At 37.4% G+C, this 42,267-nt stretch carries 39 protein-coding genes and 2 pseudogenes; 5 read left to right on the top strand and 36 right to left on the bottom strand.

The genetic code is table 11. The annotated features are described in order from the left end of the window. Positions 1-221: pseudogene (locus STRDD10_RS10290) on the top strand (transposase); the annotation flags it as partial. Here STRDD10_RS10290 and comW read toward each other — a convergent pair. The 17 genes from comW to STRDD10_RS01275 form a co-directional block, all read right to left on the bottom strand. Next, a complete protein-coding gene (comW, locus tag STRDD10_RS11835) occupies positions 218-445 on the bottom strand; it encodes a sigma(X)-activator ComW (RefSeq protein WP_443031076.1) in 228 nt (75 codons plus the stop codon). The pseudogene STRDD10_RS10290 and the gene comW sit on opposite strands and share 4 nt — an antisense overlap. Before the next feature lie 230 nt (positions 446-675). Beyond that, positions 676-1,092: a F0F1 ATP synthase subunit epsilon gene (locus tag STRDD10_RS01350; protein WP_067192499.1), complete on the bottom strand. Its 417-nt coding sequence runs from the start codon at positions 1,090-1,092 to the stop codon at positions 676-678. A 10-nt stretch (positions 1,093-1,102) separates the two neighbouring features. Next, positions 1,103-2,509 (bottom strand): F0F1 ATP synthase subunit beta, encoded by a 1,407-nt coding sequence (atpD, locus tag STRDD10_RS01345; RefSeq protein ID WP_067192498.1) that lies wholly within the window; start codon positions 2,507-2,509, stop codon positions 1,103-1,105. Positions 2,510-2,664: 155 nt separating this feature from the next. Then, entirely contained in the window at positions 2,665-3,540 is an 876-nt protein-coding gene (locus STRDD10_RS01340) for a F0F1 ATP synthase subunit gamma (protein WP_067192496.1), read from the bottom strand. A 14-nt stretch (positions 3,541-3,554) separates the two neighbouring features. Continuing rightward, positions 3,555-5,060 carry a F0F1 ATP synthase subunit alpha gene (gene atpA, locus STRDD10_RS01335; protein ID WP_067192494.1) on the bottom strand — a complete coding sequence of 502 codons (1,506 nt, stop codon included), beginning with the start codon at positions 5,058-5,060 and terminating at the stop codon, positions 3,555-3,557. A 14-nt stretch (positions 5,061-5,074) separates the two neighbouring features. Next, on the bottom strand, positions 5,075-5,611 hold the full coding sequence (locus STRDD10_RS01330; protein WP_067192492.1) for a F0F1 ATP synthase subunit delta: 537 nt from the start codon (positions 5,609-5,611) through the stop codon (positions 5,075-5,077). Continuing rightward, positions 5,611-6,105 (bottom strand): F0F1 ATP synthase subunit B, encoded by a 495-nt coding sequence (gene atpF / locus STRDD10_RS01325; protein ID WP_067192490.1) that lies wholly within the window; start codon positions 6,103-6,105, stop codon positions 5,611-5,613. The genes STRDD10_RS01330 and atpF overlap by 1 nt, the downstream gene beginning before the upstream one ends. 18 nt (positions 6,106-6,123) lie before the next feature. After that, positions 6,124-6,819 (bottom strand): F0F1 ATP synthase subunit A, encoded by a 696-nt coding sequence (gene atpB / locus STRDD10_RS01320; protein ID WP_067192488.1) that lies wholly within the window; start codon positions 6,817-6,819, stop codon positions 6,124-6,126. Positions 6,820-6,847: 28 nt separating this feature from the next. Next, the gene (locus tag STRDD10_RS01315; protein WP_067192487.1) at positions 6,848-7,060 is read right to left on the bottom strand and encodes a F0F1 ATP synthase subunit C; all 213 of its coding nucleotides are present in this window, start codon (positions 7,058-7,060) and stop codon (positions 6,848-6,850) included. Between the two features lie 358 nt (positions 7,061-7,418). Further along, positions 7,419-9,815 carry a glycogen/starch/alpha-glucan phosphorylase gene (locus STRDD10_RS01310; RefSeq protein WP_067192485.1) on the bottom strand — a complete coding sequence of 799 codons (2,397 nt, stop codon included), beginning with the start codon at positions 9,813-9,815 and terminating at the stop codon, positions 7,419-7,421. A gap of 132 nt (positions 9,816-9,947) precedes the next feature. After that, the gene (gene glgA / locus STRDD10_RS01305) at positions 9,948-11,378 is read right to left on the bottom strand and encodes a glycogen synthase GlgA (protein WP_067192483.1); all 1,431 of its coding nucleotides are present in this window, start codon (positions 11,376-11,378) and stop codon (positions 9,948-9,950) included. Further along, entirely contained in the window at positions 11,375-12,511 is a 1,137-nt protein-coding gene (gene glgD / locus STRDD10_RS01300; RefSeq protein WP_067192481.1) for a glucose-1-phosphate adenylyltransferase subunit GlgD, read from the bottom strand. The genes glgA and glgD overlap by 4 nt, the downstream gene beginning before the upstream one ends. Continuing rightward, positions 12,501-13,643: a glucose-1-phosphate adenylyltransferase gene (locus tag STRDD10_RS01295; RefSeq protein ID WP_067192480.1), complete on the bottom strand. Its 1,143-nt coding sequence runs from the start codon at positions 13,641-13,643 to the stop codon at positions 12,501-12,503. Before STRDD10_RS01295 ends, glgD begins: the two co-directional genes overlap by 11 nt. Positions 13,644-13,720: 77 nt before the next feature. Then, complete coding sequence (glgB, locus tag STRDD10_RS01290) at positions 13,721-15,613, bottom strand: 1,4-alpha-glucan branching protein GlgB (RefSeq protein WP_067192478.1); 1,893 nt, start codon at positions 15,611-15,613, stop codon at positions 13,721-13,723. 253 nt (positions 15,614-15,866) lie between these two features. Continuing rightward, entirely contained in the window at positions 15,867-17,291 is a 1,425-nt protein-coding gene (locus STRDD10_RS01285) for an NADP-dependent glyceraldehyde-3-phosphate dehydrogenase (RefSeq protein ID WP_067192476.1), read from the bottom strand. A gap of 142 nt (positions 17,292-17,433) precedes the next feature. After that, complete coding sequence (gene thrS, locus STRDD10_RS01280) at positions 17,434-19,380, bottom strand: threonine--tRNA ligase (RefSeq protein ID WP_067192474.1); 1,947 nt, start codon at positions 19,378-19,380, stop codon at positions 17,434-17,436. Between the two features lie 10 nt (positions 19,381-19,390). Next, positions 19,391-20,017 carry an adenylate kinase family protein gene (locus tag STRDD10_RS01275; RefSeq protein WP_067192473.1) on the bottom strand — a complete coding sequence of 209 codons (627 nt, stop codon included), beginning with the start codon at positions 20,015-20,017 and terminating at the stop codon, positions 19,391-19,393. Between the two features lie 401 nt (positions 20,018-20,418). On the opposite strand from STRDD10_RS01275, the gene STRDD10_RS01270 reads away from it, so the two are divergent. After that, entirely contained in the window at positions 20,419-21,570 is a 1,152-nt protein-coding gene (locus STRDD10_RS01270) for an MFS transporter (RefSeq protein ID WP_067192471.1), read from the top strand. Positions 21,571-21,787: 217 nt separating this feature from the next. On the opposite strand, the gene STRDD10_RS01265 is transcribed toward STRDD10_RS01270, so the two are convergent. The 12 genes and pseudogenes from STRDD10_RS01265 to STRDD10_RS01210 all read right to left on the bottom strand — a co-directional run bounded on the left by STRDD10_RS01265 (position 21,788) and on the right by STRDD10_RS01210 (position 31,997). Then, on the bottom strand, positions 21,788-22,567 hold the full coding sequence (locus STRDD10_RS01265) for an NUDIX domain-containing protein (protein ID WP_067192469.1): 780 nt from the start codon (positions 22,565-22,567) through the stop codon (positions 21,788-21,790). A gap of 13 nt (positions 22,568-22,580) precedes the next feature. After that, on the bottom strand, positions 22,581-23,306 hold the full coding sequence (gene pnuC / locus STRDD10_RS01260; RefSeq protein WP_231853360.1) for a nicotinamide riboside transporter PnuC: 726 nt from the start codon (positions 23,304-23,306) through the stop codon (positions 22,581-22,583). 125 nt (positions 23,307-23,431) lie between these two features. After that, a pseudogene (locus STRDD10_RS01255) lies at positions 23,432-24,489 on the bottom strand (AAA family ATPase). A gap of 594 nt (positions 24,490-25,083) precedes the next feature. Continuing rightward, positions 25,084-25,686, bottom strand: coding sequence for a lysozyme family protein (locus STRDD10_RS01250; protein WP_067192466.1), 603 nt, complete (start codon positions 25,684-25,686; stop codon positions 25,084-25,086). Continuing rightward, positions 25,686-26,660 (bottom strand): nucleoid-associated protein, encoded by a 975-nt coding sequence (locus STRDD10_RS01245; protein WP_067192464.1) that lies wholly within the window; start codon positions 26,658-26,660, stop codon positions 25,686-25,688. Before STRDD10_RS01245 ends, STRDD10_RS01250 begins: the two co-directional genes overlap by 1 nt. 7 nt (positions 26,661-26,667) lie before the next feature. Continuing rightward, positions 26,668-27,924 (bottom strand): serine hydroxymethyltransferase, encoded by a 1,257-nt coding sequence (glyA, locus tag STRDD10_RS01240; RefSeq protein WP_067192462.1) that lies wholly within the window; start codon positions 27,922-27,924, stop codon positions 26,668-26,670. 59 nt (positions 27,925-27,983) lie between these two features. Then, positions 27,984-28,415 (bottom strand): GNAT family N-acetyltransferase, encoded by a 432-nt coding sequence (locus STRDD10_RS01235; RefSeq protein ID WP_067192459.1) that lies wholly within the window; start codon positions 28,413-28,415, stop codon positions 27,984-27,986. Position 28,416: 1 nt separating this feature from the next. Further along, on the bottom strand, positions 28,417-29,019 hold the full coding sequence (locus STRDD10_RS01230) for an L-threonylcarbamoyladenylate synthase (protein ID WP_067192456.1): 603 nt from the start codon (positions 29,017-29,019) through the stop codon (positions 28,417-28,419). Next, on the bottom strand, positions 29,003-29,839 hold the full coding sequence (gene prmC, locus STRDD10_RS01225) for a peptide chain release factor N(5)-glutamine methyltransferase (RefSeq protein ID WP_067192453.1): 837 nt from the start codon (positions 29,837-29,839) through the stop codon (positions 29,003-29,005). The genes STRDD10_RS01230 and prmC overlap by 17 nt, the downstream gene beginning before the upstream one ends. Then, the gene (prfA, locus tag STRDD10_RS01220; RefSeq protein ID WP_067192450.1) at positions 29,839-30,918 is read right to left on the bottom strand and encodes a peptide chain release factor 1; all 1,080 of its coding nucleotides are present in this window, start codon (positions 30,916-30,918) and stop codon (positions 29,839-29,841) included. Before prfA ends, prmC begins: the two co-directional genes overlap by 1 nt. Positions 30,919-30,927: 9 nt before the next feature. Then, entirely contained in the window at positions 30,928-31,380 is a 453-nt protein-coding gene (locus STRDD10_RS01215; protein ID WP_067193004.1) for a GNAT family N-acetyltransferase, read from the bottom strand. Between the two features lie 17 nt (positions 31,381-31,397). Continuing rightward, positions 31,398-31,997, bottom strand: a complete 600-nt coding sequence (locus STRDD10_RS01210; RefSeq protein ID WP_067192448.1) for a thymidine kinase — start codon at positions 31,995-31,997, stop codon at positions 31,398-31,400. A 113-nt stretch (positions 31,998-32,110) separates the two neighbouring features. On the opposite strand from STRDD10_RS01210, the gene STRDD10_RS01205 reads away from it, so the two are divergent. Beyond that, positions 32,111-32,293: a 4-oxalocrotonate tautomerase gene (locus STRDD10_RS01205; protein ID WP_001117401.1), complete on the top strand. Its 183-nt coding sequence runs from the start codon at positions 32,111-32,113 to the stop codon at positions 32,291-32,293. Positions 32,294-32,598: 305 nt separating this feature from the next. Here the strand turns inward: STRDD10_RS01205 and yghU are convergent, their stop codons facing one another. The 7 genes from yghU to STRDD10_RS01170 form a co-directional block, all read right to left on the bottom strand. After that, positions 32,599-33,384 carry a glutathione-dependent disulfide-bond oxidoreductase gene (yghU, locus tag STRDD10_RS01200; protein ID WP_067192447.1) on the bottom strand — a complete coding sequence of 262 codons (786 nt, stop codon included), beginning with the start codon at positions 33,382-33,384 and terminating at the stop codon, positions 32,599-32,601. A 106-nt stretch (positions 33,385-33,490) separates the two neighbouring features. Then, positions 33,491-34,168, bottom strand: coding sequence for a DnaD domain-containing protein (locus STRDD10_RS01195; protein WP_067192444.1), 678 nt, complete (start codon positions 34,166-34,168; stop codon positions 33,491-33,493). Between the two features lie 9 nt (positions 34,169-34,177). Further along, a complete protein-coding gene (metA, locus tag STRDD10_RS01190; RefSeq protein WP_067192442.1) occupies positions 34,178-35,122 on the bottom strand; it encodes a homoserine O-acetyltransferase MetA in 945 nt (314 codons plus the stop codon). Between the two features lie 202 nt (positions 35,123-35,324). Then, positions 35,325-35,837, bottom strand: coding sequence for an adenine phosphoribosyltransferase (locus STRDD10_RS01185; RefSeq protein ID WP_067192439.1), 513 nt, complete (start codon positions 35,835-35,837; stop codon positions 35,325-35,327). Between the two features lie 44 nt (positions 35,838-35,881). Further along, positions 35,882-38,122 carry a single-stranded-DNA-specific exonuclease RecJ gene (recJ, locus tag STRDD10_RS01180; RefSeq protein ID WP_067192437.1) on the bottom strand — a complete coding sequence of 747 codons (2,241 nt, stop codon included), beginning with the start codon at positions 38,120-38,122 and terminating at the stop codon, positions 35,882-35,884. 203 nt (positions 38,123-38,325) lie between these two features. Beyond that, the gene (gene thiI / locus STRDD10_RS01175; protein ID WP_067192434.1) at positions 38,326-39,540 is read right to left on the bottom strand and encodes a tRNA uracil 4-sulfurtransferase ThiI; all 1,215 of its coding nucleotides are present in this window, start codon (positions 39,538-39,540) and stop codon (positions 38,326-38,328) included. 1 nt (position 39,541) lies between these two features. Continuing rightward, a complete protein-coding gene (locus tag STRDD10_RS01170; RefSeq protein ID WP_067192432.1) occupies positions 39,542-40,684 on the bottom strand; it encodes a cysteine desulfurase family protein in 1,143 nt (380 codons plus the stop codon). A 246-nt stretch (positions 40,685-40,930) separates the two neighbouring features. Between STRDD10_RS01170 and STRDD10_RS01165 the strand changes: the two genes are divergently transcribed. Together STRDD10_RS01165 and STRDD10_RS01160 are read left to right on the top strand one after the other, a co-directional pair. After that, a complete protein-coding gene (locus STRDD10_RS01165; RefSeq protein WP_067192429.1) occupies positions 40,931-41,317 on the top strand; it encodes a DUF6556 family protein in 387 nt (128 codons plus the stop codon). Between the two features lie 134 nt (positions 41,318-41,451). Beyond that, the gene (locus STRDD10_RS01160; protein ID WP_067192428.1) at positions 41,452-42,216 is read left to right on the top strand and encodes a nucleoside phosphorylase; all 765 of its coding nucleotides are present in this window, start codon (positions 41,452-41,454) and stop codon (positions 42,214-42,216) included. Positions 42,217-42,267 lie beyond the last annotated feature (51 nt).

The following is a 42,267-nucleotide window of genomic DNA, read 5'->3' as shown; positions in this document are numbered from 1 at the left end:
AATTTATCTTTTAAAAAATCATTAAAAAGAAAAAAGACGAAGTTTATCAACGCCATCAAACTCCTCTTTTCAAATGCAAAACTCGAAGCAACTAGTAATCTAATCAAAATTATTAAACGCAATTCCTTTGCTTTTCGCAACTTTGATAATTTCAAAAATAGGTTTTGATAGCTCTTAACATAAAAAAAGAAAAAACGAAATCCGTCCTCTCACGATGCTAATGAATCATAGTTCTTACTATTTCCTCCAAATATCCCCTGTAAGAAACCTTGTAATGATAGCTTGTGAAGCACTCCATACTGTGAATGTCATACTTGCGCAAATAGTATATGAAGTAGCGCAAGTGCAAACTTTTCCACTCATATCGGTCCAATTTTAGATAACCATATGCTACCTCTAAAGTGGAATAATATTCTCTGTATTCTGTGTAAACTTCTTCAATCATAACAATCTCCCTTCTTCCTAAATTTAGTATGGCAGAAAGAATGCATGAATAGATCATTTTTTCTAAGATGTCCGTTTTGACGGCTAAAATTTTAAAAAAAGGAGCAGATGACTCTGCTCCTTTAACATCTATGCTTTTCGTTTACCCACTACAGTTGACAAAGAATTTGAAACTAATAATTCCCAACAAAGTACTATAAATGTTCTGAGACAAAATAAGATATTTTAAAGCTATTTTCCAGCAACATTAATCCTATTGATGGCACGTTGAAGCGCTATTTTGGCACGTTTTTCTTGGTCTATCAAATGCTTATTATGTGCTTCTTCAATATCCTGTTCTGCACGCTGTTTGGCTCTTTCTGCACGACTTACATCGATATCTCGTTGTCGCTCGGCTGAATCGGCGATAATCTGAATAGTATCATTTGACACTTCGATTACCCCACCATTTACTGCGACCCAATCAACATGATGCTCATCATCAAGCCTTCTTACCTTCAATTCATCAACTGCTAATACAGCAATTAGTGAGGTATGCCCAGGAAGAATCCCAAGTTCACCTTCAGTTGTACGAACCTGAACAAAGGCTGCATGATGGTCATAGCAAATACCGTCCGGTGTAACTACCTGTACTGTCATTTGAGTCATACATCACCTCTTAGAATCCCATTTTTTCAGCTTTTGTAATGACATCTTCAATCGAACCAACACCTCGGAAAGCATCCTCTGGTAAATGATCATATTTCCCTTCTAGAATTTCTTTAAAACCACGTACAGTTTCTGCTACTGGAACATAAGAACCAGGCTGACCAGTAAACTGTTCTGCAACGTTAAAGTTTTGTGATAAGAAGAACTGAATTCGTCTCGCACGTGCTACTAGAGTTTTTTCGTCATCTGATAGCTCATCCATTCCAAGGATAGCAATGATATCTTGCAATTCTTGATAACGCTGAAGGACACGTTTTACCTCGGCTGCGACAGCGTAATGTTCTTCACCAACGATAGTTGGTGAAAGAGCACGCGAGCTAGATGCCAGTGGGTCAACTGCGGGATAGATTCCCAATTGTACCAATTTCCGTTCCAAGTTAGTTGTTGAATCCAAGTGTGCAAATGCCGTAGCTGGCGCTGGATCAGTATAGTCATCTGCTGGTACGTAAATGGCTTGGATAGAGGTAACAGAACCTTTTTTAGTTGATGTGATCCGTTCTTGTAATTGACCCATTTCAGTCGCAAGTGTTGGTTGGTAACCAACGGCTGATGGCATACGACCAAGAAGTGCAGAAACCTCAGAACCTGCTTGAGTGAAACGGAAGATGTTATCGATGAAGAGAAGCACGTCTTGACCTTCGACATCACGGAAGTATTCCGCAATTGTCAAACCAGTAAGAGCAACACGCATACGTGCTCCAGGTGGTTCATTCATTTGACCGAAGACCATGGCTGTTTTCTCGATAACGCCAGATTCTTTCATTTCCCAGTAAAGGTCATTACCTTCGCGTGTCCGTTCACCAACACCTGTAAACACGGAAATACCACCGTGCTCCTGGGCAATGTTGTGAATCAACTCTTGAATCAAAACGGTTTTACCAACACCAGCACCACCGAAGAGTCCGACTTTACCACCCTTAAGGTAAGGGGCTAGCAAGTCGATAACTTTAATCCCAGTTTCTAATATTTCTTCAGAAGTTGATAATTGATCAAAAGTTGGTGCTTTTTTATGGATAGGTTCTCGTTTTACATCATCGCCAAAAGGTTGTTCAAGGTCAATGGTATCACCAAGTACGTTAAAAACACGCCCCAGCGTTTCATTACCTACTGGTACTGATATTGCACGACCGGTGTCCAGGACTTCCATCCCTCTTGTCAAACCGTCTGTTGATTCCATAGCGATGGTTCGAACAACACCATCACCAAGTTCAAGTGCTACTTCGAGTACAACTTTAGATTTTTTAGCATCATTCTTATAAACGACCAGCGCATTATTGATTTCAGGGAGCTTATCTCCAGCCGCAAACGAAACGTCTACGACAGGACCCACTACCTGTGAGATTTTACCTGAACTCATTCATTACTCCTATTCTATTAAATTTTATGATTATTACAAGAAAAAATTTCCTGACTTTCACTGCTACTCAGCCTATTTTATTTTGTAAAATTTCTCTCTACACGGAGCTATTCATTGATAGTCTTTTATTAATTGTTCACAAATTTAAATAGCAATCATTCTAAGGCACTAGCCCCGCCTACAATTTCAGTGATTTCCTGTGTAATCGTAGCCTGACGAGCACGGTTATACTGAATGGTTAAATCATGAATGATTTTTTTTGCGTTATCAGTTGCAGTTTGCATCGCAGTCATCCCTGCTGCGTTTTCTGCCGTCTTTGCATCAATAATAGCACCATAAATCATGCTTTCCGCAAACTGAGGTAAGAGTTGCTCTAAGATGGCTTCGCGTCCCGGCTCCAAATCAAACTCTTGTGTGTAACCGCTCGCTTCATTATGATCCAAATCAATGATTGGCAACATTTGTTCTACACGCATTTGACTTGTTAAACTATTAACATGGTGGTTGTAACAAACATAAACCGCATCAAACATTTCATTACGATACATTGCGACCACTTTATTAATAATTTTTCGAACTTCATCAAAACTAGGTTGATCTGATAATCCTCTCATTTCATAGATTGGATTAATCCCCCGAGCACGAAAGAAATCCGCTCCAACCCCACCGATTGCAATCACTTCACTTTCATATCCATCTTCAGCATCTTTTTGAATTTCTTCTAAAACTGCACGTAAAATATTGGCATTATATCCCCCTACTAGACCTCTGTCAGAAGTTATGACAATTAATCCAAATTTTTGGGGTTCTCGGCTCACTAACAAAGGATGGTTTGAATTCGACAAATCGGATCCCTGAAGTAAATCAGTCAAAAGTTTTCGTACTTTGGAAGCATATATCTGGAAATCCTTTGCTGCTTGTTCAGATTTTCCAAGTTTAGCTGCCGAAACCATCTGCATAGCATTTGTAATTTGACTTGTATTTTTAGTAGATGCGATTTTATTTTTTATATCATTTAAAGAAACTGCCATTGGACACCTTCTTTCTATTTAAAACTAGATTGATTAATAAACGAAGTAATCACATCATCTAATTTGTCCTCATCAGGTAAATCTTGAGTTTTTTGAATAATTTCAAAAATATCTGCTTGATGAGTCTCAATGTATTCATATAATTCTGTTTCAAAACGTAAAATGTCATTTACAGGAATTGCATCCATAAAGCCATGAGTCAATGCATACAAAACAACGACCTGTTTTTCAATTGGTAGTGGCTTATGGACAGATTGTTTTAGCACTTCTACTGTCCTACGACCACGATTTAATTTAGCTTGTGTTGCAGCATCTAAATCAGAACCAAACTTAGTAAATGCCTCCAACTCACGATAAGATGCCAAGTCAATACGAAGGGTCCCAGCGACTTTTTTCATCGCCTTTATTTGTGCTGACCCACCAACACGTGAAACAGATGAACCTGCATCAATAGCTGGTCGTATACCAGCATTGAACAAACCATTTTGTAAGAAGATTTGTCCATCAGTAATGGATATAACGTTGGTTGCAATATAAGCAGAAATATCTCCAGCTTGGGTTTCTATGATAGGTAAAGCTGTGATAGAACCACCGCCTAACTCGTCAGAAACCTTAGCTGAGCGTTCTAAAAGGCGTGAATGAAGGTAAAAGACATCTCCTGGGTAAGCTTCCCGTCCAGGTGGTCTACGTAACAGTAGTGACAATTCACGGTACGCAACTGCTTGCTTAGAAAGATCATCATAAACAATCAGAACATGTTTACCATTGTACATAAATTCTTCTGCCATTGATACACCAGCATACGGTGCAAGATATAACAATGGAGAAGGTTGTGAAGCTGATGCAGTTACCACAATCGTGTAATCCATGGCTCCATATTGGTGCAAGGTCTCAACTTGAGTCCGTACTGTTGATTCCTTTTGACCAATCGCAACATAGATACAAATCATATCTTGCCCTTTTTGATTTAGTATCGTATCAATTGCAATGGATGTTTTACCTGTTTGTCGATCTCCAATAATCAACTCACGCTGACCACGTCCAATCGGTACCAATGCATCAATGGCTTTTAAACCAGTTTGCAATGGTTCAGAAACCGATTTGCGCTCCATAACTCCAGGTGCAGGATTCTCAATTGGACGATAGGAATCCGTAATTATCTCTCCCAATCCGTCTACTGGACGCCCAAGAGGATCAACCACTCGACCAATCAATGCGTTCCCTACTGGTACTTCCATAATCTTTCCAGTTCGACGAATGCTATCACCTTCACGAATATCTGTGAAGTCTCCTAAGATAATGATCCCTATATCATTTGTTTCCAAATTTTGAGCCATACCGTAAGAACCATTTTCAAAAACAAGTAACTCACCACTCATTGCATTTTCTAAACCATGTGCCCGAGCAATTCCATCACCAACATAAGTGACTATTCCTGTCTCAGTAACATCAAAATCAGGTTGAAAATTTTCAATTTGTTGCTTAATTAAAGCACTGATTTCTTGTGCGCTAATTGCCAAAAGATCACCACTTTCTATTTCAATTTTTCTTTCATGGTCTGTAACTGACCTTTAACACTTGCATCAATTGTTTTATGATTGGCACTAATTATAAAACCTCCAATCAAACTTGGGTCGTTTATTTCTTTGAAGGAGCGAACACTCAAGCCTAATTTCTTTTCAACAATTGAAGTAAGACGTTCTTTTTGTTGTGTGCTCAATCCTGTCACACTTCTTAGTTCAACTTGAAAACAATTTGTTTCCTTTTCAAGTTGACAAATACTTTCATTAACAATATCGACCAATAAATTTTCACGATCATTTTGAATGAGAAGCTCAATCAAATTCTCAACCAATCCTGTTTCCGACTGCTTAAAAAGACGAAGAGCCTGAATTTTATCTAACTTACCAACTGCGATATTGGATAAAAAATGAGCAAGACCAGTCTCTTCAAAGACACTCTGCATCTGGCTCAGTTGGTCGAAAACGTTTTCTGTTTGTCCATTTTCTAAAATCAATTGAACAAATGGACGAACATATTTTTTAATCACAATACCTTGCTTTTTATCCATCAAGCATCTCCTAGTCTGTCAATGTAGCGATCAATTAAATCACTTTGACCCTCTATTTCCAGTTTATCGGTCATAATTTTACCTGCTAAGAGAATGGTCAAGTCTGCAACCTCACCCTTAATGCTATCAATAGCATCTTTACGATTTTGTTCGATTTCTTGATTTGCTTTTTCTTTTAAACGAATAATTTCAGATTTAGTTTCTGTAAGCATATCCGTCTTGTTTTTTTCAGCAGTTTCTTTAGCAGATCCAATAATCTGACTTGCTTCTTTTCGACTACCTGCTAATTCTATTTCCCGTTTATGAGCCAATTCTTCTGCCTGTTGTCGTGCTTGTTCAGCATTATCAAGGTCATCAGAAATTTTCTGAGCTCGCTCTTCAAAAATAGAGGTTATATTCCCCCAAGCATACTTTCGAATGAGGAGGAACAAAACAAAAACTGAACCTGTTACAAGGATGATATTTCCGATAATCGTTCCCAATGAGGTTTCCATAATTACTCCTTTTCTATATTATGCTTCAATTCCTGATTTTTTAGCTAGATACATTGTGGTCAGCATAGTAAAAACATAGGCCTGCAACGATCCGATAAAGATTGAAAAGGCAGTCCATACCATATTTAGACCGAAGGCAATCGGTGCCCAAAAGATACCTGCATTAAACAGCATGACCAACAATCCTGTAACAATTTCCCCAGCATAAATATTACCATAAAGTCGAAGTGCTAGAGAAAGAAAGTCTGTTAAAACTTCCAATATGTTCATAGGATTTTTGTATTCTTCCAGGTATTTTCCAAACCCTTGACGTCGAATTCCCTCTATATTCACAAAAAGACTAATAATGAGGGATAGCCCAAAGTCATAAAACATATTCGATGTCGGTGAAGTCCAGAAGTTATATCCACCTGCTTCTAGCTTTGTCATCAAACCAAGCTGATTTGAGACTAAGATGAAGGAAAAGATAGTGAAAAGAAAGAGGGAGTATGGTTTGACATTCTGTGCACCTAGATTATCCTTTGCTACACCATTAACAAAGTCAATAATATATTCGAGCACATTCTGCTTTGCATTCGGTTTAAGAGTCATCTTTCGACTCGCCCAATATACGAATCCAAAAACAATTGTAACAGTCAAAACCGACATGACTAACAGGGTCAAATCAAAGGTCACAGGACCAAGGTTTAGGGTTGGATTTTTTGCATTTTCCAACTGACTTCACCCCTTTTCTATTTCATTATTATTTGAATACCAGTTTAAACAAGATAGCCATAGCCAAGAGTACAAAGAAAGTACCCTCGATGAAGGCAACACCAAGCATCATGCCTGTACGAAGTTTGTTATACATCTCTGGTTGACGAGCAGCGGAACGCAAGAAACTTGATACCAAAAGCCCTTCACCAATACTAACACCCATAACGGCTACACCAAGTGCAAAAACTGTTAAATCCATTACGAATTCTCCTTTTATTGAAATTTTTTTACTAAGCTATTCTAGTCCTATTTTTTTATTTGTCAAACTTTTAGAGGGTTTGAAAACGTTTTTTTACTAGTTTTTAATAATTAAGAAAAATTGACATAAATTTAAGTCACATTTCGGAATTATCTCCCACATATTTCAAAAAAATATGACATATTTCTATTTTTATATCTAAAAAGAGGTGGACAAAAATCACTCACTCAACGCGCTTGAACTGTCCACCACACAATAATATATCTATATTTACTTGTAATCTCTACAAAATAGTGTGTGTTTCCTCTAATAAATCGATAAAGTAAATCACATTAAGAGAATCCACCTACTTTTGAAATTATTTTTCTAAATTCCAAATTTCTTGTGCATACTGCTCGATTGTATCATCTGATGTGAATTTGTCTGAAGTTGCGATATTGATCAGACTCATTTGTGCCCACTTTTCTCTGTCACGATAAAGTGTATCGATTTTTTCTTGAGCCTCTACATATGAAACAAAATCTTCTAACAAAAAGTATTCGTCGTTGTGGCTGATAAGAGCTTCATAAATTTCTGTTCCTTCACCCTGTATATTTGGTATCGTTCCATTAATAAAAGTATCTACTACTCGTCGAATAATAGGATTTTGCTCATAAACCGCTCTTGAATAGTAGTCATGTCGTGCATAATGATCATAAACTTGATCCTTATCCATACCAAAGATAACGATATTTTCGTCCCCTACTTCGTCTTTAATTTCGATATTGGCTCCATCAAGTGTTGCGAGAGTAATCGCACCCGTCATCATAAATTTCATATTTGATGTACCAGATGCTTCCTTAGAAGCAAGAGAAATTTGCTCAGATACATCTGCAGCAGGGATAACAAGTTCAGCTAGGCTTACACGATAGTTTTCTAGGAAAACAACTTTTAGCTTACCTTGGAGGCTCAAATCATTATTGACAAGATTTCCCACTTCGTTAATTAGTTTAATAACAGACTTCGCAAAATGATAGCCTGGTGCTGCTTTAGCACCAAATATAAACACACGAGGCACCATATCCTTGTCTGGGTTATCTTTTAAATCCCAATATAGCTTAATAATGTGTAGTAAATTCAGAAGCTGACGTTTATAGGCATGAAGGCGTTTAACCTGCACATCAAAGATCGCATCTGTTGACACTTCAATTCCAGTCGATTCTTGAATAAAGTCCGCAAGACGTTTTTTAGCTTGTTGTTTCACTTGATAGAAATCTTCCAATACTGTCTTTTCTTCTTTATAATCAAGTAAGTTACGCAATTGATGGATGTCTTTTCGCCACCCTTTACCAATTAATCTATCAATTTCATTTGATAAGGGTTCATCTGCAATCTGCAACCAACGTCGTTGTACAATTCCATTAGTTTTATTATTAAATTTCTCTGGATATATTTCATAAAAATCTCGGAGTGTATCTTCCTTTAAGAGATCTGTATGTAATTTAGCAACGCCATTAATTGAATGTCCACCGATAATTGCAAGATGGGCCATATGAATTTGATTGTCCTTAACGATACGAGTACGTTCAATAATTCCTGCCTCTACTCCACGCGCCGCCATTTCAGCAACATAGCGATTATCTATTTCAAGTATAATTTGATATACACGTGGTAAAACATGTTTAAATAGTCCAGCGTCCCATTTTTCTAAAGCTTCTGAAAGAATCGTATGATTAGTGTAACTCATTGTTTTAACGGTAGCATTCCATGCATCATCCCACTCTAACCCATACTCATCGATTAATAAACGCATGAATTCAGCAGGAGCAACAGCAGGATGGGTATCATTAATATGAACTGATACTTTTTCATGAATATCCTGAAGTAGTCGCCCTTGTTTCAGATATGACATGATGATAGTCTGAAGGCCTGCACTGGTCATAAAGTATTCTTGAATCAAGCGAAGTTCTTTTCCTTCATAACTAGAATCATCAGGATAAAGTACAGCTGTAATGTCTGTCACTCTCCGGCGAGCTTCAATACTTGGATAATGTATTTCTTGATCTTCAGGAATTTCAACATCCCATAGGCGAAGATTATTAACGATATCATTTTCAAAACCAATCTGTGGCACGTCATATGGCACTGCTCGAAGAATCTGCTGGTTTTCATAAACTGGTACAATGCGTCCTTCCTCATTAGCACGCAGATAGACATTTCCATAAAGTTTCACTTTAACAATATCGTGATCTTTCCTAGTCTCCCAAACATTCCCTATACTTCCAAACCAAGCATCAGGCAACTCTATTTGGTAACCGTCAACAATTCTTTGTTTAAAGAGGCCATACTGATAACGAATTCCATTTCCAAAACCTGGATACCCAGTCGTAGCAAGTGAATCCATAAAAGCAGATGCTAGACGACCTAGGCCACCATTTCCAAGAGCCATGTCGTGTTCTGCACGCTTCACTTCTCTAAAATCCACACCTAAGTCAGAAAAACCTTCTTTAACTGTATCTAAAATACCCAAGTTCAAAAGATTTGTCTCCAACATTCTACCCGGTAGAAATTCAATTGAAAAATAATAGGCAGTTTTCTGCTGATTTTCCACCAAATTACGGCGACGTTCCAACCATAATGGAGTGATATATTTGCGGATGGTATGTGCCAGCGTTTCAAATATTTCAGCTGATGTCGCATCAGCTACTTTAATCATTTTTTCTTCGTGTAAAGTATCTTTAAAATCTCTAATAAATTGTTCTTTTGTTAATTTCATATTTCCCCTATCTATATCACATTTTTATTCAAGTTATGTATTTCACTACAAAACCTCTCTTGTAAATCATACAAGAGAGGAGAATTTATTACCGTTTGAAAACAAATAGTTCCTAATACAAACGAACAAGAATCATACTAATTGTTGGTATATTTGTTCATATGATTTTGAAGCAGTATCCCAAGAAAAGTCTTGAGACATTGCTTGCTTTTGTAAACTATTCCATACGTCTTTTTCGTTTTTATATAAACTTACAGCCTTATAGAAAGTTTCACTTAACCAATAACCATTCAAGTTATTAAAACCAAAACCTGTACCACTACCATCAAATTGATTATAGGCTAGAACTGTATCTTTTAACCCACCGACTTCATGAACCAGAGGTAAAGTACCATACCGCATTGACATCAATTGAGAAAGGCCACACGGCTCGAAACGACTTGGCATTAGGAAAATATCACTAGCTGCATAAATCTCTTGAGCTAAGGTTACATCAAAAAGTAGATTTGCTGACATTTTTTCAGGATAGGCACTACTAAACCAAGCGAAAGCTTGCTCAAAACTAGAATCACCTGTCCCTAAAAGGACAATCTGTACATCTTCTTGCAATAAATTATGCAACTGCTCAACAACAATATCAAAACCTTTTTGGCGAGTCAAACGGGAAACAATCCCTACAAGAGGCACATCTTTGCGTACCGGCAAATTGAGACGTTTTTGCAAACTAGCTTTATTTTTTGACTTTCCATCCAGATTTTTTGAACTGAAATGGTAAGGAATCAACTTATCTGTTTCAGGGTTATATAGATCAGTATCAATTCCATTTACAATACCGGTTAGTTTACCTGACTCCATACGAAGGACTTGATCTAAACCACAGCCAAATTGACTTGTTTTAATTTCTTCAGCATAACTTGGTGAAACAGTTGTAACCTTATCAGCATAAAGAATTCCGGCTTTCATCCAATTTAGACAATTGTTCCAACGTAGTGTTCCATCTGCATAGCGCTGATATCCAACTCCAAAAAGCTCACTCAACATACTGTCTGAAAATTGACCTTGAAATTCTAAATTATGGATAGTTAATACCGTACGAATATTTTGATAAGATTGAATCCAATGATACTTTTCTTTCAATAGAAATGGCATCATTGCAGTATGGTAATCATGAACATGAAGAAGGTCAGGGATAAAATTAACTCTTTCCATCATCTCCAACACAGCTAATTGAAAGTATGCAAAGCGTTCACCGTCATCCCAATCACCATACACATGACCTCGGAAGAAATAGTATTGATTATCTACAAAGTAAAACGTAACCTTATCTTGAACTAGTTTTTTAATCCCTACATACTGTTTTCTCCAACCAACCTGTATATCAAAATGAAGAAGATCCTCAATCTGATTCCCATATCTAGCATCCACCATATCATAATAAGGTAGAGCAACTGCTACGTCGTGTCCTTGTTTTACAAGTGACTTAGGCAAAGCACCAATAACATCTCCTAACCCCCCAGTTTTTGAGAATGGTGCACCTTCTGATGCTGCAAATAAAATTTTCATCTAATTATATCCTCAGTTACGATTGAACCCTTAGAAAGAACAATGGGATTACTTTCAGTTCCTCTAACGGTTACACCTTCTGCAATTTCAACTCCTTTATCAACGATAGCAAACTCAACCTTAGCACCTTTCGCCACACGAACACGCGGAAAAACAATAGAATTGATAACTTTCGCATTTTCTTCAATCGTTGCATTACGCGAAATGACGGAACCTTCAACTTGACCTCGGACAATAGAACCAGATGCAAACTGCGAACGCTTTACGTTTGAATTAACTGCATAGTAGGTCGGTTCTTCATTCTTCACTTTCGTATAAACCTTTTGATTAGGTGCAAACAAAGAATAAAATTTCTGTGAGTCTAACATATCACGATTCGCATCATAATATGATTTAACTGAATGGATATTTGATAAATAACCGGTGTATTCGTAGGCAAAAGCATGAACATCAACTGCTAAATCACGTAGAACATAGCGTAATTTACGTGGCGCATCCTTAGTAGCTTCTTCTTCCAACTTTTCAATTAAAAACTGCGTATCAACCACAAATAAGTCTGTTGACATATTATAGTGTTCAAGATTTTTATCCTCAAATAATTTATGTCCAATTACTTTATCAGTTTCATCAATTTCTAGTATAGAGTTCACATCAGAAATTTGTTCTTTAGGTAATTTTTTATAAACAACTGTAATGGCTTGTTCTGTTGTATTATGCAAATGGAAAACTTGATTCAAATCTAAGTTTACCAACACATCGCAGTTAAGGGCAACTGTTTGATTAGAACCTGAGCGTTTCAGATAAGTAAGGAGTTGAGCATAATACTCTTTATCTACGATACTATCTTCCACTTTAGTAGCATAAATACCGAGATAATAATGACTTAAAAGTGTAGACAGTCCCCATTCACGACCTGAACGGATATGGTCAAAAACTGAACTGATATTGTCTTGTTGAAATATACCAAAAACACTTCGAATTCCAGCATTGGCAAGGTTTGATAACGGAAAGTCAATAAGACGATATTTCCCTCCGAAAGGAAGACTTGCTAAAGGACGATTGTCCGTTAAGGTATCCATATCATGGAAACCTACTGTGTTTCCCAAAATTGCTGAATATTTATCAATTTTCATCAGTTGCAACCCCCACTACTTCATTGTAACCTACTACTTGAACTTCTTCAGTACCATCAATCTCAACTCCCTCAGAGATGACAGCTCCTTCTCCAATAATAGCTCTCTTAATTTTTGCACCCTTACCAATAATAGCTCCACTCATAATAACAGAATCTTCAACAAGAGCATCCTCACGTACTTGTGCACCTGTAGATAAAACAGAGTGTTTAACAGTACCATCCACTAAACAACCATCTACAACCAGAGAATCCTCCACATGCGCGTGATCTCCGAAAAAGTTTGGTGGTGCAATCATATTCCGAGAATAGATCTTCCATTGACGATTCCGGCTGTCCAAGGCATTTTCAGGAGAGATGTATTCCATATTTGCTTCCCAAAGTGACTCAATTGTACCTACATCTTTCCAGTATCCATTAAACTCATATGCATAGACACTTTCACCTGTTTCAAGATAAGCTGGAATGACATTTTTACCAAAATCAGACATGTCTACACCACCTTTTTCTGCAGAAACTAGCATATTCCGTAAACGTTCCCAATCAAAGATATAAATCCCCATGGAAGCTTTTGTAGATTTTGGTTCTGCTGGTTTTTCTTCAAATTCAACGATACGATTATTTGCATCCGTATTCATGATTCCAAAACGACTAGCTTCTTTAAGAGGTACATCCAGAACCGCAACAGTTAAACTAGCGTTATTATCTTTGTGCGATTGGAGCATATCATCATAATCCATTTTGTAGATATGGTCGCCAGATAAGATTAATACGTATTCAGGGTTGATACTATCAATATAATCAATATTTTGATAAATAGCATGACTCGTCCCTTGGAACCAACGGTTACCTTCACTAGCTGAGTATGGTTGTAAAATAGATACTCCCGAATTAATTCCATCTAACCCCCAACTAGAGCCGTTTCCGATATGATTGTTCAATGCTAATGGTTGATATTGCGTAATCACTCCAACATTGTGTATACCAGAATTAGCGCAATTAGAAAGCCCAAAATCGATAATCCTGTAACGGCCACCAAATTGTACAGCAGGCTTGGCAATACTTTGGGTCAGTTTTCCAAGACGAGTTCCTTGCCCACCGGCAAGAATTAAAGCAAGCATTTCATTCTTCATATTTACCTTCTCCTTATAAAAAATATGAATTTTGTTAACAATATTATGGGTTTCTTTTAAAAACTTAACTAATTATTTTATCTGTCCACTTTATAAACTGTTGGACGCTTAATTTTTCGTTTTACTTTCCAAATACTTGCACCCAAGGCAGGTAGAGTAAACGTTAGTGTTTCTGGATATTCTTTCCAAAGATTTGATTGTGAAGATATAATGCCATTACTATTCTTCCAAACACCACCCCAAGACTCTAATTCAGTGTTCCAAATCTCCTCATAACTAGCAGCAACAGGAACGCCAATCGTAAACTCTTTTCTTTCCACTGGAGCCATGTTAAAGACACATATTAAAAGCTCGCCTTTTTTAGACTTCCGAACAAAAGAGAGAACGCTTTCATCGCGATTGTCTGCATCGATAATCTCAATTCCTTCATATCCAGTATCTACTTCCCAAAGGGAACGATTTTCTTTGTAAAATTTATTGAGCTCAGACGTGAAATCTTGCATTTTTTTATTCATAGGATCCTCTAAATTGTCCCATTCTAGTTGTTCTTCAGATTTCCATTCCAAAAATTGACCAAATTCGGACCCCATAAAAAGTAATTTCTTACCCGGGTGACATATCTGATAGGTTAAAAGATTTCGTAAACCAGCAAACTGATTATACCGGTCTCCCCACATTTTATGCATCATGCTCTTCTTACCATGAACTACCTCATCATGCGAAAATGGTAATAGAAAATTCTCTGAAAAAGCATACATGAATGAAAAAGTAACTAGATTAAAGTCATGTTTCCGATAAATTGGATCCATTTCATAAAAACGCAGAATATCATTCATCCATCCCATATTCCATTTATAATCAAATCCTGCACTATTTAATTCAGTCGGACCAGTAATTTTGAGTTGGCTAGAACTATCTTCTGCTATCATCATGACATCTGGATGATCACCCTTAATCACCGTATTTAACTTTTGTAAAAATGCAAAACCTTCGTAATTAGTATTACCGCCATCCTTATTGGCTTGCCATGGACCACTATCATAATCGAGATAAAGCATATTACTAACGGCATCTATTCGAACACCATCTAAATGATAAAATTCAATCCAAAACTTTAGACTTGATATTAAAAATGATTGTACTTGTGTTTTACCCAAATCAAAGTTAAGTGCGCCCCAACCGTAATTATGAGCCTTATCATAATCTTGGTATTCAAAGGTCGGTGTGCCATCGAAATAAGCCAGAGCATCATCATTTATCGTAAAATGCCCAGGAACCCAATCCACAATAACCCCAATATTATTAAGATGACACGTTTCGACAAAATCTTGAAATTGCTCAGGAGTCCCATAACTATGTTCAAAGGCAAAGTACCCCATCAACTGGTATCCCCAACTTAAACCTAAAGGGTGAGCCATAAGGGGCATAAATTCTACATGTGTGTAATTCATCTTTACCAAATAAGGTATCAATTCTTCTTTTAATTGCTTGAAATTAAAAGGGCTTCCATCCTTATTTCGTTTCCAAGAACCCGCATGAACCTCATAAATATTAATTGGTCGATGAAAGAATCCAAATCTTTTTCTTCTGGCTATCCACATTCCGTCTTTCCATTTCTTTGGAGTAACGGTATAAATAAGCGCACTGGTTCCTGGTCTAGCCTCCATATAAATAGCAAATGGGTCAATTTTTAATACTTCTTGTCCCCCTTTACGTTTCACTTTATACTTATAGTGTTGGTTCTCTTTTGCTACTTCCGTTTCTACTTCCCATACTCCCCCTTCATTTTTGAGCATCGGCAGTGGATTTTCATCCCAATTTGTAAAATCTCCAACCAAGGAAACTTGCTCAGCATTTGGAGCCCAAAGCCGAAAAACATAACCTTTCTCAATCTGATGACAACCCAAATAATGTTGAGAATAAAAATTCTCTCCCGTATTAAATCCCCAAAGAGCATCTTTTTCGTTCATATAATACCTCTTTATTGATATAATGTATCCGTTTTATATACCTTTATTATACTACATTTTAAAGAACTTGCAAGTATTTTCCGAATATTTCCTGTTTTTTCACATTTAATTATAACTTCTGTTTTATAGGTATATACCAATTTTAAAAATTAAAGGAAATATCCCTTGATTACAGATAAAAAGCAAATAGACCACTATCATGAAAATAAATGAAAAGTCTATAAAATTTTTTATAGACTTTTTAATATATTATTTATTTGGTATCAAAGACAATGGACTTCACATTACTCATAGCTTCGATACTATATTTAATACCTTGAACTCCTGCACCTGACCCTTTCAATCCTAAGAATGGGAAATTATCTGGGCCTCGTTGCGTTTTATTATTAATATGAACAGTTCCCACTTCAAGCTTTTCGGCAATTTCAAATGCTTTCTTGAAGTCATTTGTAAAGACTGAAGATTGAAGTCCATATTCAGACTGATTAGCAATAGTTACTGCTTCATCAGCATTTGATACACGAATAATTGGTAAAACTGGACCAAAGGGTTCTTCCCATGCTAACTTCATATCAACCGTTACATTATCAAACAAAGCAGGCCAAATCAAATTACCTTCTCGTTTAATTTCACTAAGAGCCGTCGCTCCTTTTTCTTGCGCATCTTCAATGAGCCCCCAGATAAAGTCTGCTGATGCGTTGTCGATAACAGGTGTGATATCAGCATTATCAAACGGATCACCGACAGTTAGCTTGGCTACTTCTGCTTTGATAAGCGCAGCTAATTTGTCTGCCACGCTATCCACCACAAGGACACGTTTGATAGCGGTACAACGTTGACCCGAGTAGCTGTAAGCTCCACCAACAATTTGTTTAGCAGCATTTTCGAGATCGGCATCCTCAAGAACGACAGCAGCATCCTTACCACCAAGTTCCAACATGATTGGACGCATGCCAGCTAATCGACCAATACGCTCACCGATAGGCGTTGAACCAGTAAAGTTGATAAAATTAACTTCTTTGTGCTCAATGATATAATCACCGATTTCAGAACCACGTCCTGTAATCGTATTTAAAACACCTGCAGGGATTCCAGCCTCATCAAAAGCTTTAGCCAGCAAGAGACCTGAAATAGAACCTTGCGTAGGTGGCTTAAACATAACCACATTCCCAGCAATAAGTGCAGGTGCAATTTTTGAACCTGACAAGTTTACTGGATAATTAAAAGGGGCGATAGCTAAAACAATTCCCACTGGTTCACGTCGAACCACAGCCAGTTTGTTTTTGCTAGCAGCTTCAAAACCACCACCTTCCATTGCTTGACCAGTTATACGTAGCCCTTCCTCTGCCGCATACCGAATTAAGTCAGCAGTACGAACGACTTCTCCTATAGAAGCATTGATTCCTTTAGCTACTTCTTTAGCAAGTACGGTTCCAATTGTTTCCTTATCACGTTCTAAAATATCTGCTGCTTTGTGTAGATAAGTTGCACGCTCAACAGCGGATAATGAGCGCCAAGCAGGAAGTGCAGCTCGTGCCTTCTCCATAGCATAGTCGACTTCTGTCTGACTCATCGCTGGGACAGTCCCCAATTCTACATTATCAATTGGTGAGTAAATAGTAATAGTTTTATCAGAACCTTTCCATTCACCATTTACAAGATTTTTATATTCTGTCAAAATTTCCCTCCTAAAGGTTAATAGATACCATTCTACCATTTCTTTGAAAAAATTCAAGTATTTTTGTGTTTTTTTATAGAATTTTCTGAAATTAACTGAAAAATAAAGGTTATCCTTTCGGACAACCTTCTATAACCATAATTTAATGATTATCTACCCGTGATTTATTGGCGATGTCTGCTAAAATCGCTGCGACAAAGTCGTCAACTGGCACGGTCTGTGTTTCTTTTTGGCCGTAGCGACGAACGTTGACTGTTCCGTCTTCCATTTCCTTGTCCCCAACGATCAATTGGTAAGGAATTTTGCTAGTTTGTGAAGCACGAATCTTGAACTGCATTTTTTCGTTGCGCTCATCTACGTCGGCACGGACACCACGGTCACGGAGTTTCTTAGCCACTTCCCATGCGTAGTCTACGTGTTTTTCGTTAGAAACAGGGATGAGAGTTACTTGATGTGGTGCAAGCCATGTTGGGAAGGCACCCTTGTAGTTCTCGATCAAGATAGCTGTGAAGCGTTCCATAGTTGAGATAACCCCACGGTGGATCATAACTGGACGGTGTTCTTCCCCGTCAGCTCCGATATATTTAAGGTCGAAGCGTTCAGGAAGCAAGAAGTCCAGCTGGATGGTAGAAAGGGTTTCTTCTTTTCCAAGAGCAGTCTTCACTTGGATATCCAATTTTGGTCCGTAGAAGGCTGCTTCACCTTCGGCTTCAAAGTAATCCACACCCATTTCATCAAGTGCTGCACGAAGCATGGTTTGGGCATTTTCCCACATCTCATCGTTATCGAAGTACTTGTGAGTATCATGAGGGTCACGAAGAGAGAGGCGGAAGCGGTATTCCGTCAAGTTGAAGTCTTCATAAACATCGATAATCAACTGAAGAGCACGTTGGAATTCTTCTTGGATCTGTTCTGGAGTGACAAAGAGGTGACCGTCGTTGAGAGACATTTCACGCACACGTTGGAGTCCTGTAAGAGCACCAGATTTTTCATAGCGGTGCATCATCCCAATTTCAGCAATACGGATTGGCAATTCACGGTAGGAGTGCACATGGTGTTTGAAGACTTGGATGTGGTGTGGACAGTTCATTGGACGAAGAACAAATTCTTCCCCATCACCCATATCCATGGTTGGGAACATGTCTTCTTGGTAATGTTCCCAGTGACCAGAAGTCTTGTAAAGCTCAACAGAAGCAAGCGGTGGAGTGTAAACGTGTTGGTAGCCAGAAGCCAACTCTTTGTCTACGATGTAGCGTTCCAATTCACGACGGATAGTCGCACCATTTGGCAACCAGAATGGAAGACCTTGTCCAACTTCTTGAGAAATCATGAAGAGATCCAGCTCTTTACCAAGTTTACGGTGGTCACGTTCCTTAGCTTCTTCACGCATTTGAAGGTAGTTTTTCAAGTCTTTCTTGTCAAACCAAGCTGTACCGTAGATCCGTTGCATCATGGCATTGTCGCTATCTCCACGCCAGTAGGCACCTGCAACATTCAAAAGGTGGAAGATTTGGATGCGACCAGTTGATGGGACGTGAGGGCCACGGCAAAGGTCCACGTATTCACCTTGGCGATAGATGGTCAAGCCACCTTCGTCTTCAGAGTGCTCTTCGATCAATTCCAACTTGTAAGGGTCGTTCTTGAAGATTTCACGAGCCTCGTCTTTGGTCACTTCCTCGCGAATAGATGGGAAGTTTTCCTTGACGATTTTCTTCATTTCTTCTTCGATACGAGGAAGGTCTTCGTTAGAGATTTGACCAGCTTGGTTGTCGGTATCGTAGTAGAAACCATCTTCAATCGCTGGACCAACACCCAAGTGAATGTCTGGGAAGTGGCGTTTTGCTGCTTGGGCAAAGAGGTGAGCAGCTGAGTGACGCAAGATTGGAAGAGCATCTTCGTGGTCAGGGGTCACGATTTCAATGCTTCCATCTTCAGTGATGTCACGAGTTGTGTCAATCAATTTGCCGTTGAATTTACCAGCAAGGGCTTTTTTAGCCAGGGAATTGCTGATGGATTGGGCAATGTCAAAAGTAGTCACGCCAGATTCGAATTCACGAACAGCGCCATCTGGGAAAGTAATCTTAATCATGGTTTTCTCCTTAAATATTTATTCTATTTTTGTTGGACAATTTTAAGAGCCGAGCAACTTCTTCCGCAGTCTGATTTTCTGGTTGACTACCATCTGTTACGAGACTAGAATAGCCTAATTTCATCGCTTCCTTACGAACCATTTGAGCAAAAAGAATATCTCGTTGCATCCAGTTTTCAAAAGCTTGCTCAGGGTTGGTTGTACCCTCTAAGACATAAGGAACCCATTCTCTCTGTCTATAATGTTTTTTTTGAAAATCAGCTGTCGGAGTCAAGCATAGATAGGATGATGCTTGACATTCAAGCTCCTTTACCAAGTGAGGCAAAAGTCCTGCTCCCTCCACCAAGAGAGGTCTGTTTTGATTTTTTATCAAGTAAGATTTTACATATGGAAAAATCTCTTCATAAAAGCGCCATTCTTCATCTGCCATCTCTTCTGGATTTCTCATCCAGATTTGTTCCGGATTTCTATCCTGCCTAAGAAGGCAAATTGGCTGTGAGTCTGCACTTGCTTGACTCATCATCTCTTCTACCAAATCATCCAGTTTGATATGAAGTAGTTGATACTGTCTAGCAAGAAGTGAGGCAATTGTTGACTTTCCACTGCAAGGCGATCCGCCAATCATATAAAGCATCATTCTTCCTCCTTCTGACAAAATAAAAACGACATCCTCAAAAGGACGTCGCAACGTGGTCCCACCTTCATTTATGCAAGTCAAAAAGACCTACACCTCAGATTGGCTCTAACGTAGCCACCGTTTTATGTTTGCATAAAATCTAACGAGTAGTCCCAAATCTATCCTCTACACGATTCTCAGCTTCACGTGCTCTCTAAAAGATTTCCTAGATCTGATATGTCTCCTTCTGTTATTATAGCACGATTGAAAATAATTTCAAGTATTTTTATAAAAAATTCCCAAACAAAATTGGAACAATGAAAAAAGAATCTTGCTTATTTTTCAAAAAAAATATATGATAGAAGTAACGTTTATTGAAAGGAAAATCGAGGTATTTTTTTCTGCCTCTATTTGATATTATTATGAAAAAATTGATGGAAAAAGTTAGCATTCTTGCCCTATCTTTAGTTTTAACGACTGCTTTTTCTATTTCCAGTGCACTTCCCTATATGTTGGAATTTTATAAAAATCGTTCAACAAGTGACATCGAACTACTGATTTCCTTACCATCTGTAGGTATTATCATTACCTTATTACTCAATGGATTTATCGAAAAATTTTTAAGTGAACGACAGATGATTGTGATTGGTTTAGTCACCTTGTCTATTTCTGGAACCTTGCCTTTCTTTGTCCAAAATTACCTTTTTATCTTTGTGACTCGGTTAATTTTTGGTATGGGAGTTGGATTGATTAATGCTAAGGCAATTTCCATCATTAGCGAACGCTATCAAGGGAAAGAACGAACACAAACACTCGGTTTTCGAGGTTCAGCTGAAGTTGTTGGTACAGCACTTTTAACCCTAGGTTCAGGACAATTTATGAGATTTGGTTGGACAGCAGCTTTTCTAGTCTATAGTGCGGGATTTATCGTACTTATTTTATACCTATTCTTTGTCCCTTATCAACAAACCGAATCCAATCGAACTCTAACAATTAGTCAAGAAAAAATGACAAGATCTGATTGGAAAGTCTCACTATATCTTGCATTTGTTGCAGCAGTTATTGTTTTTGCTAATATAGCCGTTAACCTTCGCATCCCTAGTATTGTCGCTTATGAAATAAAGGGTGAACATGGACTATCAAGTCTTTTACTTAGCAGTATGCAATTAATTGGTATCCTTGCTGGTATCAGTTTTGCAAAATTAGTCGAGTTCTTACACCAAAGATTATTGACGGTTATTGGTATTTGTTTTGGGGCAAGTCTAATTGCAATCGGCCTAGCGAATAATTTATTATTACTTGCAAGCGCCACAATTTTCTCAGGATTCGCATATAGTGTTGCTCTAACTACTGTTTTCCACACTCTATCCGAAAAAATTTCATCTAAAATTCTTAACCAAGCCACCTCCGTAGTTGTATTAGGATGTAGTACTGGAGCAGCCATCACCCCCATTGCACTAAACTGGATTGGTTCCATTTCTTCTCAAACAGTTTTTCTCTTTACTGTTATAGGGCTTTTAATGATTTTTACTGCCTTGTCTACCTACATTACTTTTAGAAACCAACTGAAATAGTAAAGGCTCTTTGTCACCTTTAGTGAGTACCTGAAGAGCATAGATGTTAAGGAACAGATCACTCTACTCCTTTGACATCTATGTTTTTTTCATACCCACTGCAGGTGGCAAAGAGCCTAAATTTGTATCCAAAACAAACCTTTGAACTGAAGAAATACTCAATTCTTTTTACTAACTGACGTTCTTCCCATCACCAACAAAAATATTTTCTATATTTTTATTCACTTTTTAATCGATAGAGCTTTCTTGGTTTCTTTTTTGGAACTCGCTTAACACCAACTTCCTCCAGAAAATCACGGTATTTAACTAAAAAATTATTACTAACAATCGGTCGACGTGGCGAGATAAGATTAATTAATTCAGTTCCTTCATAAACAGTAAAAGGAGTCTCTAGAAGATGTAATACAGTCGGATTCCAATCAAGACGTCCTTGTATTCGTTTAATTGATTCTAATAAAATCTGATAGTGATCAAAAGAAAAATCCTTTGCAGTTAAGTACCGTTCACCATCTTTAAAAGTTTGTGTTTTAAAATCAACATCTAGAAACATAACTTGTTTAGCATCATCGCCTGCATTTACTTGTTTCATAACTTGACAAGGTAAGTAAACCAAATGAGCTATAGTGATAACCCAACCACGCGGATCACGTCCTGGACTAGATACCGTCATAAGTTGTTCAACTTTTTCAAGAGGAATATCTAAACCAACTTCTTCTCTTACTTCACGAATACAAGCCTGAAAGGCATCCTCGTTTTTGTTGATAAACCCACCAACTAAAGCGTATTTGTTCTGATAAGGATGAGTTTTTCGTTTAATGACAAGAAGTTTGATTTTACCATTTACAAAGCAATAGGCTACCATATCCGCCGTCACACTTGGATTCTCATACTTAGGCAAATCCTGAGTTTTATACCACTCTAAAAAAGTTTCCTCATCAACAATTGTCTCATAATATTCTTTTTCAGACATCCCCTTAGGAATTCTTTTTATACTCATCCATTATTTCCTTTCAATTTGTTTTATTTTTTACTGAACGACTCCACTGATACCAACCTACTATACTATTTAAAGTATAAACCCAATACATAGCTTGGATATGTAAATTACTTCCCCACCAAAGATAAATACTGAATACATTGGTTGCAATCCAGAATATCCATTGTTCACGGTATAAGCCTGTCATAAGAAGCTGACCAATACCATTTGTAGCATCCGTCACACTATCCCGAAATGGTCTTTGGCTATTGATACTTTTATAAGCAAATCCCATTCCAATCCAAATCAGTGCAGTTAGACCCAAGTATTTTAACCAACCTTTCCAGTCTAACTTTCTAGCTTCAAAATGTGAAATTTTTTCCTTCTCAATTTGATTCACTCGATTAGACAACCAAGTATACAATCCGATAGGTTGCATTATAAAGAAATATACTGTAGTCAAAACTTCACCATAAAAACTAGCTTGGAAGGATAAAATCAGATAAATAGCAGAATTGATAGCACCAAAAAGATAATTACTTGCCCGTCCTTCTGCTACTAAAATAACACAGACGATTCCTGTCCAAGATGCAAACAATCCTAACCAGTCATGCTCCATTTGCCCATTTGTAAACTCCAAAATAAATGGAACACTCGAAAGCAATATAAGGTAGAGCCATTGAAAAATATTTCGTCCCCCAAATAGGTCTTGCCATACCAATTTGTAAATCCCTGAGGCTCCTTGCTTTTTTGTCGCCATCCAAACATTTGTAAAATTATTTGAAAAATCTCTAATTTTTTGCTTTGCAATACGATAAAAGGTTGCTTGGGGAGTTTTTTTAACGCTTGTGTGTTTTTCTACCATCTATTTTACCACTTTCTTTTTTAATCCGCATTATAAATTTTATCAATCGCATCTTTTGCAGCCTGATAATTACCTATATAATCACTAGCCAAATGGAATACGGGGATATTCGCTAGGTAACGCTCTCTAAGTTCTTCTAAATAAGCTGAGAAATCTTGTCTAATTTTTTCATCTGACATAGTCATGTCTCGAAAACCATCATTTACATAGTGGCCTACAGGCTGAACAAATAGTATCAAATCCCATTTTTCCTTAATTAAAATACTAGCGAAGAGATTATCAAATGTGTCGGTTTCATCGTCTTGTTCTCTACTATCTTTGAGATAATAATCATAATATCCTTTTGTGACTAAAGAGTTGGTATCAGCGATAACCAAACCACGATTAGCATTACTATCTATCAGATTAGAAGTCTGAGCATACTGCCCCAAAAGTAAGTAATAATAATCTTTTGGTGTTAACTCGTCATCTCGTACATTGTTTTTAATTTGATACTCTCTTGCATATTCTAAACTAACAGGAGCATCATAAAATCTGGCCAAATCCTTAGCTAAGGTTGTTTTTCCATTACTAGCTGAACCAATAATTAAAACCTTTTTCGTGAACTGTCTTCTGAAAGGTTGAGCAATAAATCTCCAGTATTTGCTTGGATTTTCTCTTATCATAGTTGCAGAAATACCAAATTGTCTTTCTTCAAGGCAACAAGTAAAACCACGATTTTCAAGCTCCTTTTTATAGTCAGCTTCTCCAACAAAAAAATCAATTCCTCTCCTTGTGGATTATAATGGATTAACTCAAGCAGAGCTGGTAACCATAATCCCCATCCTAAAGGATATCGAGGAAAATCAGTCTCATTCAACTTAAATACTTCAGTTAATTCATCATCCCTAAAAGTCTCCCTGATATATCGAAAACGTTTTTGTAAAGTTAATCCAACTTCTTGCCCACGATCACCATCAAAACCAGAAACAATCACACGAACTCTATCATAGTATCGTTTCGCCTCTTGAATTAGATCAATATGTCCTTGATGTAAAGGAGCAAAAGTTCCAAATACTACAGCTACTTTTTCTCTCATAATCCACCTTTTTATTTTTTTATATATTTGATTATATTTTTATTATAATTTATATTTTTGTTTTGTCAAGTATTTTTATAATTTTTTATAAAAAATAGGACTAATTTTGAAAGTAACTAAATCGTCTAATTACAATTTAATCTAAAATCAAGACTCTATAATTTCTGTAGTAGGTAAAGCTACTTCAGAAATTATGAAGCCTATTTGTTTAGAAAAGGTCCCATAAAACCTATAATAAAAGTGAAAAACAACTCATTGTAAAGAATCATATGAAACAAAGATGAACAATTCTAAAATAAAGGAAAGATTATTTTTTCTAAAATGTCCGTTTTGATGTTTGAAATGTTAAAAAAAGAAGCAGATGACTCTGCTCCTTTTAACATTTATGTTTTCATCTACCCACTACAATTGGCAAAGAGCTCCCATTCTTAGTTCTTCATGTATAATCAGTCTTGAACTAGTAAAAATTAATTAAATAGTGTTTTTTTCATGAAAAGTTTTTAAGTTTAACTTTCTTAGCTATCTAGCACATTTTACATAATTCTAGAAAGTTTAATAAATTGTGGTTATGCTGTACAAAACAACTCTTTTTTACTAGAACCAATTCATCAGTTTCATGATATAAAGATTGAGTTGTACTTGGCGTGAATAGTAATAGTTTCCTCCATTAACATATAGCTCTGCTCCGTTTAATAGTGCGATTGGATTGAGATAAAAATAAGTCTGCCCTTCTAAATTTCCCAAACTGGGTGCTACTACTTCCTTCGAGTAGGTTTTGGCCACATCTAATGTATTTTCTCCACCATTTTGAGAAACATAATCAATGTATCCACTTCCAAAATTGTAAGCCTGAACTGCTGTCCATGCATCTACGTTTGCACTTGTCGCTTTATTTAGATTATCAGATAAAGTTTGAATTCCTTGACGAATGCTTGTCTTGTTATCTGTGATCGTATTCGTTTGTCCAGAGATAGATTCACTAGATTGCATCAAATCTACTGATTGTCCTTTAGTTTCAGTATAAATCATGGCCAAAATTAGTTCTTCATTTGCTTGTGTATCCTGTTCTGCTAAAACTTCTCTGACTACGCTTCTATAAGTCATAACTTGCTTTACATTTTGATACACTTGGGCTGTTTTGTAACCGACAAATAGTAGAAAAAGGAGAACTAGTATTCTACGTATCAATTTAAACATTATTTACTTTGAATATCCTCGATATTTTTGATTAAGATAGAATAAGTTCCATTGTCGTTTTGGATAAACTCAACAGACTCGGCGTCTTGATAGACGTTATTGGGAACGATGAGCTCAATTCCATTTGACAAGGAGAGTTTTTGGTTTTCAAATTTCTTAAGCTGCCTGCTGGCATCAATTTCATCGAACTGAACTGGTTCTGGCACGGCTTCTTTGACTTGGTCAATAAAGCTCAATCGAGCTGTCAGATTGTTATCAAAAAGGTCGTTAGCCAATTTCTCAGGAGACAGTTCATTGCTTTCTTCCAGATTGTTGAAAATCGCTGATTTGACCTTGGATTGAAATTGGAAGTCATCTGTGTTAAAAGTTTCAGCAATTCTCTGGGCCGTTTTTTCCAGCTCCTTGATGGATTTCTTTGGTGAAATCTTAGGGGCAACGGCAAGGAGATTGTCTGAAAAGTAGTTCAAAAAAGTCCCATTGTACTTGATGCGTTTCTCGATGAGGTGGTACTTGCGATTTTGAAGATTGACCACCAAGGCCTCATCAGCCCCCGTTCCAAATCCAGGCAGGTTATTCTGAGTCAGCTTGATTGGATTATCAACTTCTCCACCGAGGTGGGTCAAGGTCTCACGCAGAGCAATGCGCAAGAAAGCGAAATGTTCCACGCCTTCTTTAGAAAACTGAACAAAAACCAAGTCATTGGTCTTGAGATTTTCAGAAATGCTAAACTCCTCTTTCCAGAGATTAGCCAGTGTTACTGATGTCTCCAACAAATCATCTGTGATGTGATTGAAGAAGGGATTTTCTTCTTCGAAAATCCCAGTCTTGGCTTCATCTGAATACACGCGTTCGATTTTTTTGCGTAGGTATTCCTCGATTTTTGGAGTGATATTGAGAAACTTATCCGCTAGAAACAGCTCGGTATCATCCGGACTGAACTGATGGATAATAGCTTTCTTAATATAAATGTCCATAAAAATATTAGTCCTCGTATAGTGGGAAGGCATCTGTCAACGCTTTGACTTCACTTCTCACTTCTTCTAAGACAGCTTCATTTCCTGCATTCTTAAGGGTTTTAATGATAAGTTCAGCCACTTTGCGACTTTCTTCTTCACCAAATCCACGTGCAGTAATGGCTGCAGATCCGATACGAATCCCACTAGTCTTAAATGGGGACAAGGTTTCATAAGGGATGGAGTTTTTGTTGAGAGTGATATGGACTTCATCCAGCAGGTTTTGGGCCACCTTTCCATTTTCCACTACCTTGGTCACATCGACAAGGAAGAGGTGGTTTTCAGTGCCACCTGAAATCACACGGAAGTCAGGATCTTGCAGAAAGACTTGAGCCATAGCTTGGCTATTTTTGATGACAGCTACAGCATATTCTTTGAAGGCTGGGTCCAAAACTTCTTTGAAGGAAACGGCCTTAGCAGCCACAACATGCTCTAAAGGACCGCCTTGAATACCAGGGAAAATAGCTGAGTTGATTTTCTTAGCTAGATCCTCATCATTTGTCAAAATCAAGCCACCACGAGGTCCACGAAGGGTTTTGTGGGTTGTTGTTGTAGTGATATGAGCGTATGGTACTGGACTTGGGTGAAGACCAGCTGCTACCAAACCAGCGATATGAGCCATGTCCACCATGAGCTTAGCCCCAACAGCATCAGCAATTTCACGGAATTTTGAGAAGTCGATAATTTGAGAATAGGCTGAAGCACCTGCTACGATTAGTTTTGGTTTGACTTCTTGGGCTTGTTTCAAGATAGCATCAAAGTCCAAAAGTTCCGTTTCAGGATCCACACTATAGGAAACAAAGTTGTAGGTTTGACCAGAGAAGCTAACTGGAGCTCCGTGGGTCAAGTGTCCACCTGCTGCCAAATCCATCCCCATAACGGTATCACCTGGCTCAATCAAGGCCATGTAAGCCGCACAGTTGGCTTGGCTTCCAGAATGAGGTTGGACATTGGCGAATTTGGCACCGAAAATTTCTTTTGCACGTTCAATAGCTAGGGTTTCTACCACGTCTACTACATCGGTTCCACCATAATAACGGCGTCCTGGGTAACCCTCGGCATATTTGTTTGTCAAGATAGACCCTTGAGCTGCCATAACAGCCTTGGAAACAACGTTTTCGGAAGCAATTAACTCAATGTTGTTTTGTTGGCGTTCTTCTTCTTTGGCAATAGCATTCCAGAGATCAGTATCGTATGCTTTAAAATCGTCTTTGTCAAAAATCATAGGTCTTCTCCTTTATAGTGTGACTGGTCCTTTGGTTTGTTTTTCAATAAGAAAATAAACTAAAAGATGCGAATAAACCGTTTCTGCATTTTATCACAAGTATAACCAACTTTTTCATAAAATGCATGAGCACCCAGACGATGATCGGCAGAATTTAAGCGGATAAACCCATAACCACGTCTTTTTGCTTCTTGATCCAACCCTTGCAGTAAGCTTTTACCGATACCTTGCCCTTGTGCTTGAGGCGAAACCGCTAAGCCTAAAATATTAAAACCTGCTTTGGAATAGAGGGATTCATAAACTTCAGCATGGACATATCCAAGTAGGACATGGCTGGCTTCATCCTCATAGCCAAGTAGGAAATGATGAGAATCCTGAGACAGTCTAGCTAGTTGACTAGCTGTGTCCTCTGGACTAAAAGAATAACCCAAAGCATCTTGGTTGATCTCACATATAGCTTTTACATCAGTTTCTCTTAAATTTCTTAGCATTTCATGCCTCCTCAAAATAAATCTCTGGCAACCGAGCAAGAATATCTTCTCGTTTAATTGCCCCTTGGCGCAAGATTTTCACCTTGTCTCCAGACAAATCCAAAATAGTTGAATCCTGTCCAGTTAGAAAAGCGTCGTCCTCCAGCCCCAAAACCTCTTGGTCAAAGTCCTCTAGAATTTGAGCAAAGGTTACGCCACTTGCCTGACCTGAAATATTGGCAGACGGACCGATCAAAGGACCTGTCTCTCGGATCAAATCAAGTGTAATGGGGTGACTGGGCATCCGAAATCCGACAGTTGCAAGACCAGAGTTGACCCAATAGGGAACTCGGTCATTAGCTTCGAGGATAATGGTCAAGGGACCCGGTAAAAAGGCCTCTACAAGTTTTTGGAGATAAGTTGGCTGATTCTTTGAAAAGTGCAAGATGTCCTCAAGAGAAGCGACATTAAGATTGAGTGCCTTTTCTCTAGGACGACGTTTGAGCTGGTAAACATGGTCGACAGCTTTTTCATCTAAGGCCTTAGCAAAAAGACCGTAAACCGTCTCGGTTGGTAGAACAACAGCCCCACCCATTTCCAACTCTTGTCTAATCCTGTCCATCATCAACTACAACCATCCTATCTTGACCAAATTGGTCCTTGAGTGTTCGTACCCGTTTTTCAGGAAGATGTTTCCTAAAAAGCGCAGGAACACTTTGACCTTGCTTGTATCCAATTTCAAGGTAAATCTTACCACCATCTGTGAGATATTCTTTTGCATTTTCCGCAATTCTGCGGTAAATAGCTAGGCCATCCTCATCTGCAAAGAGAGCTAGATGAGGTTCTGAATGCAAAACATTCAAACCAACCTCTGACTCATCTTCTCGAGAGATATAGGGTGGATTGGATACAATTATATCATATTTTTCAGAAATTTCTGCAAAACAATCAGATTTTTTGAAAAGTATATTGAGTTTTTGATTTTTAGCATTCTCAGATGCAAGCTCTAATGCATCTTGGGAAATATCTGCTGCGGCCACTGACCAATCTGGTCTGTTTTTAGCTAATCCAAGAGCTATGGCGCCACTTCCAGTCCCGATATCTAGAATCTTAAGATTTTCCTCAGGATTTTCTGTGAGGATGAGCTCCACCAACTCCTCTGTTTCTGGACGAGGAATCAAAACCCGCTCATCTACTGTTAAAGTCATCCCATAAAAATCTGTCTGACCAATCAGGTATTGAGCTGGCTTATGGGCCGCTAATTGCTGATAAATTTCTTTTACAAAAGTTTCTTCCTCTTGCGTCATTTCTTCTTGGAGAGCAAAAACGAAGTCAGTAAACGAAAGACCTTTTAAGCTTCGATAGACAAAAGAGAGGCTTTCTGCTTCCTCTCCTACTTTCACTAACTCCTTCTCATAACAGTCTAGCAGTTGAACTAATTTCATTACTTATTCAATTCTTCTAGTTTTTGCGTTTGGTCATAGAGTACTAGAGCATCAACCACTTCATCTAGCTTACCTGATAAGATGGTATCGAGTTTTTGAAGAGTCAAGCCGATACGGTGGTCTGTGACACGATTTTGCGGGAAGTTGTAGGTACGGATCCGTTCTGAGCGGTCCCCTGTACCAATGGTCGATTTCCGCTCGGCGTCTTGTTCATCTTGGGCAATCTGAGCAAAATGATCTGCCACTCGCGCTCGGATAATCTTCATAGCCTTATCCCGATTTTTCTGTTGCGTACGCTCTTCCTGCATTTCTACTTTGATATTAGTTGGCAAATGAACAATTCGAACTGCCGTCGCAACCTTATTGACGTTCTGTCCACCAGCACCAGAGGCATGGTAGATGTCGACACGAAGATCTTTTGGATCGATGTCGTATTCAACATCCTCTATTTCTGGCATAATAAGGACGGTTGCAGTTGAAGTATGCACCCTACCTTGACTTTCTGTTACAGGGACCCGTTGAACACGGTGAGCACCTGATTCATACTTAAGTTTGGAATAAACGGATTGACCTGATACCATCGCAACAACTTCCTTAATCCCGCCAACTCCATTATAAGAAGCTTCCATGACTTCAAAGCGCCAACCTTGTCCTTCCGCAAATTTTTGGTACATTTGAAGCAAATCACCCGCAAATAGTGCCGCTTCGTCGCCACCAGCTGCTCCACGGATTTCTAGGATAATGTTTTTGTCGTCGTTTGGATCCTTTGGAAGGAGCAAGATTTTCAGTTTCTCTTCGTATTCTTCTTTTTCAGACTTAGCATCCTTAAGCTCTTGTTTGGCCATTTCTTCCAAATCCGCATCTCCGCCTGATTCCTTAATCATCTCTTCAGCATCAATGATGTTTTGAAGAACTTGTTTGTACTCACGGTAGGCTGTTACCGTATCACGAGTGGAAGCTTCTTCTTTTGAAAGCTCCATGAAACGCTTGGTATCAGAGACCACATCTGGGTCACTCAGCAATTCTCCTAATTCTTCATATCGGTCTTCTACAGCTTGTAGTTGATCATAGATGTTCATTTTTTCTCCTTATTTCTCAATTATTAAATCATAGATTGCTACTACTTCGTTCTCAAATATTTCCCCAGTTTCTTTAAATCCATAACTGAGGTAACAAGATCTTGCATGTTCATTTTCTGGTTCATAAGACAACCAAAGTTTATTGCCTAAACCTGCTGGCGCTGTCCGAACATAGTCCAGTACTTTATCCATAATTGGTTTAAAATATCTTTGATTTTGAAAATCCTTATCAATCATAAAACGAAATAGTAAATAATTTCCACTACTAATTCCGATCTTTTTATCATAAGCTATCATCACAAAACCTATAATTGCATCATTATCATAAACTGCCAATGGTGCTACAAAATCTCCATTTTTAGTGTAGATATATGCTTCAGCTAAACTAATTGCGCTGGTTGCAATGAATTGTTTTTGATATGACTTGACATCCAAATTCAAAATATCAAAATAATTTCCCATTGCAACATCTTTTAAGTTCAATTGTCATAGTTTTGCTCCTTGTTAGATGCTATCATTGGTGCAAAATAATGTTTACGGCAAACTGAAATGTAGGTTTCATGCCCTCCTATTTGAATCTGCTCTCCATCATATACTGGCATCCCCGCTTGAGTTCGCAAAACCATGGTCGCTTTCTTGGAGCAATATTGACAGATCGTTTTAATTTCATCAATCTTATCTGCTAAAAGCAAGAGGTGTTTCGAACCTTCGAAGAGTTCATTACGAAAGTCATTTTTTAGTCCAAAAGCCATGACAGGAATGTCTAATTCATCAACAACACGGGCTAAATCATATACATGATGACGTTTGAGAAACTGTGCTTCATCAATTAAGACACAGTAAGGTTTTACAGATAGTTTTTGAATCATACCAAAGATATCCGTAGTATCCTCAATAGCAATTGCTTTTCGCTTCATTCCAATCCTGCTAGAAACATAACCAACACCATCACGGGTGTCTAAAGCTGAGGTCATAATCACGACACCTTTCCCTTGTTCCTCATAATTATAAGCGACCTTCAGAATTTCAATGGTTTTTCCTGAATTCATGGTTCCATAACGGTAATACAACTGTGCCATGCTTTCTTTATATCCATTTCTAATTTTTGCTACATTCTAGTATAACATAATTTTCCAAAGCTTTAAACGACAAAATGTGGTAAAATAGAAGAAAAACTATTGGAGGATTGTTTATGCCATTTGTTCGAATTGACTTATTTGAAGGTCGTACCTTAGAGCAAAAAAAAGCTCTCGCTAAAGAAGTTACAGAAGCTGTTGTTCGTAATACTGGAGCGCCCCAATCAGCTGTTCATGTTATTATCAACGACATGCCAGAGGGAACCTATTTCCCACAGGGTGAGATGCGAACAAAATAAAGGAGTTAGACTCTATAATTTCTGCAGTGGGTCAGTCCACTGTAGGAATTGTGGAGCCTATTTTCTTGTATGAAAAATTCCATAAACCTAAAATGAAAAGTTAAAAACCATCATTAGAAAAAGAGAGGATAGAAAATAATTACCAATCAAAGTTATCAAACGAAATGCTTTTGACTTCTGATACTTTTAAAACTTTAAAAAAGGATTTTAATAACTTTCAACATCAAAAAAAGAGAAGACGAAACCTGTCCTCTCCAGAGTGAATCTTTGCTTGATCCCACTACAAGTTGATAAAAAACTAAAAGTTAAATTTTTTTATAATTTGCTTCAAGAGCTCGCTTGACAGCAGGACGTTCTGAAATCTTTTGGGCCCAGTCGTTAAGATTACGATAAGATTCTGCATTTAAAAACTCACGTGCTCCTGGATAAACTTTGTCATTAATCAATTGACCATACCATGACCATATAGCTATATCAGCTATCGTATAATCATTACCAGCTACGAAAAGATTCTCAGACAACACTTGATCTAATAAATCAAGTTGGCGTTTGACTTCCATTGTAAATCGATTAATCGGATACTCCAATTTTTCAGGTGCATAATGAAAGAAATGACCAAAACCACCACCTACAAATGGTGCTGCACCTGTTTGCCAAAATAGCCAATTTAATACCTCAGTTCTAGCAGCTAGATCCGAAGGAAAGAAAGCACCAAATTTATCTGCTAAATATAACAAAATGTTTGCTGATTCAAAAACACGAATTGGTTTCTCAACTGATCTGTCTAATAATGCAGGAATTTTAGAATTCGGATTAACCTTAACAAAATCTGACCCAAATTGTTCCCCATCCATGATGCTGATTTTATATAAATCATATGTAGCAGGAAGTCCCAATTCAAGTAATTCTTCTAACAAAATCGTGACTTTAACTCCATTAGGTGTTCCTAATGAATAAACTTGTAAGTCAGCTTCTCCAACAGGTAAATTTTGCAAAAAACGTGCTCCTGCAGTTGGACGGTTAATTCCAGAAAAACGTCCTTGATTACTATCTTCTGCAGACCATACTTTGGGTAATTGATACTCAGACATCTGATTCCTCCATTTTATTTTTTATTCTTATCAAACTTTTACACAAAATCAAGAACTATTTGTCCTTATTTACCAACAAATACTCTCTAGCATATAAAAACGACAATCAATCCTTCCACAGATTCATAGCATCTAAAAATTCTTTTGAAACCGTCACATTTTGTGGATTAGTTTGTTCTCGTTCTTCTCTTCGCTGTTCCACTTGCAATACTGTCGTGATTCCTTCTCTGCGCCAATTTCTTAAAATAGCTTGGATATAGTTCCAACTAGTTTTGCCATTAAAGACCGCTTCACGAAGTGCAGCTTTAATCAGCTCACTATCCACCTTATCTTCTTGAACAAACTTGGTCAAGTCTTCAATTTCAAAAGGAGTTAAGAGTCTACCAAGTTCCTGTTGGAAGGTCTCAATTAGATCTTTCAATTTATTTTTAGGAGCTTTATGAATATTGTCTACATTTTTTGATTCAACAATTTTGTCTAAACGTTCTAAAACAGGTGAAGCATCAAAAAGAACCTCTACTTCCCCATCTAATTCAATCGTTTTTACTAGCAACAATCCCTCTGTCGTCAAACGATTAATGATTTGGTTCACATCAGAAGTAGTTTTTCCAATACTTATAGCAATTTTACTAGGAGCAATGTCACCAACCAATGTCGTATTATGAAGATAGAAATATTGCCAGACTAGAAAATCCTCTGCTTGCTTAAAAATATCCTTAAAATGAAAAAGCAAGGCACTTGGTAGAACCAAGTTACCTGACTGATAATTTGTTACAAAACTCATTTGTTTCCTTTATAGATAGCCATAATATGAAATATCTGTTTCCAGCTCCTCTAATCGATAAGGAGTTTCTTGATAAACAGCATAATTTATCCAATTGCTAAAGAAAGTTGCTGCTGCTAGATTCCACCTCATTCGTGGTTGCTTCAGAACATTGTCATCATCATAGTAATTAACTGGAAGTGAGGGATTAAGGCCTGCTAGTGCATCTCTTTCATACTCTTTTGCTAAAGTATCTCGATCATATTCTAAATGTCCAAAACTATATACTTCACGCATATCCCTACTTGCTAAAATAGATAACCCAACTTCCTCACCTCGTGCCAATACCTGTAAATTGCTTTTTTCTAATACATTTTCAATAGGAATATCTGTATAGCGAGAATGAGGAGCCAAAAAGCTATCATCAAATCCTGTCATCAAAGGACTTTTTGCATTTTCGACCCGTTGTTCATAAATTCCTGATAGTTTTTCACATAAGCCTACTTTTTCAATTCCATAACGGTAATAAAGTCCTGCCTGTGCTCCCCAACAGAGATGAAGTGTTGAATAGACATGACGGCGAGACCACTCAAACACTTGACTTAGTTCCTGCCAATAATCTACTTCTTCAAAAGCAAGTTTTTCAACTGGTGCACCAGTTATAATTAAACCATCATAATGATTATTCTTTATATCATCAAATGTCTTGTAAAATACTTCCATATGCTCAGCCGCCGTATTTTTCGATTCATGACTAGTCATATAAAGAAATTCTACATTCAGCTGTAAAGGTGTATTGGCCAACAAACGTAGCAACTGCGTTTCTGTAGCGACCTTAGTTGGCATAAGATTTAAAATCAAAACATTCATCGGCCGAATATCTTGATGATAAGCTCTGTGGTCGTCCATGATAAATATATTTTCCGACCGTAATATATCAACTGCTGGTAATTTCTTGTCAAGTGTAATTGGCATATAGTCTCCTATCTAAATATTTAAGATAAGCAAAAATTATTTCCTTTACCTAAAAGTTCTTACTTTATATTATAAAACAGAAGGCTATAGTTTACAATTATGGTTTTTCTTTATCTAGTTATAGTTCAAAACTATATTTAATCGATTTTTCCTTAACCACTAGACTCTATCACTCAATATAGATGAAATAGCATTTACAACTTTAATAGTGCATTAAAACTTTGTAGTCGTAATCACCAATTGCTTCACGACCTTTTAAGTCATCAAGTTCGATCAGAAAGGCACAACCCGCAACGATGCCTCCTAATTTTTCAATCATCTCGATAGTTGCTTTTACCGTACCACCTGTAGCTAACAGGTCATCGACGATAAGAACACGTTGACCTGGTTTAATAGCATCAGCATGCATTGTTAAAGTATCAATGCCATACTCTTTCTCATAATCAGCTGAAATTACTTCACGTGGAAGTTTGCCTGGCTTACGAACTGGTGCAAATCCAATACCAAGCTCAAAAGCTACTGGACATCCCACTATAAATCCGCGGGCTTCCGGTCCTACAATCATATCAATTTGCTTATCAGTCGCATATTGTACGATTTCACGTACTGCATAGCTGTATGCATTCCCGTCTGCCATCAAAGGGCTGATATCTCGGAAGGTAATCCCTTCTTTGGGATAATTTTCAATAGTTGCAATATAGTCTTTTAAATTCATAAGATTCTTTCTTTAAAAATTTTTTACTCTCTATTATAACACAATCAAGATTTTTTTGCTGAGTTGTCCGTTAGGAAATCATAAATTTCTTGAACTGTCCCTAAAGCCATCAATTCTTGATTTTTTATTGTTTTTTTCAAATCTTGATAAATAGTACTTTCGGAAATTTCTCTACGTTTCGCTTCTTTATTTACCGTCATAACCCCATCATCAATTCTTATGAAATTCAATTCCTCAAAAATTTTAATCATTTTCACCAATAGAATTTCTTGAATATGAAGATAAGTAGCCAAGTCCTTCATTTTATACCGGATGTCAAACTCCGGAAATTGATGGATCGTTTTATATAACCTAGAAAATTGCTCACGTGTTCCAAACCCCGTTAAATAATAAGCATTTACTATTTCGTTTTTAAAATAAATAGCTTTAAAATGATAATTTTGAAAAACCGTTTTTACTTTATCTATGTCTTCCGGTATATCAGCTAACACTATTTCATTTTTATCTGTTAAATCTGGTAACTTTTCAATCGAACGAAATGATAGGATTGAAATACCTTCTGGATAAGCTATGTTTTTCCCACGAATATTATAAAGCTGCACACCATTTACTCTAGCATCTACCAGCATCAATTGTAATGTAGTCTGACCGTTCCATCGATTGACTGATAGATTAACAGCTAGCTCCAAATTTTTAACTTGCGAAAACTCCGTTAACAAATGACCTTGACCAAAGGCTAAGACTTCAAATTCAGAACCGTCTTGAGATATTTTTAATTTTAAATGTGAATTTCCAGCTCCCAGAGTGCGACTTTGTACTACTTTAAAATTTCGAATCAAAAAAACAGGCTTTTTATTGTCCATCCCAAAAGGAGCAAGTTTTTCTAAATTCTTGAGTGTATCAAGACTAAGTTCTGCTAATTTTAATTCTTCATCAATGATAAGTGGTAACTTTTGCTTCAAATCTAATTGATTTTCAACAATATGTTGATGCAGTACTTCAGAAAGCTTCGTCAATTGTTCAACTGCTAAAGTCATCCCAGCTGCACCTGAGTGTCCACCAAAGGAGATAAAAAGCTCCCGATACTCATTTAAAACATCAAAGATATCAACTGCTGCTACACTTCTAGCACTCCCTTTAGCAACTCCGTCTTCTATATTTAAGAGAATAACAGGTTGGTTTAACTCTTCCAAAAGCCTTCCTGCAACAATGCCTAATACACCTGAATTCCATCCTTCTCTTGCCAAAACTTGAACCGTTTTTTCTGTATCAATCATCGTTTTTGCTTCATCATAAATTGATTGAACGATTTCTTTTCGCTCTTCATTTTTTTGATCAATCATGACAGCTAGTTCGTGAGCTTCTTCATCGTCAAAACCTGTCAACAAATCAACCGCTGGATTCGGATCATCCAAACGTCCTAAAGCATTTAAACGTGGCGCCAATTGGAAACCTACTGTTTCTTCATTAACCTCTGCTTGCTTAATTCCAGCGATTGATAACAATTCCTGCAGGCCGACACGCTGAGTATTTTGTAAAACTGCTAGACCAACTTTAACCAGTGTGCGATTTTCATCTGTCAAACTGACCATATCAGCTATGGTTCCGATAGCTACGAGATCCAACAATTCTAGTTGAACTTCTTCTAATAGAGCACATGCTAATTTAAAAGCAACCCCACATCCAGCAAGGTGCTTAAAAGGGTAGGTACTTTCTGGATGTTCAGGGTGAATAATTGCGTAAGCCTCTGGCAATTTTTCTGGCATAGAGTGATGGTCTGTAACAATAACATCAACCCCTTTATCTTGTGCCATTTTTATAGCATCAAAGCCCGATACTCCATTATCTACTGTAATAATTAATGATATTGCATGTTGTTCGATAAAGTATTTATAAACACTACTATTTGGTCCGTAACCATCTGTAAAGCGGTTCGGAAGATAAATCAAACACTCCGCACCAAGTTGCTCCAACGTTTCTTTCAAGATAGAAGCTGAAGTCATGCCATCAGCATCGTAATCACCGTAAATTAGAATCTGCTCATTCGCCTCAATTGCCTGTCGAATTCGTTCAACTGATTTTTCCATATCATGGAGTAGATAAGGATCGTGTAAACTATCTAAAGTAGGATCTATAAAGGCTTGTGCTTCTTCTACACTTTCAATCCCTCTTTCTAAGAATAGCTCCGCAACAGTTTGAGGTAAACCTATTTTTTTGGCTTCTTCTACAAATATTTCGTTTTTTGAGGTTGTAGCTAATTGCCACTCAAATTTAGAAGTAATCATTCCAATCTCCATCTACTTAATTTCATTTTAAATGAAAATCCAACCAAATCATTATACCATATTAAGGGATAGTGAAGTTCTATGTCTCTTTATTTCTCAAACATTTTATACAAAATATCAGAATAGTAACATGATAAAAACAACCGAAATCTACAAAGTAAGACTTCGGCTATTTTTAGATTGAGCGCATTACATTTGTTAACTTACAAGACAGACTCTAATAAATCATCCACTGAGTCTGACATTTCTTTTGGTGTAATTTCTACAATTTTAATACCTTCAACTGCACGTTCCACAAGTCCTTCAACATCCATTCGTGATTCATACTGTTCTGCATTTTTTAATTTTGGATTCGTTTTTGGACGGTCTGGAGCAAAAATTGTACAACAATCTTCAAATGGCTGAATTGAGATTTCAAAAGTATCAATCTTTTGTGCCAACTCAATAATTTCCAATTTATCCATTGTAACAACAGGGCGAATGATTGGTGTTGTTGTAACAGCATTAATTGCCTGCATACTTTCTAATGTCTGACTAGCTACTTGTCCTAGACTTTCACCATTGATAATCACCAAACCACCACGGACTTCTTTAATTCGGTCTGTGATTCTCATCATAAAGCGTCGCGTCAGCGTCATCAAATAAGCCTCGGGAGCCTTCTCTTTAATCTCTTCCTGAATTTCTGTGAAAGGAACTTCTATAAACTGGATATTCCCACCAAATTTAGTCAATTTTCTAGTTAAATCATGAGCTTTCTTCAATGCACCTGGACTAGTGTATGGGGGGCTTGCAAAATGAACTGCTTCAATATCAACACCACGTTTTAAAGCTAGATAGCCTGCAACTGGTGAATCAATTCCACCAGATAGCATTAGCATCCCTTTCCCAGAAGTTCCTATAGGTAATCCTCCAGCTCCACGTATCGTCTCATACGAAATGTAAGCCGCTTCCTCTCGAATCTCAACTTGCAAATTAATATCAGGTTGTTTCATTTGAGCTTTAATATTTGGAATCGCCTCAAAAACAGCTCCACCAAGGGTTTGATTCAATTCACGACTATCTAGCTCAAAATTATGATCACTTCTTTTACTTGAAATCTTAAATGTCATCCCTTCAGTATAGATCGATTTCATAATATCTTGGACTGCTTTTTTTAAATGTGGAACAGACTTTTCAATCTTGTAAACGGGTGAGAAATTTTGAATCCCAAACACTTGCTTAAGAGAAGCAGAAACTGCTTCATAACTTGCCCCGTTTAAGAAAACATGCGCGCGATCTCGATCGGCTGTAACTTTTATTTCAGGGTAGATGCTTAGTACTTGCTGAATTGAATTTCTTAGTTTATGAATGAATCGCATCCGATTTTTACCCTTAGTCGATAACTCACCATAACGAATCATAATTTCTGAATAATTCATTTTATCTCACTTTTCTTGTTTTTTCGTAAATTAGTTTAAAAGTTGTTAAAAATTGCTCTACCTGACCCATATCATTTTCCAAATCTAGACTCAAGCGAACTGCTGACTGAGCTTTATTTTTATCAATCCCCATTGCAATTAGGGTTCCTGCCGGTTTACCAGCTTTTGAGGAACAGGCACTCGTAGTAGAAATGAAAATATCAAATTCTTCAAACGCATGGACAACGACTTCTCCTCGAACCCCTTTTATCCCAAACGTTAATATATGAGGAGCAAAATTCTCAATATTGGAAAAGACGAACACATCCTCAAATTTCATCAACTCTTCCCTTATCAAGTCTCTCATTTGCCTAGTTCGTTTCTCAAACTCTTTTTGTTTCTCCATTGAAATCCTCAAGGCTCTTGCAGTAGCAGCTATACCAGCAACATTTTCAGTAGTCGAACGTTTGTCACTTTCTTGCCCACCACCCGTCAAGAGCGGATTGAGTCGTTTTCCAGACTTTATATACACAAATCCGACGCCACGTAACCCATGAATTTTATGACTAGAAAAACTAGCAAAATCAACTCGAGCTGTTAGATAACGAGTTGTTTCAATCTTAGCTAACGCCTGTACGCCATCCACATGAAAAGAAATGCTTGGTTTGTCTGATAACAAATCCGATATCTCTTTAATTGGTTGAACTGACCCAACCTCATTATTGACTGCCATGACTGAAACTAGAATTGTTTCGGGACGAATTAAATCTGCAAGTGCTGTTACATCTACAAATCCATCAGTATCAACTGGTGCAAAATCTATATCAAATCCCAATTTTTTAAGCCATACAGCAGATTCTTTGACTGCGGGGTGTTCGATAGAGGAAACAATAATGTGTTTCCCATAAGTCATTTTTTCAAGTGCTATCCCTTTTATTACCCAGTTATCACCTTCTGTTCCACCAGATGTAAAATAAATTTCAGTAACATCTTTTCCGATTAAATTTGCAATCTGTTTCCTAGAAGCTTCCAATACACGATTGGCCTGTTCCCCTAAGCGGTGCAAACTAGACGGGTTTCCAGTGATTTTACTAGAAACTTGAACAAAGGTATCCAAAACTTCAGGATAGGGTTTAGTGGTAGCTGCATTATCAAAATAAATCATACAATCACTCTTTCCTCTATATCTTTTCTAAATGTTGAGTCTTCTACATCAAACACGCTCTTATAAAGTATCTCGCTAAATTCTGTTCGATAATTTGTCTTACCTTCCATTTTACCATAAAGGGAGATTTATAGCTATTTTCAATTAAAGCTTCGAAAAAAATCCAGCATTATTTCTGATAATAGTGTATAATAGCACTATTATAAATAGTAATCTAAATCATTAATACAGTAAAGAGAGGGTATTATGTCAGCTTATTCACGTTCATCAAAACCAAAACGAAATAAAGGAGAAGCTAAGGAAAAAATTTCTAAAGGTCTTAATGCCTTTCAAAAAACTCTTGCTATTCTCGGAAGTATTCTAGGATTAATTACAGCTTCCATAACGATAAATAATGCGCTAAAGGGCAATACCGATAAATCAGAAAAAGAAACAACAACCAGCACAGTTATCATTCAACAAGGGGGAACAGTTCAAAATTCTACCGACAACACCCAACAATCTGAAACTAGTGCTCAAGAATCTACTGAATCTGAAACACTTCCCTCATCCAGTAGCACTTCTCTGTCACAAAGCAGTATTCAAGATACTGTAACCGAATCAAGTTCAGCTACTGTTACTGATTCCCAATAACTTCTACATCCCCCAAAATTTAGATAAAGGAATCTGCTAGTCTTTTCTAGCCCTTTTGTGTTCTTTCACTCCTCATATTCTAGTTTTTCATTTCATTATAGTAGAGTAGTATAAAAAATAAAGGAGATTATGCCATGATTCACCAACATGAATTTCCCATCTTAGAATTTGATGATAATCCGCTAGCGGTGATTATGCCAAATCACGAAGGACTAAATATACAGTTACCTAAAAAATGTGTCTTCGCTTTTTTAGAAGATGAAATTGAATGCTATGCTAAAAAAGTTGAGGCTAAACGCGTAGGAGAATTTGTATCTGCTACCAAAAACTATCCAGTATTTGTCATTAACTACAAAGGAGAGCCTATCTGTCTAGCGCAAGCTCCTGTGGGGGCTGCCGCAGCAGCTCAATTCTTGGACTGGTTGATCGGTTATGGGGTCTCAAAAATTATATCCACTGGAACATGTGGATCCTTGATTGATATAGAAGAAAATGCTTTTCTAATTCCAACAAGGGCTTTGAGGGATGAAGGAACTAGCTACCACTATGCTGCTCCATCACGTTATATGGACGTAAATCCGAAAGCAATTAGAACAATAATAAAAGTTTTACAAGATAAAGAAATTCCCTTCCAGCGTGTTATGACTTGGTCAACAGATGGTTTTTATCGAGAAACAATTTCTAAGGTAAAGTATCGAATCAAGGAAGGATGTGCAGTCGTAGAAATGGAATGTGCTGCCTTAGCTGCCGTTGCACAACTTCGGAAGGTACTATGGGGAGAACTCCTTTTCACCGCAGATTCCTTAGCCGAACTTGATCACTATGATAGCCGTAATTGGGGAGTTAAAGCTTTCGAACAAGCTTTAAAAATTTGTTTAGAGATTGCAAGTGAAATGTAACTATCTATATAAATCTCTGCTAAAGTGGCTATAATAAAATATCCAAAAAAG

The organism is Streptococcus sp. DD10 (assembly GCF_001578805.1).
GTDB lineage: Bacteria > Bacillota > Bacilli > Lactobacillales > Streptococcaceae > Streptococcus.
The sequence above is the reverse complement of the archived record's forward strand: the minus strand, read 5'-3'. Positions and strand labels throughout refer to the sequence as shown.

What these genes read in the sequence shown, in the direction of transcription:
- comW (WP_443031076.1), bottom strand. Translation starts at nt 445, where the DNA reads ATGATTGAAGAAGTTTACACAGAATACAGAGAATATTATTCCACTTTA.
- STRDD10_RS01350 (WP_067192499.1), bottom strand. Translation starts at nt 1,092, where the DNA reads ATGACTCAAATGACAGTACAGGTAGTTACACCGGACGGTATTTGCTAT.
- atpD (WP_067192498.1), bottom strand. Translation starts at nt 2,509, where the DNA reads ATGAGTTCAGGTAAAATCTCACAGGTAGTGGGTCCTGTCGTAGACGTT.
- STRDD10_RS01340 (WP_067192496.1), bottom strand. Translation starts at nt 3,540, where the DNA reads ATGGCAGTTTCTTTAAATGATATAAAAAATAAAATCGCATCTACTAAA.
- STRDD10_RS01330 (WP_067192492.1), bottom strand. Translation starts at nt 5,611, where the DNA reads ATGGATAAAAAGCAAGGTATTGTGATTAAAAAATATGTTCGTCCATTT.
- atpF (WP_067192490.1), bottom strand. Translation starts at nt 6,105, where the DNA reads ATGGAAACCTCATTGGGAACGATTATCGGAAATATCATCCTTGTAACA.
- STRDD10_RS01315 (WP_067192487.1), bottom strand. Translation starts at nt 7,060, where the DNA reads ATGGATTTAACAGTTTTTGCACTTGGTGTAGCCGTTATGGGTGTTAGT.
- STRDD10_RS01310 (WP_067192485.1), bottom strand. Translation starts at nt 9,815, where the DNA reads ATGAAATTAACAAAAGAACAATTTATTAGAGATTTTAAAGATACTTTA.
- glgA (WP_067192483.1), bottom strand. Translation starts at nt 11,378, where the DNA reads ATGAAAATTTTATTTGCAGCATCAGAAGGTGCACCATTCTCAAAAACT.
- glgD (WP_067192481.1), bottom strand. Translation starts at nt 12,511, where the DNA reads ATGAAAATTGATAAATATTCAGCAATTTTGGGAAACACAGTAGGTTTC.
- STRDD10_RS01295 (WP_067192480.1), bottom strand. Translation starts at nt 13,643, where the DNA reads ATGAAGAATGAAATGCTTGCTTTAATTCTTGCCGGTGGGCAAGGAACT.
- glgB (WP_067192478.1), bottom strand. Translation starts at nt 15,613, where the DNA reads ATGAACGAAAAAGATGCTCTTTGGGGATTTAATACGGGAGAGAATTTT.
- thrS (WP_067192474.1), bottom strand. Translation starts at nt 19,380, where the DNA reads ATGATTAAGATTACTTTCCCAGATGGCGCTGTTCGTGAATTCGAATCT.
- STRDD10_RS01275 (WP_067192473.1), bottom strand. Translation starts at nt 20,017, where the DNA reads ATGATGCTTTATATGATTGGCGGATCGCCTTGCAGTGGAAAGTCAACA.
- STRDD10_RS01270 (WP_067192471.1), top strand. Translation starts at nt 20,419, where the DNA reads ATGAAAAAATTGATGGAAAAAGTTAGCATTCTTGCCCTATCTTTAGTT.
- STRDD10_RS01265 (WP_067192469.1), bottom strand. Translation starts at nt 22,567, where the DNA reads ATGAGTATAAAAAGAATTCCTAAGGGGATGTCTGAAAAAGAATATTAT.
- pnuC (WP_231853360.1), bottom strand. Translation starts at nt 23,306, where the DNA reads ATGGCGACAAAAAAGCAAGGAGCCTCAGGGATTTACAAATTGGTATGG.
- STRDD10_RS01250 (WP_067192466.1), bottom strand. Translation starts at nt 25,686, where the DNA reads ATGTTTAAATTGATACGTAGAATACTAGTTCTCCTTTTTCTACTATTT.
- STRDD10_RS01245 (WP_067192464.1), bottom strand. Translation starts at nt 26,660, where the DNA reads ATGGACATTTATATTAAGAAAGCTATTATCCATCAGTTCAGTCCGGAT.
- glyA (WP_067192462.1), bottom strand. Translation starts at nt 27,924, where the DNA reads ATGATTTTTGACAAAGACGATTTTAAAGCATACGATACTGATCTCTGG.
- STRDD10_RS01235 (WP_067192459.1), bottom strand. Translation starts at nt 28,415, where the DNA reads ATGCTAAGAAATTTAAGAGAAACTGATGTAAAAGCTATATGTGAGATC.
- STRDD10_RS01230 (WP_067192456.1), bottom strand. Translation starts at nt 29,019, where the DNA reads ATGATGGACAGGATTAGACAAGAGTTGGAAATGGGTGGGGCTGTTGTT.
- prmC (WP_067192453.1), bottom strand. Translation starts at nt 29,839, where the DNA reads ATGAAATTAGTTCAACTGCTAGACTGTTATGAGAAGGAGTTAGTGAAA.
- prfA (WP_067192450.1), bottom strand. Translation starts at nt 30,918, where the DNA reads ATGAACATCTATGATCAACTACAAGCTGTAGAAGACCGATATGAAGAA.
- STRDD10_RS01215 (WP_067193004.1), bottom strand. Translation starts at nt 31,380, where the DNA reads ATGGGAAATTATTTTGATATTTTGAATTTGGATGTCAAGTCATATCAA.
- STRDD10_RS01210 (WP_067192448.1), bottom strand. Translation starts at nt 31,997, where the DNA reads ATGGCACAGTTGTATTACCGTTATGGAACCATGAATTCAGGAAAAACC.
- STRDD10_RS01205 (WP_001117401.1), top strand. Translation starts at nt 32,111, where the DNA reads ATGCCATTTGTTCGAATTGACTTATTTGAAGGTCGTACCTTAGAGCAA.
- yghU (WP_067192447.1), bottom strand. Translation starts at nt 33,384, where the DNA reads ATGTCTGAGTATCAATTACCCAAAGTATGGTCTGCAGAAGATAGTAAT.
- STRDD10_RS01195 (WP_067192444.1), bottom strand. Translation starts at nt 34,168, where the DNA reads ATGAGTTTTGTAACAAATTATCAGTCAGGTAACTTGGTTCTACCAAGT.
- metA (WP_067192442.1), bottom strand. Translation starts at nt 35,122, where the DNA reads ATGCCAATTACACTTGACAAGAAATTACCAGCAGTTGATATATTACGG.
- STRDD10_RS01185 (WP_067192439.1), bottom strand. Translation starts at nt 35,837, where the DNA reads ATGAATTTAAAAGACTATATTGCAACTATTGAAAATTATCCCAAAGAA.
- recJ (WP_067192437.1), bottom strand. Translation starts at nt 38,122, where the DNA reads ATGATTACTTCTAAATTTGAGTGGCAATTAGCTACAACCTCAAAAAAC.
- thiI (WP_067192434.1), bottom strand. Translation starts at nt 39,540, where the DNA reads ATGAATTATTCAGAAATTATGATTCGTTATGGTGAGTTATCGACTAAG.
- STRDD10_RS01170 (WP_067192432.1), bottom strand. Translation starts at nt 40,684, where the DNA reads ATGATTTATTTTGATAATGCAGCTACCACTAAACCCTATCCTGAAGTT.
- STRDD10_RS01165 (WP_067192429.1), top strand. Translation starts at nt 40,931, where the DNA reads ATGTCAGCTTATTCACGTTCATCAAAACCAAAACGAAATAAAGGAGAA.
- STRDD10_RS01160 (WP_067192428.1), top strand. Translation starts at nt 41,452, where the DNA reads ATGATTCACCAACATGAATTTCCCATCTTAGAATTTGATGATAATCCG.